We start from the raw sequence: 57,671 nt of genomic DNA, 5'->3' as shown, positions 1-57,671 counted from the left end.
TGCTGTCTTTATCTCACCGGAAACGATGATATCACTTGCAGACGAATTAACTCCTGACGATTTTTACAAACCTGCCAACAAGATTGTATTTAAGACCATGTTGTCATTGCTTGAAAAAGGTGAGCCAATCGATGCTACAACTATGGTGTCTGCTCTTACCAATCAAGGTGACATCTCAAATATCGGTGGTATAAACTACGTTGTCGAATTGGTAAATTCAACACCAACTTCAAAAAATGTGGAGCACTACGCTAAACTCGTAAAAGAAAAAGCAACGCTTCGGAAAGTAATTGATGAACTGTCGGAATCACTTTCTAGTGCATATCAGGGAGGTATTTCTATCAATGAAATCATCGAAAAAACTGAAAAATCAATTCTTGATATCAGTAATCAAAATGTTGGAAATGGATTTCGTAATGTGGCTGATATTCTTGATACACATATGCAGATAGTCGAGACTCGCTCGCAGACAGATGGATTCGTGACTGGTCTGTCTACTGGCTTTGTCGGATTGGATAAGATTACAACAGGCCTTCACGAAGGGAATCTTATCATTCTTGCTGCTCGTCCTGCTATGGGTAAGACGGCGCTAGCATTGAACATTGCAAAGCATGTGGCTACGATGGAAAGAAAACCTGCTGTCATTTTCTCGCTTGAAATGGGAGCAGAGGAATTGATTGAGCGCATGGTGGCATCTGAGGGTATGATTCCAGGTTATCATTTGAAGACTGGTAATCTTAGTACAGATGAGTGGAAAAGACTTGTACATGCGCAAAGCAATCTCTATGATGCGCCTATTTTCGTGGATGATACTGCCGGTATTCGGATTTCAGAAATACGGTCAAAAGCTAGAAAATTATCTCAAGAAATGGGCGGTCTAGGCATTATCATCATTGACTACTTGCAGTTGATTACTGGTTCAAAGAGGGAGAATCGTCAGCAGATTGTTTCTGAAATTTCAAGGGAATTGAAGATACTAGCAAAGGATTTGAGGGTTCCTGTCATAGCCTTATCGCAGTTGAGTCGGTCGGTTGAGCAGAGACAAGACAAGCGCCCAATGCTATCAGATTTGCGAGAATCTGGTTCGATTGAGCAAGATGCAGACATTGTAGCTTTCTTGTATCGTGATGCCTACTACCAGAAGGAACAGGCAGATAGTCAGGAAGCAAACAACGTGACTGAGCTGATCCTGGAAAAGAATCGGCATGGCAGTCTCGGAACAGTGAAGTTGTATTTTCACAAAGAGTACACAAAATTTTCAAATGTGGAGGGGTAGATGGCAAATTGGTTTGTGAGAATCAATCACAGAAAAGAAAACAAAGATAGTTACTACTCTCAGCAAGTAGAAAGAAGGCTCTACTTTGATTTAGAAACTAAGAAGGATGTTTTGACAAAAATTAAAGAAGATTATCCAGAATATTTTTCAGAAAAGATACCTCAAAGAACTTCGAAAGGGGAATTCTTTTTTGTCAATGTTTATGAATTGAGTGAAAACTGGGAAAGTTTTTGGACCGAAAAAATTCCGTGTAAATTTTGTGGAGAAAATCCTGTCAATAGAATTGACATAAAGAACAATAATTATAGCGGTTATTATTTTTGTTGTTTAGAACATGAAGAACAATTCTATGCAAACAGGATTGCTGAAGATGTCAGAACATATAGAAGTAGCAGTGTAGTTGGTTTCATCTATAAAATCACTCATAAACAGACGGGCAAGGTTTATATTGGAAAAACTGTTAATCATCCTATTTTTCGTTGGTTCCAACATTTTAAAGCGCAGTCAGGTAGTTACTTCCATGAAGCAATGAAAGATAGCGAGATAACAGACTGGACGTATGAGGTTATAGATGTATTGGAAGAAGGTTTAGAAAAGGATTTACTAGACCTAGAAAGTAAATACATAGCTGATTTTAAAGCAACAAATCCTGAATATGGATATAACACTAAAAATTAGAAGAAAGGAGTAGTGCAATGATTAAAAAAAGTGAAGTCACTGGTTTCTTATCGTTTTTCAAATTTCCAAAGCCATTCATCTATGATGAAAAATATAAGACTTTGAGCAATAACGCTAAAATGCTCTATATGCTTCTGTTTGATAGGTTAGAACTATCTTTAAAAAATGGATGGCATGATAAAGAGGGGAACGTTTTCCAGTATTACACAAACGAACAGTTGATGATTGACTTAAATTGCAATAGCAACAAGACGATTATCAAAATCAAAAAGGAATTGAAAGATGCTGGTCTAATGACGGAAGTCAGACAAGGTATGAACTTACCAAACCGTATTTATCTTGATGCTCTTAATGGAAGTGTAGAAAGTACATTTCAGGAAGTGCAAAAAGTACACATTGGAAGTGTAGAAAATACACTTTCGGAAGTGCAAAAAGTACACACAATCAAGACTGAGAATACTAAGACTGAGAATAACAATAATAAATTGTTGATTTGTAAAGAAGTTATTTCTTATCTCAATTTGAAAGCTAAGAAGAATTTTAAGGTTGACACTGCTAGTCATCAAAAATTTATCAAGGCAAGGCTAAAAGAGGGTTATGTCCTTGAAGATTTTAAAAAGGTTGTGGACATCATGGTCGCTAAGTGGAAAGGTACAGAGTATGAACAGTATCTTCAACCACAAACACTTTTTGGTAATAAGATGGACAATTATCTGAACCAACCTATGCCACGAAAAGTTCACTCTTTTCAATCAGCAGTTGATGAAAGGCTAGGATTTTAGATGAAACAATTTAAGCAATTTAGAACTAGAACAGTTCTTGATGATGTCTGTGAAATCCATGGATGCCATCTTTGGTCTGTTAAGATTCCTATCAAGGGCAAGGTTGAGGAAATCAATCAATGTCCTGAATGTGAGAAAGAGAACATTCGACTTTTTGAAAAGCAGTTGAATATGGAATCTGAAGTAAAGAGTAAGCTTTCGGACACTTATGAGGTTTTTGCTCGTGACAGTATCGTTTCAAGTAAGCTTGCCAGCAAGTCACTACATGACTACGAGATTCAGGTTGATATTGATGAAAAGGCTATGAATTTCGTGAAGCGATTGGAACGTTGCTATGCGAAAGGTGAGATTGGCAATGCCATCATCACAGGACCTTCTGGAGTCGGGAAGAGTCATCTTACTTATGGCTTGGCTCGGTTTCTCAATGAGCAGTTCAAAGCATACGACGAGCCTAAAAGCGTTCTCTTTGTGTCAGTTGTGACTTTATTTGACAAGATTCGAGAAAGCTTTGAGTTTGACAATGGCTATTCAGAAGCTAAGATGGTCAAGCTATTGTCTGAGGTTGATTTTCTTTTCTTGGATGACCTTGGTAAAGAGAGTCGTAAGGCTGACACGAAGCGGAACGAGTGGGCGCATCAGATATTGTTCAAGATCCTGGATAATCGGACGAATACGATTATCAACACTAATCTATCTAGTGAAGAAATTAAGGAGCTTTACTCGGACGATTTTGGGAATGGTGCTTTATCAAGTCGTATCTTTGAGGGAGCAACTGGAAAGTGCTTTGTGTATCCATCCAATATGAAGGATAGGAGATACTGATGTTGACCTTATATTTTGTCTATAACGGGCATCGAAAATTCTTTCTCGGCTATCACTCACCCAAGATTTCAGAAGCACATCGGAAAGCGGACAATACGATTCGACTACGGTGCTAAGGATTGCTACTATTTAGCGACTTTTCACGAGGGGCAAACACAAATCCGCTTGATTTTTCAGATGATGATTTGCCGTTTTAAATATGTGTATAAAGGAGAAAAACAATGAAACAACAAAATGAATTTTACGCAATCGCAAAAAAAGGGACAAATAGTTTTTTAACTAAGTATCAAAACAATGAACGAGCTCTAACGTTTAGCGCGAGCTACTCTAAAGATATTCGTTTTGCTTTGATTTTTGAGAAATCGAATGATGAAACAAACGAGTCAATCCAAAACATCGCTAAAGCGTTTGGCGGTCGTCTTGATTGGTCGCCAACAAGTAAGGCGCTATTGGATGGTTTGACGGATGCGAAGTTTTGGACAGATGATAATTATCACGTTATCAAGTCAACAGACTTCAGACACGGTGGAAAGTCAGGAAATAAAAAATATAGAATTGAACTGGAGATTACAGAATGGAAAGAAGCGGACAAGTAAAAATTGAGTTATACAATGACCATTTTGAAAACGCTAAACGTTACAACATACCACGGGCGCAGTTGATTATTGCTGATATACCCTACAACCTTGGAAATAATGCTTACGCAAGTGATCCTCGCTGGTATAAAGACGGGGACAATAAAAACGGAGAAAGTAAACTTGCTGGGAAGTCTTTCTTTGACACGGACAATGATTTTAAAATCAATAACTTTTTCGATTTTTGCAGTCGCTTATTGAAGAAAGAACCAAAAGAAAAAGGACAAGCGCCAGCAATGATTGTTTTCCACGCTTGGCAACAACGAGAAATGGTTATTGAATGCGGAAAAAAACACGGTTTTAATAATGCTTATCCGCTATACTTTACAAAAAAATCAAGTCCGCAAGTCTTAAAAGCAAATATGAAGATTGTTGGAGCGGTTGAAGAAGCGACTGTTTTATATCGTGATAAGTTGCCGAAATTTAATAACAACGGCGCAATGGTATTGAACCATGCACCGTGGGAGAAGGATAACTCATATCCAAGTATTCATCCAACGCAGAAACCTATTCCAGTCTTGAAGCGATTGATTGAAATTTTTACAGACGAGGGCGATGTGGTTATTGATCCCTGCGCCGGAAGTGGTTCGACACTTCGAGCAGCCGCAGAAATGAACCGGAATGCCTATGGATTTGAAATCAAGAAAGATTTTTATAACAAAGCGCAAGAGCAAATGCTCTCAACCTTTCAAACCAGTTTATTTTGAACCGGCATATCAAACTACAATCTATGATTTTTTGGAGTAAAGATGAAAGTTAAAGAACAAATGATTGAAGAACTATCTGAACCTTGCGTGAAGTCGCTTGCACACACAAAAAGCGCTGAGCGTGATTTTTGGAAGAAGAAACTGAAAAGGTATCAAGAACAGTTAAAGGAGTTGGAAGATGAAATATAAAGTAACAGAATACAACTCAGATTTTCAAGAAGAACAAACGGGTACTTGTGATTTATGCTATGGTACTGCTTGGGTTGAAAATGGTTCAATCACAGTTGAAGATGAAAACGGAACAGAAACAGAGATTGACCTAACTGTTTGGGATTGGGGTGATTTTGACACAATCTATATTGATAATGTGGTTAATTTCTCAGCATGGCTACAAGAAAGAGAAGTTGAACCAATCGATGAAGAAACTGAACCGTGGTCGTGGTTGCATGAATTGGTAGAGAAATATAATGAGGGACAAGAAGATGAATAAGCAGGAATTGATAAGAAAGTATAAAGAATTGTGGAAAGAACACAGCCCTTTTCATGAGCCTGTACCCTATACTTCAATGGTTGAACTTTTTTTGAAAGAGTTGAAACAACTAGACGAACCCGAAAAAGTGAAAGTCCCGCAGTTTGTGGCGGATTATATTGAATACGCAAAAAAAGAAGATTATCACATCTTAGGCGCAATGAGTGAAGTCAGAAAACATGAAAACAAGGATATTGAAGATTGGCTTTATACAGATGACAATATTGAAATATTCGCTCGTGCTTGGCTTGACGGATATGAAGTAGAGAGAGGGAAGCGGTATATTGTCAAAGTTAAAAATACATTGACAAGACAAGGAACTTTAAATCGTGATAAGAGGTCAAAAAAATTTATTTTTTCAAATCCAGAAGAAAACGCACTTTATGATACAAAATTCACCCGAAAAGAACTCGAAGAAGCCGGATTTGGCTGGGTGTTTGGTTGCGAGGGTGTGGTAGTTGAGGAGGTGGAGTGATGAGGAAAATTATAGTTAATTTGCCAGACGATCTTTTCGCACACCTCCAAGCATTAAAACTATACTATGGGTATTCCACTAAATATGAAGTTATTGAGAAAGCACTAGACGAATTGATTGGTAAATGCGCTGGTAATATTGTTTTTCAACATTATCTAAGCGAAGTAAGAAATAAGCTGAAAAACGAAAGTTAGATAGTAAGGAGGTCACAGAATGAAACGTTTTATCGCAATCTGGATTTTATTGTCTGCTGGATTAAATATTTGGCAGAGTATCCACATTAAAAAACTAGAAGAAAAGTGCCCGATAGTTATCTATCGGGCCGATAATCAAGGCGCAGAAATCAAAGGCAGAGTCGTCCATAAAGAGAAGATTGGCGAACTCTACACGATCACGATACAGAACTACGGCATTTTCGTGGTATCGCAAGACAACTACGAATTTTTGAAAGTTGGGGATGAGGTAAGATTGTAATGACAAAGTACAAGAAACTAACTTACATCATCATCATTCAGGATGCAAGAGCAGGCTGCATTCATAAAAGCTAATACCAGGAAATGGAGAGCAAGATGAATAGAAGGATTAAAAAGAAGAAAGCTAAACAACTTACTCAGAAGAAACAAATAGAATTAGAAAATAAGCTTAGAAAGTTAAGTCAGGAAGAAATTGAAATTTTATCTAGAATGATAAAGCAGATAGTTTCTGACATCAGTAAGGCTTTTTCTAAAATGTTCGATAGCTTATTTAATTATTTAGAAAATTCGGAGGTAAAATTTGAAGAAATTGAGCAACAAGGAACTTCAACTACTGGACCAAGAACTATTCAAGTTCCGAGGTATCCAGCGAACCATAGATTTACGCAGGCTGGAGCTAACTACCAGAAACCCAGACATCCAAAGTGGGACTTCAATCGGAATCAGCAAACCAACAGAAACCATCGCGGTCAAGCTAGCGGATGATCCGACATTAAAGTTCCTGGAAAGCTTCAAGGAGATTGTGGACAAGCTACTTTCTAACCTAATCGACGAAGACAAGGAAATCTTCAATCTACGCTGGCAGTACCCACAACTACGCTGGGAAGAAATTGCAGACCAGAAATTTTTAAGCAATGCAACAATCTATCGCCGTCGTAGAATTATCTTGGAGCAGTATGCAATATTAAAAGGGGAATTGTAAAATGAGAAAAAAGGCTACTATTTTTCTCATGAAAATCTTGGTATTATGATAGTGTCGGAACGAGAAGACGGATAGATACCCACAAGAGCCTTTCGTTTTCAGAGGAACACCTTTCAAGAATAACCAGAACTCGCCCGACAGATTTACAGGTCAGTTGCAGAAATGCACTGGCTTTTTCATTTATCTGCAAGAAAGGAGGGAAAAGGCTATGAACTATGTTGAACCAATTCGCAACAAGGAAGACATCGACATCATGTGTGATTATCTAAAAGATTGGGACTATCGCAACTATTTGATATTCTTGACAGGGATTAACACAGGCTTACGCATTTCCGACATTCTGAATCTAAAGGTGTCTAATGTCCGTGGCTGGTATCTTTTGCTGATAGAAAGAAAAACCAAGAAACGTCGCAAGGTCAAGATGAATGCTTTTCTCAAACGGGAAATGGATAAACACATCAAAGGCAAACGTGTCGGCGATTACTTATTCCAAAGTCGCAAAGGAAAGAACAAGCCGTTGACAAGACAGGCAGCATACAGCATTATCAAGATAGCTGCTGAAGATTGTGGAGTTGAAAATGTTGGAACGCATACCATGCGAAAAACTTTTGGCTATCACTATTATCAGAAGTACAAGGATATTGCCATGCTCATGGAATTGTTCAATCATGCTAGCGCAGCAATTACCAAAAGATACATCGGTATCAACCAAGACCAACAGGACCGAGCCTTAGCAAATTTCCGTTTAGGAACATAAGAATGTGACATATTGCAGTAGTGTCAGATTGAAAAATAAGAAAGCTGGAAAACCTTTTGTTTACAAGACTTTTGAGAAAAAAGCGAAAGTGACAAAATATAGGTTAAAGATGATTGAGAGGGAAAATGGTATAGTTTTATTTTAGGAACTACCAAGCAGAGAACTTGTCAAGTAGTTTTTGAAAAATGAGAAAAAAGGGTACTATTTTTCTCACGATTTTCGTGTTATATTTGTATCATGAATTTTTGTAAACAAGTAGGACAGCTGGACGAGTTGTCCTTTTCTGTTGATGAGGATAGTGTAACATGAGAACATTTTGCATCATGAATAAACAGACAGGAAAATTTGTTTATGGAACTGACTATAGATATTCTCCTCCACACCAAAGGACAAGTGATAGACAAGCCTTGACTTATTCAAGCAAACTTAAGGTAACACTTGAGCTCGAGAAAAGAGGATGTGGTCGTAATTATGTGGTTGTCCAAGTGAAACTGGAGGTAGTCAGTGGCATTTAAACCTGTTCGTAAAACGCTGAAGTCTAGTCGCTGGGATAAGTTCCGAAGTCGTACAATGAAACGTGACAAGTATCTCTGTCAAGAATCGTTGAGATACGGCAAGACTGTTCCAGCTGAAATGGTACATCACATTTATCCAGTATCAGAATATCCAGAACTGGAGTTTGTATCTTGGAATGTTATTAGTCTGACTAACAAAGTACACGGAACCTTTCACGATAGAACCAACGACAAAGTTGTAGGGCAGGGCTTGTGGTGGCAAAGAAAACGAAAAAAATTTTTTGATGAATTTTATAAAAATCTTTCAGTCATTCACAAAGCCCCCCCTCAAAATTAAAATCACTTTGTGCCGTTGGGGACCGGGAAGGGGAAAGTTTTCCCCCTCTACGATTCTGTGAGGATTTTTGTCACATTTTTACACGAAATTTTTGGAAGGAGGGGAGTTTTTGGCAAGGCCTAAAGGACAAAGCACAATCAAAAACAGAATTGTGAAGTCCATGAAAGAAATGGGGACCTACTCAAAGCATTATGATGACATCATCGAAATCTATTCTGGCTTGCTCTATGACTACCAGAACGCACGGGAAGAGTTCTTGGCTAATGGGTCACAGTTCACAGAAGAGCATGAAACAGGTAGAGGCACCATTGTTGAGAGAAAGACACCGTTGGTTCAGTCCATGGAAAATCTTCGCAAGGATATTGTTACCTATTCGGATAGACTTGGCTTAAATCCAAAGGCTGTCGGAATCGAACCACCTAAACAAAAGGATGCTGGAGGTCTGGAAGGCATGATTGCTAATCTGCTATGATGATCAAAAACAATTCACCCAACTTCAAAATAGCGGTGGACTATGCAACTGATGTAGTCTCTGGCAAGATAATTGCTGGCAAGAGGAGAATAAAGGCTTGCCAGAGGTTTCTCGATGACCTTGCAAGCGACAAGTTTGATTTTAGAAATGAGCAGTTTGATTTTGCAGTAAAATTCATTCAGGGTTTGATCGTACACAGGAAAGGCGAATCCTTGGAGGGTATGCCCTTAACAAATACCCCTTTCATTTTGCAACCTTGGCAGATTTTCTGTATCGTCAATCTCTTTGGTTTTTATCGTAAAAATACAACAATAAGGCGTTTCACTGAAGCGCTTTTTATGTTGCCACGGAAAAACGGTAAAACACCATTTGCCTCTGCCCTGGCTTTGACAGCTGCTATCTTAGATAACCAAAGTGGCTCAAATGTGTATATCCTAGCCAACTCTCTCAAACAAACACGAGAGAGTTTTGACTTTTTAACGCATACAGTCAAGTTCTGGAAAGATAAGTCCATCAAAATCAAGGATAACAACAATGAGCATGTAATCCGTAAGGAGTTTTCCAAAGGCTCTTTCACCATCAATGCTCTTGCTGCTGAAGAAGACAATCTGGACTCATTCAACGGGAACATCATCATCCTAGATGAGATCCACGGGATGAAGTCATCCAAGAAGTACACGCTGATGAAAAATGCCCAGAGGGCTTATCGGAATAAGTTGCTTATGGCCATCACGACTGCAGGGGACAAGCCAAACGGTTTCTTGGCCCAGCGGTTGAAGTACTGCGACAAGGTTCTTGATGGAACTGTGGAAGATGACAGTTATTTCTTGTTTATCTGTGATGCGGATACCGATAAAGATGGGAAAATAGTCGATTTCACTAACCCAATCTACATCCAGCAAGCCAATCCGTCGCTTGGTGTGACGGTCGAGCTCAAGGAACTTGTCCACGATGCAGAGGTCGCATTGGCTGATCCACAGACACGGAATGAATTCTTTAACAAGACCCTCAATGTCTTCACTAACTCAATGACGGCATATTTCAATGTTCAGGACTTTATCAACTCTGATTTGAATTATGACTGGACCTTGGAAGACTTGGTTAAGTTGCCTATCAAATGGTATGGTGGTGCAGACTTGTCCAAGCTTCATGATTTGACTGCTGCAGCTCTATACGGAACTTATGAAGATGTGGACATTGTTATCACTCATGCATTCTTCCCAATTACTGCTGCACATCAGAAGGCTAATGATGATGGTATTCCATTGTTTGGTTGGGAACAAGATGGATGGTTGACCATGTCAAACACTCCAACAGTTTCCTATGACGACATCGTGAATTGGTTTGTCAGTATGAGGGATATGGGTTTCAAAATCCAACGTGTGGGATTTGATAAGAAGTTCGGTCGTGAGTTCTTCTCAGGTATGAAAAAGGCCAAGTTCAAGATTGTGGATGCTCCACAGTATTTCTGGAAAAAGTCGGAAGGCTTCAGACGAATTGAAACCAAGTCACTCAACGGGAAATTTTACTATTGCCATTCTGACGCATATGAGTATTGTGTCGGAAATGTCCGTGGGATTGAAAAGGTCGATGACATGATCCAGTATGAAAAGGTCGAGAAGTCTATGCGTATTGACTTATTCGATGCGTCGGTGTTTGCTGCTTGTCAAATGCTAGAAGATAGCGAGAAATCAGGCAACGCTTCTGCTTGGTTGAACGGAGGAAGAAATTGAAAAAACGAAAGAAAAACAACACAAATCAAATTCGGTCTGAGCCATCATCTGCTATGCAAGTCTTTGTGTCAGAGGATTTTTTCAAAAAATCCATGTCACAGGGTTATATTCGGCTTGCTGATTGTCCAGAAGTTCGGACGGCGGTTGATAGGATTGCTGACATGGTTTCGTCCATGACCATCCACTTGATGGAGAACACAGAAAAAGGCGACATTCGGCTCAAGAATGAGCTATCTCGCAAGATTGATGTCAATCCTTACAAGTGGATGAGCCGTAAGAAGTGGGTAGCCAACATTGTCAGGTCAATGCTTTTGGAAGGCGATGGGAATAGCGTTGTCTATCCAATCATTGACAAAGATGGCTTGATTGCTGACTTGAAACCATTGCCACCATCAAAAATACGATTTGACGGGACCAGCTTTGACTATCAAGTTGTCTATGATTACCAAGAAGTGTATGGATCTGACGAAGTGCTACACTTTGCCATGAATGTCCACCCTGAAAAGCCTTGGCTTGGGCAAGGGTATAGGGTTGTCATGGCTGACCTGCTGAAAAATCTCAAGCAGGCTTCTGATACAAAAAATGAATTTATGTCTGGGAAGTATATGCCATCTCTGATTGTCAAGACGGATGCCAATACGGCAGAGCTTGCTTCGGAAGAAGGTCGTGACAAGGTATTTGACATGTACCTAAAAAACTCTACGGCTGGCAAGCCATGGATTATTCCTGCTGAGATGATAGATGTCCAGCAAATCAAACCACTTAGTCTGAATGACATTGCCATCAAGGACAGTGTGGAAGTAGATAAGACAACCATTGCCAATATCTTACAAGTACCAGCCTTTTTTGTCGGTGTCGGTAAATTCGATAAAGCTGAGTTTGATAACTTTGTCACCACTCGCATACGCTCCATCGCTGAGATTATTCAACAGGAACTGACAGCCAAGTTGCTACTTTCTCCACATCACTATTTTATTTTGAACTGGAGAAGTCTACTGACTTACGACCTCAAGGCTTTGTCGGAAATTGGCTCAAATCTCTATATTCGTGGATTGATGGAAGGGAATGAAGTCCGTAATTGGATAAACTTGCCACCAAAAGAAGGGTTGGACCAGCTTGTCATTTTGGAAAACTTTATTCCAGTGGACAAGATTGGCGATCAGAAAAAACTAGAGAAAGGAGAAATAAGTGGAGAGAACAACCTATCTGACTCGTAGCTTTAAATCTGAACTTGCTGTTCGTGAACAACAAGAAGGCCAACAAGAGAAAGTAATTGAAGGTTATTTTGCAGTCTATGGCTCTGAAACAGAATTGTGGCCAGGTGCTTTTGAAGAAATCAAAAGTGGCGCATTTGATGATACTCTCGAGAATGATATTCGAGCGCTTATCAATCACAATACAGAGCTTGTACTTGGTCGTAATAAGGCTGGTACATTGACTTTGGAAGCTGATGACAAGGGACTATGGGCCCGTGTTGTTATCAACGAACAAGATACTGATGCACTTAATCTGTATGCTCGTGTTCAACGTGGAGATGTGGATCAATGTTCATTTGGTTTTAACATCATCGAAGAATCAACAGAATTCCGTGAAGATGGAACAATCAAGTGGACAATTGAGAAGATTGACCTACATGAAGTATCTATCGTAACTTTCCCAGCATATGAAGCTACTAGTGTTCAAGCTCGGAAACGAGATTTTGAAAATCTACAAAATCGGACCTTGGAAGTCCGAAAAAAACAATTAAAGGAGAAATTAACCCATGCTAAAACAACTCATGCTCCGTCGCAAAATTAAGGTCTTGAAAGAAAGCTTGTCTGAGCTGAACGACGGTAATAACTTTGATGAACGCAGTGCTCAGCTTGAAGTAGCCATCGAAGAAGCACGGTCTGACGAAGAAATCAAGGCTGTCGAAGAAGAAATCGACACTTTGACAAAGGAACAAGCTGAATATCAAGACCAAGTCGATGCTATCCAATCCGAAATTGACGAACTTGAAGAAGAATTGGCTGCATTGGAAGGCAAGGAGCCTAAAGATGAACCCAAAGAAGAACCTGCTGCTGAACCTGAAAACCGAAACAAACAAAAAGGAGAACTCTCAACTATGACACGAAACAAATATTTTGGTGGATTGACTCGCGCTGCTATGGCTGAATTGGTAGAACGCAGCGAAGTCAAGTCATTCCTAGAAAACACACGCAGTCTTATCCAAGAAAAACGTGCTGTCAATGGTTCAGAATTGACCATTCCAGAAGTGTTCTTGGAGTTGCTTCGCAACAACATGGACCAATATTCAAAACTAATCACTAAAGTTTGGCTCAAACCTGTGAAGGGCGAAGCTCGTCAGAACATCGCTGGTACAATCCCAGAAGGTATCTGGACGGAGATGATTGGAAAACTCAATGAAGTTGATTTCAAATTCAATCAAGTCGAAGTTGACGGCTACAAGGTTGGTGGCTTTACAGCTGTCCCTAATTCCATCTTGAAGGACTCAGACCTCAACCTTGCTAACGAAATTCTTTTGGGTCTCGCTCAAGCCATTGGTCTTGCTCTTGATAAGGCTATCCTTTACGGTAAAGGGACTAAGATGCCTGTTGGTATTGTGACTCGCTTGGCAGAAACCCAGAAACCTAGCTACTGGGGTAAGAATGAGCCAGACTGGACTGACCTGCATTCTACTCACTTGTCAGTAGTACCTACTAAAATCACTGATCCTATCAAATATTATCAGGAATTGGCTACTAAGCTAAATGTCATTGATGCCGACTACTCAGACGGCAATGTCTTCTGGGCTATGTCTCGCAAAACACATCAAGACTTGAAAATTAAGTTGATGAGTTTCAACTCGGCTGCAGCAATCGCGTCAGGTCTTGACAATACATTGCCTGTCATTGGCGGTGATGTTGAAGAACTAAACTTCATCCCAGATGGACATATTATCGGTGGCTTTGGCTCTCTTTACATTTTAGCAGAACGTGAGGGAGCAACCATGGCCCAATCTGAACATGCTCAATTCATCGAGGACAATACTGTCTTCAAGGGCATTGCACGTTATGACGGGCGTCCAATCTTTGGTGAGGCTTTCGTGGCAGTCAATGCATCAGGTAAAGATGGAGCAGTTGCCCCAGCACCAACAGATGTGACATTCGCTGCAGACAAGGCTAACACACCAGGTTAGGTGGTAAACCATGAAGTCAGTTGATGTAAGAGTTAAAGCACTCGTAACTTTTTCCGATAGCCAATCTCCGATTGGCCTTCGGAGAAAAGATGAGGAGTTTGTGACGGCAAAAGACCGAGTAGACTATCTGAACGGTTTGAATGAAGAACCGCTTGTAGCTGTTTTGGAGGAAATCGAAATACTGCATTCCGAATCAGTAAGTGAAAGTGTTTCTGAATCTGTGTCCGAGTTAGCAAGCGAGCTGTCCTCAGAAACCACTACAACAGAAAGCGAGTAAGCCATGGAAAATTCAGATGTCTTGAAACTGGTTAAAATGAAAGAAGGTATCAAGTCCGACAAACGCGACGAATATCTAACAAAGCTTATCAAAAGCTCTATTGATGAGTTAGAACAAGTCAAGGGCATTGCCATTGACCTGAATCTACCTCACCATGCTATCTTCGTTGCCGATTGGACATACTACCAGTACATCAACAAAGACCAGCCAACCATGCCACGCTATCTACAGCAGAAATTGCACGACTATCAAATCACATATAGGAAGCAGGCAGAGTCATGAGATGGAATGAAGATTGCACCCTAATTTCGCTTTCTGAAGAGCCGACATTGGATGAGTTGCTACAACCAACCTACAAAGAGGTAGGTGTTGAGGTATCATGCAATAAGCGGTCTCTCACACGGTCAGAGTATTATTTTGCATCACAAGCCAACATGAATCCTTCCATGGTACTTGAGGTCCACGATTTTGAGTATGACAATCAGGTGTATGTGGATTTTGAAGGAGTGAGATACGAGGTCATCAAGACATTTGAAAATGGGGATATCATCGAATTGACTTGTGAGGTAGTAAAAAATGGCACTGGATCTAACTAGCGAAATCATGTCTGCACTGGAAGAGTGGTCGGAAGAAGTTGAGCAAGAAGTTGATGAAGCTGCTAGCGATGTTGTCGATAAAGCTGTAGCCAACTTAAGGGTCAGCAGCCCAAAGATGACAGGAAACTATAGAAAGAAATGGGCCAAGAAACGATTAAAGAACGGAACTTATGTGGCATATGTCAGAGGACCTGACTATCGCCTAACCCATTTACTTGAAAATGGGCATGTCAACCGTGATGGTGGACGAACGAGCCCGCAGGTCCATATCGCACCAGTGGAAGCAGAAGCTATTGCCGAATTTGAAGAACGCATCAGGAGAATTGGCCAATGAAACTATCAGAATTTGCAGCTGTCATGAATGAATTAGGAATACCGTGCCGTTACCGTCAATTCAGGAAAGGGGAAAACCCTAAACCACCCTACGCAGTCTATTATCAGGATGGAGAGGATAATCTCAATGCTGATAATGAAGCGTATCACACTATCAAATCAGTTACGGTAGAACTGATTACTGATAAGAAAAATGAAGCATTGGAAGATACATTAAAGAGCCTGTTTAATCAAAACAAGCTCTTTTTTGAGTTTTCTGATGAGATGTACATTGAGTCAGAAGGGCTCTATCAAGTCATATATGATGTCAGTCTAATTTAAGAAGGAGAAGAACATGACAAAAAAACCAGAAAACAAAATTGAATTTGGTTTGGAGAAAGTCCATATTGCCAAAATTACCTCAGAGGATGCCCTAGGCAATTTGACTTACGACACTCCACAAGCACTACCTGGGGCCGTCGAGTTGACAATTGAGCCACAAGGAGAAACGATTGATTTCCAAGCAGACAACGTGACCTACTATGGCGGCTCAACCAACAAGGGCTACACAGGTACATTGACAATTGCTCGCTTGACCGAGTATTTCCAAACTGAAATTTTAGGGGAGAAGCTAGCTTCAGACGGAACACAGTCTGAGTTTGCTGATGCGGAGCAAGCAGCCTTTGCGATGATGTTCCAAATTGAGGGGGATAAGAATGCTACTCGTTACGTAATGTACAAGTGTACAGTTACTCGACCAAAGCAGGGTTCAAAAACTAAGTCAGGAGACCCGAACACTACGGAACTTTCCTTTGCATCAGTCCCACGATCATCTGATAAAGCTGTTAAGACTCGGACAACAGCAAATACAACCAAAGAGGTTTACGACAGTTGGTTTAAAAATGTTTACAAACCTGCAGAAGGCGTGACATTTGGAGCAACAGAAGGAGTAGGTGGCTAATGGAGCGACTTTTTCAGATTGAAGACCAAGAATTTCGCTTGGTAACTAATGGCTATACGCCAATTGCTTACAAAAATCAATTTGGCCGTGATTATTTCCAGGACTTGATGAACATGTTCCAGGGGGACGCCCTATTGAAAATGATGGCTTTGTCACAAGAACAGAAAGAAATTGATGTCAGTAAGCTAGACATGTCCATGTTGAAAGATTTCGATATGACTTTCTTTAACCGACTGTTTTGGACTTTTGTGAAATCGGGAGACCCTACGGTCAAGCCTTACGACAATTTTTACATGGATTTGGAATATTTCCCTGTCCAAGACGTCGCTCCTGTCTTAATGGAAATGCTGGAGGCAAACATGGCCACAAAAAAGCCTTCGATGACAGCGAATCTGCAAGTGATGAACTTTTTACAGTAGAGTCCTATTTATCCTGCTGTAAAGAAGTCGGTCTGTCAGTAGAGGAGCTACAACACATCACACTTGGCATGGCCCTTGACTACCAAACAGACTATGTCAATCTTCGTGATCCAGACAAACAGACCGAAGTTAAGACAAGAAGAGCTACACAAGACGATATTGATAATTTCTAAAGTGCTTTGAGAGAATTTCTACGATGAATACCTTGTTAACTCAAGGAAAACGTTGCTAGAATCGCTCTCTCAGCACTTTTATTTTTAAAGAAAGGAGGACACATGGCAGGAAAAATTAAGGGTATCAATATTGAAATTGGTGGCGACACAACCGGCTTAGATAAGGCCTTAAAAAATGTCAATAAGTCTGCCTCTGATGCCAGCAAGGAAATCAAAGAAATTGATAAAGCCTTGAAATTTGACCCTGGCAACGTTGTCTTGCTTAGCCAGAAACAGGAACTCTTGGCAAAACAGGTTTCCAACGCTAAAGAGAAACTCGAAACTTTGAAGACTGCAGAGGAGCAGGTCCAGAATCAATTTGCAGAAGGAAAGATTGGTGAAGAGCAGTATCGAGCTTTTCAACGTGAAGTTGAAACTACTAAGAATGTCCTGAAAGGTTACGAAGGCAAACTAGCAAACGTTAACCAGGCACTTGCAGAAAACGGCAATGCTACCCAAAGCAATAAGAGTCAGCTTCAGAACTTACAGAAAGAGCAGACTCGCCTTGCAAGTGAATCTGAAAAAGTTGTAAGTTCATTCAAACTACAAGAAAGCCAACTAGGAGCAAATGCTAGCGAGTCCGAAAAACTAGCTCTGGCGCAGAAAAAGATTGGCGCACAATCCTCTTTCGTCGCTAAACAGATTGAAAATCTCGAGAAGCAGTTAGAACTAACCAAGCAAGAATATGGCGAAAATTCTGTTGAAGCTAACAAAATGGAAGCTCAACTGAACCAAGCTAAAACAGCGTATTCAAATCTTTCTCAAGAGATGAAGAATTTGGGTGGAGCTGGCAAACAAGCATCTGGAACTCTGACTGAAACGAACAATCTTCTAAAAGCTGAGCTACTTAATCAATTCTCAGAGAAGCTAGCTGATATTAGTCAGAAACTTGTGGATTTTGGAAAGAATGCACTAGAAGCCTTCAGGCAAGTTGACGAAGGCATGGACACTATCGTGACCAAAACTGGTGCGACAGGCGATAGTTTGAAAGAAATGCAAGATATTGCTTCAAACATCGCGACAACTATCCCAACTGATTTCAGCAAGGCTGGTGAAGCAGTCGGAGAGGTCAACACACAATTTGGACTGACTGGTGATGCCCTCAAAGATGTATCCGTAGAAATGATTAAGTTTGCTGAAATCAACGGTACAGACATTACCAATTCAACTATTTCAGCAAGTAAAGCCTTGGAAGCTTATGAGCTATCAACTAGTGATTTAGCGAAAGTCCTAGACTCTACAACCTACACAGCTCAATCAACTGGTGTATCTGTTGATGACTTGATGAAAAAAGCTATCGAAGGCGCACCACAGATTAAAATGTTAGGCCTTTCATTTGAAGAAGGTGTAGCATTGCTCGGACAATTTGAGACGAGTGGTGTCGATGCTTCAAGTGCTTTATCAGGATTAACGAAGGCAGCAGGCTCTTACGCTACACAAGGTAAGACCTTGAAAGAAGGTCTTGTCGAAACAATCGATAAGATAAAGAATACAACTAGCGAAACCGAAGCAATGGGACTCGCTATGGAAATATTCGGAGCCAAGAAAGCACCTCAAATGATTGACGCAATCAAGCGTGGTTCTTTTGACTTCCAATCATTCGCTGAATCTGCTGAATACTCAGTAGGAGCGGTTTCAAAGACATTTGAAGCTACTCTGGATCCAATTGATAAATTTAAGACAGCACAAAACTCAGTCACGCTAGCTATGTCCGAACTAGGCGCAGCAATTGCTGAAGTTCTAGCCCCTGTATTTGAAGTGCTGGGAAACATAGTCAAAGATATTGCAGAGTGGTTCAGTGGTCTACCTGGTCCAGTAAAAGAATTCATCGTGATTTTGGGAGGTGTAGTCACAGTCGCTGGGATTCTAGTCCCGATATTCTTAACCTTGCAAGCAGCAGCAGTTGCGCTTGGAACATCCATCGGAGCAATGATTGCAGCAGCTGCACCCATAATCGGTATTGCTGCTTTAATTGTTGCCGCTATTGCAGCAGTCGTAATTGGTATTAAGTATCTATGGGACACAAACGAGGGATTTCGTGACGCTGTCATGACAGTTTGGAATGCCATTCTGGAAGTCATTAACAAAGTTGTAAGTGAAGTTTCTGACTTCATCATGAGCATGTTTGGAGTGGTTGTGGACTGGTGGACGGAAAACCAAGAGTTGATCAAGTCGTCCGCAGAAATAGTCTGGAATGCCATCTTATCTGTCATTAACACAGTCATGACAGCTTTACAGCCGCTCATTCAAGCCGCTTGGTCGAATATCCAACTAGTCATCGAGACAGTCTGGACAGTCATCAAAAAAATTGTAGAGACAGCAATCAACACTGTACTTGGAATCATCAAGGCGGTTATGCAGGCGATTAACGGTGACTGGTCTGGCGCATGGGAGACGATGAGAGGTGTTGTAGACGGCTTAATCAATGCAATCAAGTCCATCATTGAGACAGTTCTCACAGCTATTCAGCAATACATTCAAACGACTTGGCAAGCGATTGTGACCTATATCCAATTTGTACTCAACATGATTTTCAATATAGTATCCACAATTTGGAATAGCATATTGTCATTCATCAGCAATATAGTAACCTCGATTTCCAATACTATTTCTAATGTATTTAACGGAATATCGAGCACAATTAGTGGTATAATGTCTGGCATTTTTAATACTGTAAACAGTGTTTGGAATGGTATTAGAGATACTATTACGAATACCATTAACGGTGCTAGAGATGCTGTTTCCAATGCTATCAATGCTATGAAGGGTTTCTTTAACTTTGAATGGTCACTACCTAGACCGAAACTACCACGCTTCAACATCAGCGGTGGTGAGGCACCGTGGGGATTCGGTGGTAAGGGGTCATTGCCATCTATTGATATTACATGGTTTGCCAAAGGTGGTATTTTAACCAAACCAACCATTTTTGGCATGAACAGTAATGGGCTGATGGGTGGTGGAGAGGCTGGTAAAGAAGCGGTACTGCCATTAAACGAAAGCACACTTGGAATGATAGCAGATCATATCATGTCTACTGTCAAAGACAAGATTATTGTGAATGTGGAACAACCAAATCCACAACCAATCATTTTAAATATTGACGGCAAAACATTCGCTCAATTGATTGTGGGATATGTTTCAGATGCCCAAGCACAGCGTATTCAAATTATCGAAGGAGGAGGCACAGTTGGCTAAACACTACGGAATTAGATACAATGGCAGGCACTCATTTGAAGATGAAGGCTTGCTTTTGTTAAATGAACGGTCAATTAGCATCCCTAACAAAAAGAAGGTACTGGTGCCAATTCCATTTTCAAATGAAAAATATGATTTTTCAACGGTTTACGGCGGGCAGCTCTACGAACAGAGGACATTGACCTATCAAATAAAAATCAAGAATACAATCTATGGCACGAAAGAAGCCATGAATATGGCTAAAACAAGTGCTATTAACTGGCTAATGGGTACTACTGGACTCGCACCTCTATATGACGATGCAATTCCTGGTTTTTATTTCCTAGCCGAAGTCCAAGGGGATAGTGCTTTTGAAGAGGATTGGGCGCATGGTGTGCTAAAAATTACATTCACAGCCTATCCCTTCATGATTTCCGAGAAAGCTGAAGGAAGCGATATCTGGGATGAATTTAACTTTGAACTAGACGCATTCCAAGATATTGCTTTCGATGTTAAAGGTTCGCTTGATATTCTATTGGTCAACACAGGCATCAGCTTGGCACGACCAGAGATTACGTCGACCAGCAACATGACATTGACTATGCGGAATCAACAGTTCAGTATTATTCCAGGTAGTCGTGTATATGACTTTTTCACACTCGAAAAAGAGAATGAAATTCGCATCAAAGGAAACGGCAGAATCTCGTTCAAATGGTTTAAGGAGCTGATTTGATGTATGCAGTTAGTTTGATTAACGGTGCCAACGTGACACCGATACACGATTCAATGGCTGGCGGGAATAAGCTCTTGTCGGCCATTATTAAGTTTGAAATCAATAAGATTGCCCAGTTTGATTTCCAGTTTTTGCCAAACAACGCTGGTTACAAGGCTCTTATCAAGCCTTTACAGACCATGGTACAAGTAGTCAATATGCGGACAGGTAGAGAAGTATTTTACGGTCGTATCGCCCCAATCACAAATGACATGGCAGAAAGTGGAGTGTTTACATTTGCATACAATGCCAAATCGGAGCTTGATTTTCTGAACGACAGCAAACAAAGGCAACAAATTTACCGCGGGAAGAAATCTGATTTTGTAAAACAAGTCTTGAAATTCCACAATGACAACCTGGAATCTTATAAGGAATTTTTGCCAGGTGATTTGACAGACCTAATCGCAACAGGCGACCACATGGAAGCCGATGTAGACCCTGCCAAGTCGACTTTTGCCACATTGACAAACCTTATCCTGAACGAGTATGGACTGGAACTACAAATTCGCAAGGAGAATGGGAAGAGATATCTTGATTTTAAGAAGCAGATTGGTGTTGACAGCGACACGGAAATCAAGCTCTCTGTCAATCTATTGTCATTAAAGCAGCATATCAACCCAGAGGGCATCGTATCTCGCCTGCTTGTATATGGCAAGCAAAATAGTGAGACAAATCAGCGTGTCAGCATTGCCTCAGTCAACAACGGAAAAGACTACATCGATAGACCTGATTTGATTGCCGAGTATGGTATCAAAATGGAGACTGCCACGTTTGATGAAATAGAGAACCCTGTTGCTCTAAAACAGGCAGGAGAAAGCCAGCTAGCCACTCAAAAAGCTGTAGCTTATCAATACTCTGTTTCAGCAGTCAACTTATCGCACATCAACCCGAATTTTGACGAGTTTGAGGAAGGTAACACATATAGGGTTATCAATCCTGTTATGTTTATCGACGAGCGACTGAGAGTTGTTGCTCGACAGATTGATTTGTTAAATGTTGAGAGATCTAGTTTGACGATTGGAGAAAAATTTAAGTCTGCGGAAGAGTGGCAGTTAGATAATATTCGTAAGCGAACTCGGCAATTAGTTACAACTAATCAGCTTAAAGAGCAACAGGCAAGATTGGAAGAAGTGCGAGTTATTGCTAATGCAGCTGCAGAGACAGTTGAAACTGTCAATAATACCGTGAACGAACAGTCTAGCCAACTCTTATCTACTCAAGATAAGAAAAAACTGGATTATTTGCTAATTTCAAAGAAAGTTGACTTAGATGATCTATTGAAACGAATTGAAAATCTAGAAAGGAAAGTTTAAATGGGAATTGACCAATATTTAAAAGTTATCAAGGAAGGAGTTTTTGGTCGCGATGTTCGACAAGCTATTCATGACGGTATAGAACGAGTCTATGAAGATGCAACATTTGATGGCAACACAAATATGGAAGTGGCTAAGGCCAGAGGTACCTTTGACCATCTATCCGATAGATTCTCTACGATTGATAATATTATCAATTCAAAAGCAGACGAAGCTGAAATAAAAGCTATGCTTAATAATATTCTAGACGGAACTCCTAAAGGAACATATCCAAATGTTTCAGCTTTACGTTCAGCAAAGCCATCTGGTGATAAAGGTATTTATGTTACAACTGATAACGGCCACTGGAATTACTGGGACGGAAGTTCATGGGCGGATGGTGGTTCATATCAATCGCCAACTGACGGCGTTCCTAATCAGTTCGGCGTAATTTTCGACGGATTATTAACTATTGATCGTAAGACTAAAACAGTATCCTTAAAAAAAGATACATGGATTTCGTTTGGAAATAAAAATTATGCTCCAAATGCTAATTTGAGCATTAGTTACGAACCAACTGGATTGTCAGAATATGTTGTTTACGACTTCCAAAATAAAGGGTTAACCGTGATGACTTTGGCGAACGTTAAGAACATCACGTCAACGCAAGTCATACTTGCTATTATGTATAAGGGTACTTTACATTATCCAGTTAATTCTATGTTCGTTAAGACAATTGGCTACTCAGAATATACGCAGGATAGCTTAATCGGTTCGGTTGTACAAGGCAAAATAATCTATGACAATTATTCAAAAACGTTTAGTTTTAATGGTTTTGGAGAACAGAATGAGATTATTGTTTCAAAAGGGACAAGTTACTACTCGATAAAAGAGCATGAAAATCTTCAAGTTAGTAGTGGATACTTGCATCATCTTATTTTGGATACTATAGAAAATAAGTTTAAGCTAGTAAAGAGTTCAGTGATGTCTAATGGAGCAACTTTTACAAGCAAGAATACAGACATTTTGATTGCATCAGTATATCTTGAAGAACTCACGCATTATTCTAGTAATAATTTTATTCAGACTACAAAATCATTACCAAATAATGGATGGCAATTGGAAGAACTGATTGTCGACCTTCAGACTAAAAAAACTGTTATTGTGACGCTGGGAGATAGCACGACTGATGGCTGGAGGACTTCAAATTACACCAGCAACAACGATAATATTAATAATCTAAAAGACGGAAATAATACATATTCTGGAATACTCAATAATATTATTAATCAACAACGTGGTTACAATTTCGATCATAAAATTTATAATCGAGGTTTTTCTGGAAAAAATATTAGCTGGCTCCGTCAAAATTTGGATGCCGTTCTATCTCCGATACATGAAACAATTGATTATGCATTTATTGCTATGGGTATAAATGACATGGTATATGATGCTAGTAAGATTAAATCATTTCGAGACGATCATATCAATGTTGTAAGTCGATTGTTGGCAAAAGGAATTAAACCTGTACTAATGAGTACTCAAGCTGAATTTGAGAATTACAAACGATTTGGTTCGAAGATTAATGCGATCGCTGACAACATCAAGAAGGATTTAGCCAAAGAATTAGGATTACCATTCATTGATTATAATGCTGGCACAAGTAATATTTTGAACCATTCAGAATACAAGCTCAAGGATTTAATTCCAGACATGTGCCACTTTGGAGATCTTGGTCATCAAAAAGGGGCAGAATTCTTAGCTAGTCAGTTGATTCCTCAAACGGTATTTGTTTCAGGTGTTAGTAAAATTGTGTATCAAAATAACAAAGTGGCATCTGATTTGAATTATTCAGATTATTTGACTGATGAACAAAAAGATGTGAAGTGGATTACTAGAACTGACGGCTTCGATTTAGAAGGACAACTAAATTCTACTCAAACAAAGACAATGTTTGAGGTTTCGGTTTATATTGAACGTCCGTCAATTGTCCGCTATTTTGGAGACAACGTGATTCTGACATCAAATGGTCAGACGTTATCAGACGGAGCTACGCTCGATATTGGTTTTTATCGAATTTCAGCCAAAAACATCCCTGGAGTTGCTAGTAAATTCCGTGGCTTGAAATTTAATCTGAAAGAAGTATAGACAAAGGAGGTTGTATGCAAATCGAATTTTTCAATTTTTTAAGAAGTGTCGTACAGACCGAAGATGGTTTGGTCTTGTACGCTCTTGCTTTGATTGTTTCGATGGAAATCATTGATTTCTTGACAGGGACAATTGCTGCGATCGCAAACCCTGACATCGAGTATAAGAGCAAAATCGGCATTAATGGACTCCTTCGCAAGATTTTAGGAGTCCTTTTACTGATGATCCTTATCCCGATGTCCGTGCTCTTGCCTGAAAAGACGGGCTTCGCATTCTTGTACTCGATCTATCTCGGATACATCGCATTTACTTTTCAATCACTAATTGAAAATTACCGCAAACTAAAAGGGAATATCACTCTTTTCCAGCCAATCCTGAAAGCATTCCAACGATTGCTTGAAAAAGACGAAGACAAAAATAAAGGAGAATAACACATGCAACAAATCAATGAAATCATCATCAATGCAGCAATTAGCGTTCTTGTCGTTTTGGCTAGTATTGCAGTCAAATCAATCAAGGAATACCTGATTAAAAAAGGCGGTGAGCAATCTGTCAAAATCGTCGAAATCCTTGCCAAAAATGCGGTCAATGCAGTCGAGCAAGTTGCTTCTGAAACTGGCTTTAAAGGTGAGGAGAAGCTGGAGCAGGCCCGCGATAAAGTCAGAGCTGAGCTTAGCAAGTACAACATCAGCATGACTGATAAGGAACTTGATACATTTATCGAGGCATCGGTTAAAGAAATGAACGATGCATGGAAAGGGGCAGATAATGTCTAAAAAACAAGATATGATTAGGGACCTTATGGCTCATGCTGATGCAGGCACTGGGGTAGATTATGACGGAATGTACGGCTATCAATGCGCTGATGTCACCTGTTACGGTATCTATGAATATTTTGGTATTCGTCTCTGGGGTAATGCTATCGATTTGCTACGCTCAGCAGAAGCAGCAGGATTGCAAGTTGTCTATGGTGCTCAATATCCGAAAGCTGGTTGGTTCTTTGTGAAGAACTTCGTAGCAGGCGATGGCGTGAACTACGGTCATACCGGCCTTGTCTATGCAGATTCTGACGGGGATACTATTCAGACAATCGAACAAAATATCGATGGCAACTGGGATTATCTTGACGTTGGTGGACCTTGTCGATACAATGAACGCTCAGTCAATTCGATTGTAGGTTATATCGTACCACCTCAAGAAGACCAAACAGGATGGAAACACGATGATACTGGATGGTGGTGGAGTCGCAAAGATGGCTCTTACCCTACTTCAAAATTTGAAGCAATCGACGGTAACTGGTTCTATTTCAATGATAACGGCTATATGTATGCAAACCAATGGCTGCATCACACAGATGGCAATTGGTACTGGTTTGACAAAGACGGCTACATGGCCAATAGCGGATGGAAGAAGATCAATGGCAAATGGTACTACTTTAATCGTGATGGCGCTATGCAGACTGGCTGGGTTAAATACTACGAGAAATGGTATTACCTCAATTCAGAGAATGGCGATATGGTGTCAAATGCATTCGTCCCTTACAACGGTGGCTACTACCTCATGCTTGAAGATGGTCGATTGGCTGACAAGGAAGCGTTCGCTATCGAGCCTGACGGCTTAATTACCACAAAATAAAAATAAAGCATAGAAAGGTTTTCAAAATTTAATTACACTTGACCGCTAGCAGTTCGCTGGCGGTTTTTTGTTTGTTCAAAATAAAAAAGCAGTGATGAAGCTCACTGTTTTTCTTGTAGTGTATGGGCGTAAGAAGTCATGCTGATAGCATGTTTTAAACGCATGTTCATAATATCTGATACACCATTTTTATACTTATCTACTGCCTGAATAGATACGCCACAGTTTTTGCTGATAGCATAGGCTGTGGCGTTGTCTAAAAGCCAGCGGATAGCTTTAATATCTACTGACATATATTACCTCATAAAATACCAAACTGCAAATAGAAGTAGAAGAAGTCCGATAATAAATTCAACTTTTTCACGCTTGGTGGTTTTTCTAATTTTTAGATTTACTTTCATTGTTTTTCCTGTTATAATTTAAGTACACCCCCGAAGGGGCGGATAGTGATTTCTCACTATCCAATTTCTAAGTGCCATTCAAAGCTGATTATAAATAAGTTTATTTTGATGACTATCTTATTTGTTTTGACTTTGAGTGGCTTCTTTTTGAACTTAAACATTTTGTTTTCCTTTCTACTAGTTTCCTTGTCTAAGGTTTCCTCCTTAACCTTATGTATCTATTATACAACTAAAGTTGTATAATGTCAATAGTTTTGATGAAGTTTTTTTAAATTTTTTCAAAAAAAAAAAAGACCTTGTCCAGAGGTCGGGGAGTCGGAGGGGACACCCTCCAATGTAAACTATTAGAACTAAATTGCAGCCTTCTCAACTATACGGGCAAAGGTGAGTATGAAAATGAATACGAAGATGAATACGATTTAAAAAAATGACGAAAAATAACGGAAATGATTTTAAATAAAAATAAGCAAAAACTAAACTATTGATAAGCAACAGAAAGCATTAGTAAACATTTGTCACTTATACCATAGTTCGTGACAGTTCCTGTTTTTTTTGATAGAATCATACAGTATGCCCTTGGGTATAAAGTAAGAACTGGGACTGTCTTTCCCAGCTTCGGAGGTAAAAAATGTCAGATTCGCCAATCAAATATCGATTGATAAAAAAAGAAAAACACACAGGAGCTCGTTTGGGTGAGATTATCACCCCCCATGGGACCTTCCCAACGCCTATGTTTATGCCAGTAGGGACTCAGGCAACGGTCAAGACTCAGTCGCCAGAAGAATTGAAAGAGATGGGGTCAGGAATTATCCTATCCAACACCTATCACTTGTGGCTTCGCCCTGGGGACGAACTCATTGCCCGTGCTGGAGGTCTTCACAAGTTCATGAATTGGGATCAACCGATTTTAACAGATAGCGGTGGCTTCCAAGTGTATTCTCTAGCGGATAGCCGTAATATTACAGAAGAAGGAGTAACCTTCAAGAATCACCTCAACGGTTCTAAGATGTTTCTTTCACCTGAAAAGGCTATTTCTATCCAGAACAATCTAGGCTCAGACATCATGATGTCCTTTGACGAATGTCCCCAATTTTATCAACCTTATGATTATGTAAAAAAATCGATTGAACGTACTAGCCGTTGGGCAGAGCGTGGTTTAAAGGCTCACTGTCGTCCACATGACCAAGGTTTGTTTGGGATTGTACAGGGGGCAGGATTTGAAGATCTTCGCCGTCAATCAGCTCATGATCTTGTAAGTATGGACTTCCCAGGCTACTCTATCGGAGGACTAGCAGTTGGAGAAACCCACGAAGAGATGAACGCAGTTTTGGACTTTACGACCCAACTGCTTCCTGAGAACAAACCTCGTTACTTGATGGGAGTAGGAGCGCCAGATAGCTTGATTGATGGTGTTATCCGTGGTGTCGATATGTTTGACTGTGTCTTGCCGACTCGTATCGCTCGTAACGGGACTTGTATGACCAGTCAAGGTCGCTTGGTAGTCAAGAATGCTCAGTTTGCGGAGGACTTTACACCACTTGATCCAGAGTGTGATTGCTACACATGTAAGAACTACACCCGTGCCTATCTTCGTCACTTGCTCAAGGCTGATGAAACCTTTGGTATCCGCTTGACAAGTTACCATAATCTCTACTTCTTGCTCAACCTCATGAAGCAGGTTCGTCAGGCTATTATGGATGACAATCTCTTGGAATTCCGTGAGCATTTTGTTGAAAAATATGGCTATAACAAGTCTGGACGTAATTTCTAAATTTAACTTAATGTTAGCTAAAAATCCTAAGTTTTATCTTAGGATTTTTCTGTTTTTTTTGATAAAATAAAGGTATTATGGATTGAAAATTAGATGGCTTTTTTGCTAATCTAATGAATGGAGAATAAACTCGTATGCGTATTAAATGGTTTTCCTTGATTAGGATTACAGGTTTGCTTTTGGTACTCTTGTACCATTTCTTTCAGACGCTTTTCCCAGGAGGTTTCTTTGGTGTTGACGTCTTCTTCACGTTTTCAGGTTTTTTAATTACTTCACTATTATTAGAAGAATTTGGACAAAAAGGGAAGATTGATATCTTAGGATTTTTTAGAAGACGTTTCTATCGGATTTTTCCACCAGTTGTTTTAATGATTCTTGTCATCATGCCATTCACCTTCTTGGTTCGTCAGGATTATGTGGCAGGAATCGGTGGTCAAATTGCTGGTGTTCTAGGATTTATGACTAACTTCTATGAAATGCTGACAGGAGGAAGTTATGAATCTCAGTTTATCCCTCACCTCTTTGTTCACAACTGGAGCTTAGCTGTTGAAGTTCATTATTATATCTTGTGGGGTTTAGCAGTCTGGTTCTTGTCCAAACATGCAAAGACAAGTGGACAACTACGAGGAATGATTTTCCTACTTTCCTCAGCAACCTTTATGATTAGCTTCCTTTCTATGTTTATTGGTAGCTTTATCGTTAGCTCCTACTCAACACTCTACTTCTCAACTTTGACTCATGTTTATCCATTCTTCTTAGGAAGTGTGCTTGCGACCTTGGTAGGTGTTCGTCATGTAACGCCTCTTCTCAAACGTTTAAATAGAAGCTTGGATTTGAGACAAACCTTACTAGTCTTTGGGGCGGGTCTAGGAGTCTTGCTCTTATTGACCTTCTTTGTAAAATTCAATTATCTCTTTGCCTATTTGTTTGGTTTCTTGTTGGCAAGCTTGGCTGCGCTTCTGATGATTGTTGCAGCACGACTGTTGCACGAGAAAACTCCGACAATCGAAGAACCAAAGGTTATCAGTTTTTTAGCAGATACCAGCTATGCTGTTTATCTTTTCCACTGGCCGTTTTATATTATTTTCTCTCAATTGATGGGGAATATACCGGCAGTGATTCTAACAATTATCTTCTCTTATCTCTTTGCTACCCTTTCTTTCTATATGATCGAACCTTTCATTGCAGGGAAGTCTAGTAAACTCTTGCGAATGGCAGAAGAAATTCCGCACATCAAACCAATCTTTGCTGGTAGTGTTGGAGTTCTTAGTTTGATTACCTTGGTTGTGATTCTGATAGCTCCACAAGTAGGTGCCTTTGAAACGGATTTGATGGTTACTGGGCTCAATCAAGCCCTAACTAATATTACTCGAACAAAAACGATGGCCGATCAAGCAGAAGCCAGTCGCTACAACATAGCTGATGGCGTGTCCATCATTGGAGATTCTGTCACCTTGCGTGCTTCAGAAGGACTGAAAGAAATCTTACCAGATGCTCAGATTGATGGTCAGGTCAGTCGAAATACTAAACAAGCAAATGCATTGATGCTGAATTACAGTCAGAATAAAGCCTTGCCTAAAATTGTAGTCATCGCGACTGGCGTTAATAATCCTGAAGATTATAAGGCTGATTTGGATCTACTGATAACAAATCTTCCGAAAGGGCATCAACTTGTTCTAGTTACTCCATACGAGGGGGATACAACACAGGAAACTCAACCTTATGTAGAACAATATGCAAACTATGCGCGTGAACTGGCACAAAAATATCCATATATAGCACTAGCAGATTGGAACCAAGTCGCCAAAGATCATCCAGATATTTGGAAAGGGACAGACCAGGTTCACTTCGGTAGTGATACGACCAAGCAGGATGAAGGAGCAAAACTTTACGCAGAAACCATTAATGCTGCCGTTAAAGCTCTTGCAGACAAACCTGTCAAATCAAAATAATCAATCAAAAGTAGAGATTGTATCTCTACTTTTTGCTTTAAAGAGAATTGGGAAAAACTTGCCAAATTGTCAGAATTATGAGAAAATAGGTGCAGTCTAAAAATGGAGGGAATGCAATGAGAGAAGATATCAAAATCAATAACCGTGCTCTATCATTGGAAGATCAAATCATTGAAGTGCTCGAAAAAGTTTATGATACAGATGTAGAGTTAGATGTATACAACCTTGGATTGATTTACGAGATTGACTTGGACGAAAATGGCCTTTGTACAGTTGTTATGACCTTCACTGATACTGCCTGTGACTGTGCAGAAAGTCTGCCAATCGAGATTGTGGCAGGTTTAAAACAAATTACTGGGATTGAGGATGTCAAGGTTGAGGTTACCTGGTCTCCAGCATGGAAGATTACACGCATTAGTCGTTATGGGCGTATAGCTCTAGGGCTACCTCCACGATAATGATTTATTTTGAAAATATAAAAAAGCAAGCCAGTTGAGGCTTGCTTTTGATTTGCTTATTTTTTACCAGATTGTTCCATATTCCAGAAATCTGTAACGGCACCACGTGATGCAGAAGATACGGTATGGGCATACTTACCAAGGACACCACGGCTATAGAGTGGTGGCAAGGTTGTTTCTGCCTTGCGTTTTGCAAGTTCTTCATCGGAAACGTCCATGGAAATTTCTTTAGTATCTTGGTCAACCGTAACAATATCGCCTGTACGAAGATAAGCAATTGGTCCACCATCCTGAGCTTCAGGAGCAATATGTCCGACAACGAGACCATAAGTACCACCAGAGAAACGGCCATCTGTCAAGAGGGCAACCTTGTCTCCTTGGCCTTTACCAACGATCATTGATGAAAGTGATAGCATTTCAGGCATACCAGGACCACCCTTAGGACCAACGAAACGAACAACGACAACATCGCCATCAACGATTTCATCTGACAAGACAGCTTGGATAGCATCTTCTTCAGAGTCGAAGACCTTAGCTGGGCCAACGTGACGACGAACCTTAACACCTGACACCTTGGCAACTGCACCGTCAGGAGCAAGATTACCGTTCAAGATGATAAGCGGACCGTCCGCACGTTTAGGATTTTCAAGTGGCATGATGACTTTTTGACCTGGAGTAAGATCTGCAAAGTCAGCCAAGTTTTCAGCGACAGTCTTACCAGTACATGTGATACGGTCTCCATGAAGGAATCCATTCGCCAACAAGTACTTCATAACTGCAGGCACACCACCGACTTCGTAAAGATCTTGGAAGACATACTGACCAGAAGGTTTCAAATCGGCCAAGTGAGGTACACGTTCTTGGATGGTATTAAAGTCCTCAAGTGACAAGTCAACATTAGCTGCGTGGGCAATAGCAAGCAAGTGAAGAGTAGCATTTGTAGAACCACCCAGAGCCATAGTCACTGTAATGGCATCTTCAAAGGCTTCACGAGTCAAGATATCTGAAGGTTTGATACCAAGTTCAAGCATTTTGACAACTGCACGACCAGCTGCTTCGATGTCTTCTTTCTTATCAGCAGATTCAGCTGGGTGAGAAGAAGAACCTGGCAAACTCAACCCCAAAACTTCGATAGCAGTAGCCATGGTATTAGCTGTATACATACCACCACAACCACCAGGGCCAGGGCAGGCATTACATTCCAGACGTTTCACATCCTCAGCTGTCATATCACCGTGATTCCACTTACCGATTCCTTCAAATACAGAAACCAAGTCAATGTCTTTGCCATCCAGTTTTCCAGGGGCGATAGTACCACCGTAAGCGAAAATAGCTGGGATATCCATGTTGGCAATGGCAATCATGGAACCAGGCATGTTCTTGTCACAACCCCCGATAGCGACGAAGGCATCCACGTTGTGACCACCCATAGCAGCTTCGATAGAATCCGCGATGATATCACGAGACGTTAGGGAAAAGCGCATACCCGGTGTTCCCATGGCAATACCGTCGGCTACGGTAATAGTCCCAAACTGCACAGGCCAAGCACCAGCAGATTTAACCCCTTCTTTAGCCAATTTCCCAAAGTCATGCAAGTGAATATTACACGGTGTGTTTTCTGCCCAAGTCGAAATGACCCCAACAATCGGTGTTTCAAAGTCCTTATCTGTCATACCAGTCGCACGAAGCATGGCACGGTTAGGTGATTTTACCATGCTGTCATAGATGCTGCTGCGGTGACGTTTATCTAATTCTGTCATTCAAGTCCCTCCCATTTCAGTTTGTTCCATTATAGCACAATTTTTACATGAATAACAGAAGAAAATTTTTAAATTTTCAGACAATTCAGCAGTGTACGATAAAAAAATACAACTTTTTTTGTCAAGTAACTTTACTTTACAAAAAAGTTTTGATATACTATTAAAGTTGATGAAAATCAAACCTAACTGAAATTATATCTTAAAAGGAGAAAAACGAAATGGCAGTACCTGCACGTCGCACATCAAAAGCGAAGAAAAACAAACGTCGTACACACTACAAAGTAACAGCTCCATCTGTAAACTTTGACGAAACTACTGGAGATTACTCACGTTCTCACCGCGTATCACTTAAAGGATACTACAAAGGACGTAAGATCGCTAAAGCTGCATCAGCTGAATAATAGAAGGGAGATACCATGCGCGTAAATATTACACTTGAACACAAAGAATCTGGTGAACGCTTGTACCTTACTTCTAAAAACAAACGTAACACTCCAGACCGTCTTCAATTGAAGAAATACTCACCAAAACTTCGCAAGCACGTTGTGTTTACAGAGGTTAAGTAAGCATTCAATACGAATCAATACATAAGAAAAACGCTTATTTTAAGCGTTTTTTCTTTTTTCCAATTTCAATACATGTCACTATATTTCAGTTCAATCTCTACCTTTTTCGCCTCTAACTTGATTGATGTTATCGACTTGTTATTTATTTTATCAATGTACATTTGACGAAAAAAAGAATACAGGACAAACAAATTCCTGTATTCTTAAAATAACTTAGAACAGATATGATAATGATACGACTAACATGATTATAGCGCAAATTATTTTTACGATTTTTACATATTGTTGTTTGAACAATTTATCAGAGAAAAGACTCAAAATAAGAGCAATCCAAAACACGGTAGTTCTTAAAATAAAAATAGTCATGTCTCGTACCCCTTTCGTTATTTTGTAAATCCAATAATTGATTTAAATAGTCATTAGTTTACCTGCAAAGATGTTTATCTTCTCTATAAATCCCTTTTGTCATTAATCGGTATTTCTATCTATCTTAATTATACTACTAACATCATTATTAAACCAATAAATGTATTTATTTTTATTGCTCCTGTTTTTGAGAGCGCTTGAAATATGTTATAATAAAACTAGATTAAATTTTTGGAGGAAAACCGTGGGAAATTTCATTGAGCTAGTCTTTCATCGTTTCTTTTTGGGGATGATTGCGACGGCTTATTTTTGGTTATTGACACTAGCAGGAGGAGTGGTCTTTGGTATAGCACCCGCTAGTGCAACTCTCATGAGTTTATTTGCTGAAAACGGATATTCTTACCGTGCTTATCGTTTCAAGGAAGCATGGGCTTTATTTAAGAGCAATTTTGTCAAAAGTAATCTCAGTTTCTACACCTTTATAGGGATTGACTTCATCTTGATTTATGGCTTGTATCTGATGATTCAGTTGCCAAACCAGACCATTATCCACTTGGCAGCAACATTTCTAAATATCTTTTTAGTAGCCTTGGTATTTTTGGCCTACACGGTATCTTTAAAGTTACAGGTTTACTTTGAATTGTCCTATAAAAACACCTTAAAGCTCGCCTTTATCGGAATTTTTATGAGTTTATCAGCAGTGGCCAAGGTTCTGCTTGGTAGCGTCTTGTTAGCCATTATTGGCTTCTATATGCCAGCCCTCATCGCTTTTGTAGGTATTGGAATGTGGCATTTCTTTATTAGTGATTTATTGGAGCCTGTTTATGAGAGTATTCATGAAAAATTGGCAACAAAATAATACCAAACAGTTTCGTCTCCACTCACTTCTTAGGCTTTATAGCCTAGTCATGATTGTTATCATCACTTGTTTTGCTCTCTTGCTCTCCTATGTTTACTGGGATATGCGTGAAAAAGAAGCAAGTCGAGTCAGTCAACGTGTCTTGGCTCGGACGGTCGACGAGGTTGAATACTATTATCGTGAATCCACTCGCCTGGCTCAAGGTTTGGTAGAAAATCAAGCTCGGATTGAAGGAATTTACAAATATTTTAGCCTCAGCACGCCGGATTATTTTTACTGGCAGTTAGAGCGCAAGGCGTCTCCGTATATTTCGGTTTCTATTTATGAAAATATCGATGATATCTACGTGCGAAATGATTTCGTGAGTGGTGTTGCGATTGTTCTACAGGATTCAACGGACGTCTTTGTATCCAAGAGAGATAATCGTAGTGGACAGAAGATTCCGGCTGAGAGCTTTAAACCGGATGCCAATAGTTTTGCCGTTCCGGTATCTGATCCAGTATCAGACCGGGCCCTAGGGGTTATTTATATCTCAGTGCCACCGGAAGTCCTCTATAAGGCGATTGATAACACTAGAGGAATCGTTCCAGTCGCTGTTTCTGTCATCACGCCCTATGAAACAGATATGTTCGATTTGGGAGAAAAAAGGACTAGAGGTTCTTGGCTTGTAGGAACAACAGCGCATGGTTATCAGGTTCAAGTGGCCGTGCCTCAGAACTATGTTTTAAATAGTAGTTTAGCGAGTTCAGCTCTCATTATTGGTTTGAGTGCTCTCTTTATCATCATCTTATATGTCACCCTAAGAAGAACCTTTTCTGATTATCAACTTCAGGTTGTGGACTTGGTGGATTCGATCCAAGCCATTACTAAGGGAGAGCAAACCAAGAGGATCAATACCGACAAAAAGGATCAAGAATTGCTTTTGATTGCTGAAACGACAAACGATATGTTGGACCGGTTGGAAAGTAATATTCACGATATTTATCAACTGGAACTCAATCAAAAAGATGCCAACATGCGTGCGTTACAAGCTCAAATTAATCCGCATTTCATGTATAATACTCTGGAGTTTTTGCGGATGTATGCTGTGATGGAGAATCAAAATGAACTAGCAGATATCATCTATGAGTTCAGTAGTCTCCTACGCAATAATATTTCCGACGAGCGAGAAACGACACTCAAACAAGAAGTGGAGTTTTGTCGGAAGTACAGTTATCTCTGTATGGTTCGCTATCCAAAATCCATTGCATACGGATTTAAGATTGACCCTGAATTGGAAGAAATGTGTATTCCAAAGTTCACCCTCCAACCTTTAGTGGAAAATTATTTTGCTCATGGAGTTGACCACAGAAGAACAGATAATGTGATCAGTATCAAAGCCTTGAAAAAAGAAGGCTATGTCGAAATCCTGGTAACAGATAATGGTCGTGGGATGTCTGCTGAAAAACTAGCAGAAATTCAAGCTAAACTGGCTCAAAGAACCTTTGAACACACAGCAGATTATAGTGGGAAACGGCAGTCTATTGGGATTGTGAATATCCACGAACGCTTTGTGCTCTACTTTGGAGGCCGCTATAACATTAGTGTAGAATCTGCTGAGCATGAAGGTGTTCACTATCGAATCACCATTCAGGATGAAGAGAAAGGATAAACATGTATAAAGTACTATTAGTAGACGATGAGTACATGATTACAGAAGGGCTCAAGCGTTTGATTCCTTTTGAAAAATGGGATATGGAAGTCGTCGCAACAGCTAATCATGCTGACGAGGCTTTGGACTATGCTCGAGAGCATCCCGTAGACATCGTCATTTCTGATGTCAACATGCCTGACAAGACAGGTCTTGAAATGATTGGGGAGATGAAGGAACTATTACCAGATGCTTACTATATCCTTCTTTCAGGCTATCAAGAATTTGACTATGTCAAGAAAGCCATGAACCTCAATGTCGTAGACTATCTTGTCAAACCAGTTGATAAGGTCGAGCTAGAGCACTTACTTGAGAAAATCCTCGGTCAGCTTCGTGAGAAAGTGCATGAACCAGAAATGTTAAGCCAAAAATTAGATGAAGAAGCATTTAAGACGCATCTCTCTCAAAAAGAAAACTGGTGGATTGGACTTTCCCAGGAAAAACAAGGGGATTTTGTCATTCCTTACTACGTCCTAGGTCAAGACTGGCAAATTGTGATTGCAGACCAGAAATTCGACGGTTTACTCGTTCTACCTTTTGAGGCGCCTTATCAAGCCAACTTTGAAAAATGGAAGTTTGACGCTGAAAAAGCACTTTTCTATGGAACTGTAAATCTAGATCAGTCTAAAAGTCTCTTCTCATATTATGAACCTATCTATCGAGTTATTATCCAGGGAAATCTTCAGCAGATTATCGATGAGTTAAACCTACTCGAGAAGATTGTGCTAGAAAACACACCAAGGGTATCCATCACCAAGCAACTCTTTACTCAGTTTGTTATGGATGTCTTCCACCTCTTCGAGCATCTGAAAGCAGATGATATGACAGATATCGTCAAGAATATTCATGCCATCACAAACTTTGAGGACTTAGTCGCTTATACAAAAGAAACCTTGACTTCCTTCTTTGGTCAATACCGCATGAATGAAAATGTCGTCAGTGTTCTCGAAGTTATTGGTAGAGATTACAAAAAAGAGTTATCTCTCAAGGATATCAGTAAGGACCTCTTTATCAACCCTGTGTATTTAGGGCAGTTAATCAAGAAGGAAACCAATTCAACCTTTGCGGAACTTCTCAATAAGCAACGCATCAAGGCTGCCCAGCAACTCTTGCTCTCTACAAACGATAGTATTGAGGATATCTGCTATACGGTTGGGTATAGTAATGTAGGGTACTTCTACAAGGTTTTTCGAAAACTATGTGGAAAGTCTCCGAAGGCCTACCGCAAGCAGATCGAGGTCACCCTCTAACTTTTGTTATCCATCTTAAAATATGCTATAATAAATTCAAAAATATGAGGAGGTTGCTTTTATGAAAAAGAAACCAATCTATCTATGGGTTTTATTAGTCTTATCAGCGATTAATTCAGCCTTGGCAGTAGTTGGAATATTCACTCCAGTACCTAGTAAGGACGCACTTCGTGCTAGCCAAGGAAATGTTGGGACACTTAGTGCTCAACAAATAGAAGATGCTGTTAACTATGCCCACCAAGTGTCAGAGTTATCTCACTCTATTTTTAACACGATACTCATTATTCTATCTGCTATCCTAGTTGTAGTAGCCTTTGTTTTCTTAATTCGTAAGAACCTGCAGTTGGCAAACTACACTTATGTTGGATATGCCTTACTAGCTATTGTTGGACTAGTCCATGACAATATGAATCTACAAGATGCTATGCAATTGATTAAAGATGACACCCTACGTTTAGGAATGGAAGTCATGTCAAAAGTAACCACTATCATATTCATCGTCATCAATGTTATCTTTTTGGGAATCGTCTTCTATAAAATATGGCGTCAGCAAAAAGAATTAACAGAATCTCAAGAGGAAGAACTCGCCTAAGAGTTGACAAAGGATAACTATCAAGATACAATCTTGGTAGTTATTTTTTATGATTCAAAAAAGGAGGAGAAAATGAAAAAAATTTCCTTGGTCTACATCAGTCTGAGCGGGAATACGGAGAGTTTCGTAACACGATTGAAAGCTTATTTGTTGGAGCAGTATGCGAACATTGAAGTAGAAAAAATTCATATTAAAGACTTGGTCAAGGATGGAGAAGACTTCTTCGAGATGACCAACCCGTATGTGGCTTTTCTACCGACTTACCTCGAAGGTGGCAATGGGGTTGACAATGGCGATGTGGAAATTTTGACCACTCCAGTAGGTGACTTTATCGCATATGGTGATAATGCTAGCAAGTGTTTTGGTGTCGTAGGATCGGGTAACCGTAATTTTAACAACCAATACTGTTTGACCGCCAAGCAATACAGCCAGCGCTTTGGTTTTCCAGTCCTAGCTGACTTTGAAATGCGCGGAATGCTAGGAGACATCAAGAAGGTTGCTGGGATTATTGCAGACTTGTATGAATTAGAAGATTTATAAGAGGCTAGATTTTCTGAGGAAGAGTTTTATTCTATGGATAAAGGATTTACTTCAAAGGGGACAATCGAAATGAGTAAACTACAGAAATCATTTTTAAAGTATATAAAACGCAAACCAAGCTTCAAGGATATTATGCTATGCAGTGCTTTGCTACTATTAGCGATTGCTCTGCTACTGTTCTCTGAGAAAATTTTTGATGAAAATGCAGCACCATTTGGAACCATGGTATCCTTAGGGATTGTTATCCTGGTAGAAATCTTAGCTGTCAGAAATAAATAAAAAGACTCGAGAAATGCATCTCGAGTCTTTTTGTTAGTTGCGAATTTCGTCAACGATTTCTTTTGAAATGGGAATCCCTAAACGGTAGCCTTTATTCACGTAATCAATGACATCATTGATATTTTCTATCGTTTGGATTTTTTCTTTGATAGTTGCACGAAAATCTTGATCTTTCAATAGTTGGTCCTGAAGCAGTCTTTGAAGTTTCTCTTTTTCATATTTGTTGACAAGAAAGAGAAAAAGAAGACTAATAACAACTAAGATATAAGCGTATTGGCTCATAAAAATTCTCCCTAGGTGATAAAGAAGTAAGTGGTAAGATAAAAGTAAATTTTTTATTTTTCGAGTGATAGTACTGTAAGCGCCTAGCCAAAGCCCGAATAGGATTTGGCGTTAGTTACTTAGCTTGCTTAGTAATAAATTAAATTAATAGATCACGACATGCATCCAAATAAGTCGATATTATTTATTTGGATGCATTAGTAAGGCGTTTAGGCAAATCGCCCGATAGCGATTGCCGTCAAGAGACTAGGAACTTTAGTTTCAGTCTCTTGTAACGAATCACATCTTATCTGGCGCCTCTACACCCAACAGACGAAGCGCTTCTTTGAGGACAACTGCTGTTGCATAGCTAAGGGCTAGACGGCTGTCACGTTCTGGACTTTCATCTAAGATACGAGTGTGGGCATAGTATTTGTTAAAGGCTTGCGCTAAGCTGATTGCAAATTTAGCGATGATAGAAGGCTCGTAGTTATCAGCTGCACGTTTAATAATACGTGGGAAGTCTTGGATTAGCTTGATGATTTCCCAGCTTTCAGCATCGTTCAAGCTATAGTTGGCACCTGCTTCAGGTTTGAAATCGGCTTTACGCAAGATTGATTGGATACGAGCGTAGGCGTATTGAACATAAGGGCCGGTCTCCCCTTCGAAGGATACCATAGCTTCAAGGTCGAAGTCATATCCATTTGTACGGTCAGTTTTAAGGTCATAGAATTTAATGGCCCCAACTCCAACAGCATGAGCGACCTGGTCTTTGTTTTCAAGTTCTGGATTTTTGGCTTCGATCTGCGCTTTAGCACGGCTGATGGCTTCTGCTACAGTTGGTTCTAGCAAGATAACATTCCCTTTACGAGTAGAAAGTTTTTTCCCTTCTTTTGTAACCAAGCCAAACGGAACATGGACAATATCTTGGCTCCAATCGTAACCCATCTCTTGCAAGACAGCCTTGAGTTGTTTAAAGTGAGCAGATTGTTCTTGACCAACGACATAGATAGATTTGGCAAATTGGTATTCGTTTTTACGGTAAAGGGCTGCAGCCAAGTCACGTGTGATGTATAGAGTTGCGCCGTCAGATTTCTTGATAAGAGCTGGGTGTTCAATTCCATATTTTTCAAGATTAACAACTTGGGCACCTTCTGATTCGACTAATAGTCCTTTTTCAGAAAGGATGTCTACAACTGCATCCATTTTATCATTGTAGAAAGCTTCTCCGTTATAGCTGTCGAATTCAACTTGTAGCTCATTGTAGAGACGGTTAAATTCTACCAAGCTTTCATCGCGGAACCATTGCCAAAGAGCGAGAGCTTCCTCATCACCGTTTTCAAGTTTGCGGAACCATTCGCGTGCTTCTTCATCCAAGCTTGGATCGTTCTCAGCTTCAGCATTAATGCGGACATAGAGTTTGAGAAGTTCATCAATTGGATGTGCTTTGACAGCTTCTTCATTGCCCCATTTCTTGTAGGCAACAATCAACATCCCAAACTGTTTCCCCCAGTCTCCCAAGTGGTTGACCTTGACAGTTTTATAGCCGATTTTTTGGAAGATATGTGACAAGCTATCTCCGATAACTGTTGAACGAAGGTGACCGATTGAAAATGGTTTAGCGATATTAGGGCTAGACATGTCAATGACAACATTTTCTTGATTGCCAATCTCTTGGTCAGCGTAGTGCTCTTTTTCAGTGATAACGTTTTGTAGAACTTGATCAGAAATGGTAGCCTTATCAAGGAAGAAGTTGACGTAAGGACCTGTTGCTACAACCTTTTCAAAAGCTTGACTATTGATCTTTTCAGCGATGTCAGCAGCAATCATTTGAGGAGCTTTACGTTCGACCTTTGCCAATGAGAAGGCAGGGAAGGCGATATCTCCCATATCTGAGTTTTTAGGTGTTTCTAGTAAATTTAAAATAGCCTCTTGGTCCAGGCTATCAATGACGCTAGCCAACTCGCTAGCAATCAATTCTTTTGTATTCATTTAGTGCTCCTTTAGGGCTTTTCTACTATTTTATCACAATTTACTACATTTTTTTTGAAAGAAGAGATATTTTTTGAAATATCCAGTTTTTTTGATATAATGTTCTTACTAAAAAAATGTAAAATGTAATAAATATGCAATCGAAAGGATCTTATGAGAAAAAGAGAACGTCATCAGCTCATCAAACGAATGATTACAGAAGAAAAATTAGGAACTCAAAAGGAAATTCAAGATCGATTGGAAGCCTGTGATGTCTTTGTGACACAAACGACCTTATCCCGTGATTTGCGAGAGCTTGGCTTAACCAAAGTTAAGAAAAACGATGTTGTTTACTATGTACTAGCAAATGAGACAGAGAAGATTGATCTGGTCGAATTCCTTTCACATCACTTAGAGGGTGTTGCAAGAGCCGAATTCACCTTGGTTCTCCACACTAAACTTGGAGAAGCATCCGTATTAGCAAATGTAGTAGATTCAAATAAAGACGGTTGGATATTAGGTACAGTTGCCGGAGCGAATACCTTGTTGGTAATCTGTAAAGATCAACATGCAGCTAAAGTCATGGAAGAACGCTTACTAGAGCTAATGGAAGATAGATAAGGTCTTGAGAGCTTCTCTCAAGACTATTTTTACAAGGAGAGAGTAAATGACTACTGAAAAATTATCACCTGGGATGCAACAGTATGTGGATATCAAAAAACAATATCCAGATGCTTTTTTGCTTTTTCGCATGGGTGATTTTTATGAGTTGTTTTATGAGGATGCCGTCAATGCCGCTCAGATTCTAGAGATTTCGTTGACCAGTCGCAATAAAAATGCTGAAAATCCGATTCCCATGGCTGGGGTTCCTTATCATTCTGCCCAACAGTATATTGACGTTCTAGTTGAGCGTGGCTACAAGGTTGCCATCGCTGAACAGATGGAAGATCCTAAGCAAGCTGTTGGTGTCGTTAAGCGCGAGGTTGTTCAGGTCATTACACCAGGGACAGTGGTTGATAGTAGTAAGCCAGATAGTCACAATAACTTTTTAGTGGCTATTGATCGTGAAGATTCCCAGTATGGACTAGCCTATATGGACCTAGTGACAGGTGATTTCTATGTAACGGGATTATCAGATTTCTCTCTAGTCTGTGGTGAAATCCGTAATCTCAAGGCCAGAGAAGTGGTGATTGGTTACGACTTGTCTGAAGCGGAAGAACAGATTCTCAGTCGTCAAATGAATCTAGTGCTTTCCTATGAACAAGAAACATATGAAGATGTTCATCTGTTGGATTCAAGATTGGCAACTGTTGAAGGAGCAGCTAGTGGGAAACTTCTTCAGTATGTCCATCGGACGCAGATGCGAGAGTTGAATCACTTAAAACCTGTTATTCGTTATGAAATCAAAGATTTCTTGCAGATGGATTTTGCGACCAAGGCTAGTCTTGATTTGGCTGAAAATGCTCGCTCAGGTAAGAAACAAGGGAGTCTGTTCTGGTTGCTAGATGAGACTAAAACTGCAATGGGTATGCGTCTTCTACGTTCTTGGATTCAACGTCCCTTAATTGATTTAGATCGTATCATAGAACGTCAGGAGGTTGTGCAAGTCTTTCTGGATTATTTCTTTGAGCGCAGTGATTTAACGGAAAGCCTCAAGGGAGTCTACGATATCGAACGTCTGGCTAGTCGAGTATCTTTTGGCAAAAGCAACCCCAAAGACCTCTTGCAATTAGCAGCTACCTTAGGAAGTGTTCCACGAATTCGCGCCATTTTAGAAGGAATGGAGCAACCAGCTCTAGCTTATCTAATTGAACAACTAGATGCTATTCCTGAGTTGGAAAGCCTGATAAGTGCTGCCATTGCCCCAGAGGCTCCCCACGTGATTACCGAAGGTGGTATTATCCGAACGGGCTTTGATGAGACCTTGGATAAATACCGTCGTGTGCTGAGAGAAGGGACTAGCTGGATTGCTGAGATCGAGGCCAAGGAAAGAGAAAACTCTGGCATCAATACTCTCAAGATTGACTACAATAAAAAAGACGGCTACTATTTCCATGTGACCAACTCGCAGCTCGGTAACGTACCAGCCCACTTTTTCCGTAAGGCTACGCTGAAAAATTCTGAGCGATTTGGGACAGAGGAATTGGCGCGTATCGAGGGAGAAATGTTAGAGGCGCGTGAGAAATCAGCAAACCTAGAGTACGAAATCTTTATGCGTATTCGTGAGGAGGTTGGCAAGTATATCCAACGTCTACAGGCTCTGGCTCAAGGAATCGCTGCTGTCGATGTCTTGCAAGGCTTGGCAGTAGTTGCAGAAAAACAACACCTGATTCGACCAGAGTTTGGGCAAGAGTCGCGGATTGATATCCAGAATGGTCGTCACGCAGTTGTTGAAAAGGTCATGGGAGCTCAAACCTATATTCCCAATAGTATCCAGATGGATGAAGATACTAGCATTCAACTAATTACAGGTCCGAACATGAGTGGGAAGTCAACCTACATGCGTCAACTAGCCATTACAGCGGTTATGGCTCAGATGGGTTCTTATGTCCCTGCAGAAAGTGCTCAACTGCCAATTTTTGATGCGATTTTTACACGTATCGGAGCGGCAGATGACTTGGTTTCAGGTCAGTCCACCTTTATGGTAGAGATGATGGAAGCTAATAATGCCATTAGTCATGCGACAAAGGATTCATTGATTCTTTTTGATGAGCTTGGTCGAGGAACCGCAACTTATGATGGTATGGCTCTAGCCCAGTCTATCATCGAGTATATCCATGAGCATATTGGCGCCAAGACTCTCTTTGCCACGCACTACCATGAATTAACCAGTCTGGAAGCTAGTCTTGAACATCTAGTAAATGTACACGTGGCTACGCTTGAGCAAAATGGTCAGGTCACTTTCCTTCACAAGATAGAACCAGGACCAGCTGACAAATCATACGGTATCCATGTAGCTAAGATTGCAGGATTGCCAGCAGACTTGCTAAAAAGAGCGGATGCGATTCTAACTCAACTAGAGAGCCAAGGTCAGGAAAATCCAATTTCTATCAATCAAAGGAATGTTGTCAATGAGCAAATGTCTCTCTTTGATGAAAAAGAAGAGAATCCTATCCTAGCAGAGTTGGCCCAAGTAGATGTGTACAATATGACACCGATGCAAGCCATGAATCTCTTATTAGAATGGAAGCAAAAATTATAAGCAAAAACCCACTCGCAAAAAGGAGTGGGTTTTTAGGCCTTATTTTTTCTGAGCTAATAGTTGGTTGATGTGGGCAACCTTCTTTGATTCTCTTTTGTAGAGAATCGTCCAAATGATGAGGTAGACGATGGCAAACTCTGGGATGAGCTGAAGGATGAAAGTCCAGTGAAGAGGGAACCAGCCTGCTAGGATTGCTAGAGGGACAAAGCCTAGCAACATAAGAAAGAAGTGGGTGACAGTTGCACGAAGGAGACTCCAATCTTGAGCAAAGAGACGGCTACCAAAACTAAAGAGGATTCCAATCGCTGCCCAAATAAGCAGACAGTAAAGTAAGACGAGTGATCCATGCACCTGATGTTGGGTCATGAATTGCCCAATTAAAGAGTTGGGGCTGAGAGGTGCGTAGTTACTTGGTGAGTGGATAAACGAAAAGATAATAGATAGGATGAGACCGATGAGGATACCAGTTGTGGCATCGTGAAATACTTGTTTTTTCATAGTTCTAATTTCTCCTTAATAGCTTTGAGGTAACGGCGAGATGAGTAGGTAAAACTGTCGTTTTTAAGATAAATTTCAATCAAGCCGTTAGAGGTTAGTTTTAGATGACTGATCGCATCAATGTTGACAATTTCGGATTGGGAAATTTGGATAAAGGAAGCAGGTAGAATTTCACTTGCTTGGTAGAGACGAATGTCAAGTGCATAGGTTTGGCTATTCGTTTCGGCCAGAACCTTACGATTTTCAATGTATACACGCTGAATCTTGCTAATCTGAATCAAGTAGACCTGGTCTTGGAATTTCCCTTTTATGGTATCTTTTTGATCTAGGGATTGGACAAAGTTCTGAACCTTTTGAACTTTAGGGGACAAGGACGGTGCCTCTATGATGATTTGCTCTTCAGTGTATTGCTGATCAATATCGAGTCTGACTTTCATAATTTCTCCTTTCATCAAGTTGTAATAGAGATCTCTTACTTACAAATCTATTAAACACCATTTTGTCGACAAATACAAGATGCTTTGTCTATGTGGTCGGTTGAAGAGTCTATCTGGTAGGCGAACGTTTTCAACTAAATTTAAGAGCAAAGAAGTCAAAAAATAAGAAGAAATATATTGACAAAAATAGAAAAAACGTGGTACAATGTTAGACGGTACTTTTTACTTTTGGTCTCTCAAGAGTGTACAGGGACGTGCTGACAAATGTTGCAAAAGTACACACAGATGATAGCTGTCACCAAGTGTATCATCACCAAAAATAAAAAAAACACAGGAGAATGTAGATGCCTACAATTAACCAATTGGTTCGCAAACCGCGTAAATCAAAAGTAGAAAAATCTAAATCACCAGCTTTGAACGTTGGTTACAACAGTCATAAAAAAGTTCAAACAAACGTTTCTTCACCACAAAAACGTGGTGTAGCAACTCGTGTTGGAACTATGACACCTAAAAAACCTAACTCTGCCCTTCGTAAATTTGCTCGTGTACGTTTGAGCAACCTTATCGAAGTTACTGCCTACATCCCAGGTATCGGACACAACTTGCAAGAGCACAGCGTGGTGCTTCTTCGTGGTGGACGTGTAAAAGACCTTCCAGGGGTACGTTACCATATCGTCCGTGGTGCACTTGATACTGCAGGTGTTAACGATCGTAAACAAGGTCGTTCTAAATACGGTACTAAACGTCCGAAAAAAGCATAAGGAAAGGGGATAAAGAGAAATGAGTCGTAAAAATAGAGCTCCAAAACGTGACGTATTGCCAGATCCGCTTTACAATTCACAATTAGTTACTCGTCTTATCAACCGCGTTATGCTTGACGGTAAACGTGGTACAGCTGCTTCAATCGTTTACGGTGCTTTTGAACAAATCAAAGAAGCTACTGGTAACGATGCACTTGAAGTATTTGAAACAGCTATGGAAAACATCATGCCTGTACTTGAAGTACGTGCACGTCGTGTTGGTGGATCTAACTATCAAGTCCCAGTTGAAGTTCGTCCAGAACGTCGTACAACACTTGGACTTCGTTGGTTGGTAACAATCGCTCGCCTTCGTGGTGAACACACAATGCAAGACCGCCTTGCAAAAGAAATCTTGGATGCTGCTAACAACACTGGTGCAGCAGTTAAGAAACGTGAAGACACTCACCGTATGGCTGAAGCTAACCGTGCCTTCGCACACTTCCGTTGGTAATAAAATGATACCAAGAGCGACAAAGGCCCAAGGCAAAAATAGGAAACTGATGCAGTGTTCCGTGAACACAAAGCAGTTTATCTTTTTTGCACCGGGCCTCGCTCGGGTTCAAATCAGTTAACTTGAGCTTTTAGCCCGGGTTCAATTGATCTCAAATCGGCTAACTAACTTTAGCCCGAGTACAATTCAACTTCCCATCTCACAAGTTGAAACCAACTAAACAAGATAAACATTGAGAACGGGTGGGTCCTGCCTATCCGTTTTTATTGAAATCGTGTTATAATAGAATAGAAATAAAAAATATAGGAGAAACAAACCTCATGGCACGCGAATTTTCACTTGAAAAAACTCGTAATATCGGTATCATGGCTCACGTCGATGCTGGTAAAACAACTACAACTGAGCGTATTCTTTACTACACTGGTAAAATCCACAAAATCGGTGAAACTCACGAAGGTGCGTCTCAAATGGACTGGATGGAGCAAGAGCAAGAACGTGGTATCACTATCACATCTGCTGCAACAACAGCTCAATGGAACAACCACCGCGTAAACATCATCGACACACCAGGACACGTGGACTTCACAATCGAAGTACAACGTTCTCTTCGTGTATTGGACGGTGCGGTTACAGTTCTTGACTCACAATCAGGTGTTGAGCCTCAAACTGAAACAGTTTGGCGTCAAGCAACTGAGTACGGGGTTCCACGTATCGTATTTGCCAATAAAATGGACAAAATCGGTGCTGACTTCCTTTACTCAGTAAGCACACTTCACGATCGTCTTCAAGCAAATGCACACCCAATTCAATTGCCAATCGGTGCTGAAGATGACTTCCGCGGAATCATTGACTTGATCAAGATGAAAGCTGAAATCTATACTAACGACCTTGGTACAGATATCCTTGAAGAAGATATTCCAGCTGAATACCTTGAACAAGCTCAAGAATACCGTGAAAAATTGGTTGAAGCAGTTGCTGAAACTGACGAAGAATTGATGATGAAATATCTCGAAGGTGAAGAAATCACTAACGAGGAATTGAAAGCTGGTATCCGTAAAGCGACTATCAACGTTGAATTCTACCCAGTACTTTGTGGTTCTGCCTTCAAGAACAAGGGTGTCCAATTGATGCTTGATGCGGTTATCGACTACCTTCCAAGCCCACTTGATATCCCTGCGATCAAAGGTATCAACCCAGATACTGAAGAAGAAGAAACTCGTCCAGCATCTGATGAAGAGCCATTTGCAGCACTTGCCTTCAAGATCATGACTGACCCATTCGTAGGTCGTTTGACATTCTTCCGTGTTTACTCAGGTGTTCTTCAATCAGGTTCTTACGTATTGAATACTTCTAAAGGTAAACGTGAACGTATCGGACGTATCCTTCAAATGCACGCTAACAGCCGTCAAGAAATCGACACTGTTTACTCAGGTGATATCGCTGCTGCCGTTGGTTTGAAAGACACTACAACTGGTGACTCATTGACAGATGAAAAAGCTAAAATCATCCTTGAGTCAATCAACGTTCCAGAACCAGTTATCCAATTGATGGTTGAGCCTAAATCTAAAGCAGACCAAGATAAGATGGGTATCGCCCTTCAAAAATTGGCTGAAGAAGATCCAACATTCCGCGTTGAAACTAACGTTGAAACTGGTGAAACAGTTATCTCTGGTATGGGTGAGCTTCACCTTGACGTCCTTGTTGACCGTATGCGTCGTGAGTTCAAAGTTGAAGCGAACGTAGGTGCTCCTCAAGTATCTTACCGCGAAACATTCCGCGCTTCTACTCAAGCACGTGGATTCTTCAAACGTCAGTCTGGTGGTAAAGGTCAATTCGGTGATGTATGGATTGAATTTACTCCAAACGAAGAAGGTAAAGGATTCGAATTCGAAAACGCAATCGTCGGTGGTGTGGTTCCTCGTGAATTTATCCCAGCGGTTGAAAAAGGTTTGGTAGAATCTATGGCTAACGGTGTTCTTGCTGGTTACCCAATGGTTGACGTTAAAGCTAAGCTTTACGATGGTTCATACCACGATGTCGACTCATCTGAAACTGCCTTCAAGATCGCTGCATCTCTTGCACTTAAAGAAGCTGCTAAGACTGCACAACCAGCTATCCTTGAGCCAATGATGCTTGTAACAATCACTGTTCCAGAAGAAAACCTTGGTGATGTTATGGGTCACGTAACTGCTCGTCGTGGACGTGTAGATGGTATGGAAGCACACGGTAACAGCCAAATCGTTCGTGCTTATGTTCCACTTGCTGAAATGTTCGGTTATGCAACAGTTCTTCGTTCTGCATCACAAGGACGTGGTACATTCATGATGGTATTCGACCACTACGAAGATGTACCTAAGTCAGTACAAGAAGAAATCATTAAGAAAAACAAAGGTGAAGAATAATTCACCGTCACTTTAAAAGAAGTCACTTTGTGGCTTCTTTTTCTGTTTGGTAGAAATAGCTAAAATTGCCTCAAATATGGTAAAATAGAAGGAGTATATTGTGAGGAAAATGGATGTCAACCACTTTTGAAATTTTAATGAATCAGTTGGGAATTCCCGCTGAGATAAGAAATCATGAGGCCTTCTCCCAGGCTGAAATTGAACAAGTTATTGTACACAAGCAAAGTAACATTTGGGAGTTTCGTTTTGTCTTTGAGAATATCCTCCCCTTTGAACTCTTTTTAGCATTGAAGAAGGGATTGAAAGAAGAATTTTCAAAAACGGGAAATCAAGCGACTTTCGAAATTAAAACGAAAGATCAAGATTTTTCAAGAGAGCTTTTACAGGCCTACTATCGGGAGGCTTTTTCAGCTGGCCCTTGTTCTAGTCAAGGCTTTCGGACCATGTATCAGGATTTTCAGGTTCGGTTTGAAAATGATCAATTGATTATTGAGGCCTCTGAAGCAGCAGATACAGAGCATTTCAGAAAAAACCATTTGCCAAATCTTAGCAAACAACTTGAGCTCTTTGGTTTTCCTAAGTTTACATGCCATTTAGAGAAAAATGAAGATTTGACAAAGGAAGAGCAGGAAGCTTTCCATTCTGAAAATCAAATGATTGTTCAGGCTGCCAATGATGAGACCCTTCGAGCTATGGAACAGTTAGAACAGATGGCACCACCACCTCCAGTTGAGGACAAACCTGTCTTTGATTTCCAAGCTAAGAAGGTAGCTGCTAAGCCTAAACTCGACAAGGCAGAGATAACTCCAATGATTGAGGTCAATACCGAAGAAAATCGTCTGGTTTTTGAAGGGGTTGTCTTTGATGTGGAACATAAAGTGACTAGAACGGGTCGTGTCTTGATTAATTTTAAGATGACGGACTATACGTCTAGTTTCTCCATGCAAAAATGGATCCGAAACGAAGAAGAAGCTCAGAAGTTTGATATCATTAAGAAAAATTCATGGCTCCGTGTTCGTGGAAATGTCGAGGTCAATAATTTCACACGAGATTTGACCATGAATGTGCAAGATGTGCAGGAAGTTGTTCACCATGAACGCAAGGACTTGATGCCAGAAGGTGAGCGTCGCGTTGAGTTTCATGCCCATACCAACATGTCGACCATGGATGCTCTTCCTGAGGTCGAGGAAATCGTTGGAACAGCAGCAAAATGGGGACACAAAGCAGTGGCAATCACAGACCACGGCAATGTGCAGTCATTTCCTCATGGTTATAAGGCAGCCAAGAAAGCTGGTATTCAGCTCATTTATGGGATGGAAGCCAATATCGTAGAGGATCGTGTTCCTATCGTCTACAACGAAGTGGAGATGGATCTTTCTGAAGCGACTTATGTAGTCTTTGACGTGGAAACGACAGGTCTTTCAGCCATCTATAATGACTTGATTCAGGTTGCGGCTTCCAAGATGTATAAGGGGAATATCATCGCTGAGTTTGATGAATTTATCAATCCAGGGCATCCCTTATCAGCCTTTACAACCGAGTTGACAGGAATTACCGATGACCATGTAAAAAATGCTAAACCCTTGGTTCAAGTTCTGAAAGAATTCCAAGAATTCTGTAAAGATACAGTTCTTGTAGCCCATAATGCGACCTTTGACGTTGGCTTTATGAATGCAAACTACGAGCGTCATGGCCTGCCAAAAATTACTCAACCTGTCATCGATACGCTAGAGTTTGCTAGAAATCTCTATCCTGAGTACAAACGCCATGGTCTGGGACCATTGACCAAACGTTTTGGTGTAGCTCTAGAACACCACCACATGGCCAACTATGATGCGGAAGCAACTGGCCGTTTGCTCTTTATCTTTATCAAAGAAGTTGCAGAAAAGCACGGTGTGACTGACTTAGCGCGATTGAACCTTGATTTAATCAGTCCAGACTCTTATAAAAAAGCTCGGGTCAAGCATGCGACCATCTATGTAAAAAATCAGGTGGGCTTGAAAAATATCTTTAAGCTGGTGTCTCTCTCAAATACCCAGTATTTTGAAGGAGTTCCACGGATTCCACGTACGGTGCTAGATGCCCATCGAGAAGGTTTGATCTTAGGTTCAGCCTGCACAGAAGGGGAAGTCTTTGATGCAGTCGTATCACAGGGCGTAGATGCGGCGGTCGAAGTTGCTAAATACTATGACTTTATCGAGGTCATGCCTCCGGCTATCTATGCCCCTCTGATTGCCAAAGAGCAGGTCAAGGATATGGAGGAGCTTCAGACCATCATCAAAAGCTTGATTGAGGTCGGAGACCGTCTCGGAAAGCCCGTTCTTGCAACAGGAAATGTCCATTATCTCGAACCCGAAGATGAGATTTATCGAGAAATCATCGTACGAAGTCTAGGTCAGGGAGCTATGATTAACCGGACGATTGGTCACGGAGAAGCTGCCCAACCAGCTCCGCTACCCAAGGCACATTTTAGAACGACCAATGAAATGTTGGATGAGTTTGCCTTTCTAGGGGAAGACTTGGCTCGCAAGATTGTTATTGAAAATACCAATACCTTGGCAGAAATCTTTGAACCTGTGGAGGTTGTAAAGGGTGATTTATACACGCCTTTCATTGACAAAGCCGAAGAAACAGTTGCCGAGTTAACCTACAAAAAAGCCTTTGAAATCTATGGGAATCCACTACCTGATATCGTTGATCTACGGATTGAAAAGGAATTGACCTCTATCTTGGGGAATGGTTTCGCCGTGATTTATCTGGCTTCACAGATGCTAGTGCACCGTTCCAACGAACGAGGTTACTTGGTTGGTTCCCGTGGGTCTGTTGGTTCTAGTTTCGTTGCGACCATGATTGGGATTACCGAGGTTAATCCGCTATCGCCTCACTATGTCTGTGGTCAGTGTCAGTACAGTGAGTTTATCACGGATGGTTCTTACGGTTCAGGATTTGATATGCCAGATAAAGACTGTCCAAACTGTGGGCACAAGCTCAGCAAAAATGGACAGGACATTCCTTTTGAGACCTTCCTTGGTTTTGACGGGGATAAGGTTCCCGATATCGATTTGAACTTCTCAGGTGAGGACCAGCCAAGTGCTCACTTGGATGTTCGTGATATCTTTGGGGAAGAATATGCCTTCCGTGCAGGAACGGTTGGTACGGTGGCTGCTAAAACAGCCTATGGATTTGTTAAGGGTTACGAGCGTGACTATGGCAAGTTCTACCGTGAAGCCGAAGTAGAGCGCCTAGCCCAAGGAGCTGCAGGTGTTAAGCGTACGACCGGTCAGCACCCAGGAGGAATCGTTGTTATCCCTAATTATATGGATGTCTATGACTTTACTCCAGTACAGTATCCTGCAGATGATGTAACTGCTGAATGGCAGACTACTCACTTTAACTTCCACGATATCGATGAGAACGTCCTCAAGCTCGATGTTCTTGGCCATGATGATCCGACCATGATTCGCAAGCTTCAGGACTTATCAGGCATTGATCCAAATGATATCCCTATGGATGATCCTGATGTCATGGCCCTCTTCTCGGGTACAGATATCCTGGGAGTGACACCTGATCAAATCGGGACTTCAACTGGTATGCTTGGAATTCCAGAGTTTGGGACCAACTTTGTTCGCGGAATGGTGGATGAAACCCATCCGACGACCTTTGCGGAGTTGCTACAGCTTTCTGGATTGTCTCACGGTACCGACGTATGGTTGGGAAATGCCCAGGACTTGATTAAGGCTGGAATTGCGGACCTATCAACCGTTATCGGATGTCGGGATGACATCATGGTTTACCTCATGCACGCTGGCCTAGATCCTAAGATGGCCTTTACCATCATGGAGCGAGTTCGTAAGGGAATGTGGCTCAAAATCTCAGAAGAAGAGCGCAATGGTTATATCGAAGCCATGAAGGCTAACAATGTACCTGAGTGGTACATCGAATCTTGTGGAAAAATCAAGTACATGTTCCCTAAAGCCCATGCGGCAGCCTACGTTATGATGGCCCTTCGTGTGGCCTACTTCAAGGTTCACCATCCGATTTATTATTACTGTGCTTACTTCTCAATCCGCGCCAAGGCTTTTGATATCAAGACCATGGGTGCAGGCTTGGATGCTATTAAACGTAAGATGCAAGAAATTGCTGAAAAGCGCAAGAACAATGAAGCTTCCAACGTAGAAATTGACCTTTACACCACACTTGAAATCGTCAATGAGATGTGGGAACGTGGCTTCAAGTTCGGCAAATTGGACCTCTATCGCAGTGATGCGACTGAATTCATCATAGACGGAGACACCCTCATCCCACCGTTTGTCGCTATGGATGGTCTAGGAGAGAACGTTGCCAAGCAACTGGTTCGTGCTCGTCAAGAGGGAGAATTCCTCTCTAAAACAGAACTCCGCAAGCGTGGTGGGCTCTCATCAACCTTGGTTGAAAAGATGGATGAAATGGGCATTCTTGGCAATATGCCAGAGGATAACCAGCTGAGTTTGTTTGATGATTTGTTTTAAGAATTTGAAATGTCTTATGTAGGTTTGAGGTTAGTTAATGATGGTAAAGAAAAAAAGAGCAACACCTTGGAAAACAGGGAAAGTTATTTCCATACGCTTGCGAAATGGCGTTTACGTATTAGCACAAATGGTGCGTGATCCCTATCTGGTATTTTTCAACCATTTTAACGAAGAAAATAACTGGAAGGGAGTGACCTTGAAAGAGGAGGATATCCTCTTTTGTAAAGCAGTTACTCGTCAGTTTCTACGCTATAGTCCTGTAACGATTGTTAAAAATCTTGAACCCCTGTTAGATTATGAACTACCCAAAGAATGGATTTATAGCCATATTGGAGGACATCCTATTACTGTTTCGGTAAAGGGACGGGAGCGCCAAGTAGCTGGTTTTGGTCGACGCTGTTCTTTAGTTCTAGCGGATAAGGACAGTGGTCAACCGGAGGATAATCCACTTATGGGCCTCTTCCAAGCTTATATCATACCAGATATCAAAGAACAGGATTGGGATCGGGTAGGCCAGGCTGAACTCATGTCTATTGAAGTATTTCCAACACTCAATGAGCGTCTCTACCTTTGCTATCTTTATGGGAAAAATATAAATCCAGAACAAGATATCTCTTTGGGAAAGCCCCTGCTTGATGACTATGAAACTTATGTAGATATCCTCACTAACAGCCCAGAGGCTCGACGTCTCTATCTAGGAGAGTACGAAGAATAAGAAAGGACTTTTGATGAAACTCAGAATTTTTGCGGAAGACAAACCTGCTCAAAAGGTTTTTGAATATCAGTTAGAGCTTGCTGATCAGACAATTCTTCTATCGACAGCACTCTTGTCTGGTGCTATTGCTTTAGCAGGATTATTTTCTGCTTTGAAAGAAAAATAAAAATAGAAAAGGGAAACACAAATGGTTTTACCAAATTTTAAAGAAAATCTAGAAAAATACGCTAAGCTTTTGGTTGCAAACGGAGTTAACGTGCAACCGGGTCACACTTTGGCTCTCTCTATCGATGTGGAGCAACGCGAGTTGGCTCACTTAATCGTCAAAGAAGCCTATGCACTTGGAGCCCACGAAGTTATCGTTCAATGGGCAGATGACTTTGTAAACCGTGAGAAATTTCTTCACGCGCCGATGGAGCGTTTGGACAATGTACCAGAATACAAGATTGCTGAGATGAACTACCTTCTTGAAAACAAAGCTAGTCGTCTCGGTGTCCGTTCTTCTGACCCAGGTGCCTTGAACGGAGTGGACGCTGAAAAGCTTTCAGCTTCTGCTAAAGCTATGGGAATTGCTATGAAGCCAATGCGTATCGCAACTCAATCTAACAAGGTTAGCTGGACTGTAGCAGCTGCTGCTGGACTAGAGTGGGCTAAGAAAGTCTTTCCAAATGCTGCGAGTGACGAAGAAGCAGTGGACCTCCTTTGGGACCAAATCTTCAAAACTTGCCGTGTCTACGAAGAAGATCCAGTTAAGGCTTGGGAAGAACATGCAGCTATCTTGAAGAGCAAGGCAGAGATGCTCAACAAAGAGCAATTCTCAGCCCTTCACTACACAGCACCTGGAACTGATTTGACACTTGGCTTGCCTAAGAACCACGTTTGGGAATCAGCTGGAGCTATCAATGCTCAAGGTGAAGGATTCTTGCCAAATATGCCAACAGAAGAAGTCTTTACAGCTCCTGACTTCCGTCGTGCAGATGGTTATGTAACATCTACGAAACCTCTTAGCTACAATGGAAATATCATCGAAGGCATCAAGGTGACCTTTGAAAATGGTCAAATCGTTGATATCACAGCTGAAAAGGGTGATCAAGTAATGAAGGACCTCGTCTTTAAGAATGCTGGTGCGCGTGCCTTGGGTGAATGTGCCTTGGTACCAGATCCAAGCCCAATTTCTCAGTCAGGCATTACCTTCTTTAACACCCTTTTCGATGAGAATGCTTCTAACCACTTAGCTATCGGTGCCGCTTACGCAACTAGCGTTGTTGGTGGGGCAGAAATGAGCGAAGAAGAACTGGAAGCTGCAGGGCTTAACCGTTCAGATGTTCACGTTGACTTTATGATTGGTTCTAACCAAATGGATATCGATGGTATCCGTGAGGATGGAACACGCGTGCCACTCTTCCGCAATGGAGATTGGGCAATTTAAGGAGAAGCTATGATTGGAAGTATGTTTGTCGGTCTTTTAATCGGACTATTAGCAGGAGCTATCACCAATCGTGGAGAACGGATGGGATGCTTCGGGAAAATGTTTCTCGGATGGATTGGTGCCTTTTTAGGACAATTACTCTTTGGTGCATGGGGTCCAAGCCTAAACGGTACAGCCATTATCCCATCAGTTTTAGGAGCCATGATTTTATTAGCCATCTTCTGGGAAAGAGGAAGCTAGTTTTAACTTGCTAGAACAGATAAAGAGGTTGGAAATCTTCCAACCTCTTTTTTATGAACTGCAAAAAGACTGATATGCGACTAGCTTGGCTTTCAGTGACTGGTTCTTTTTATATTGCGTCAAGTATGGTACAATAAAAACATGAGAATTCAACAATTACACTATATTATCAAAATCGTAGAGACTGGTTCCATGAATGAGGCGGCCAAGCAACTATTCATTACACAACCGAGTCTATCAAATGCCGTTCGTGACCTAGAAAATGAGATGGGAATTGAGATTTTTATCCGAAACCCCAAGGGAATTACCCTCACGCGTGATGGGATGGAGTTTTTATCCTATGCCCGTCAGGTTGTCGAGCAAACGCAACTTCTAGAAGAACGCTATAAGAACCCAATCGCTCATCGCGAGCTTTTTAGTGTGTCTTCGCAACACTATGCTTTTGTGGTCAATGCCTTTGTTTCCTTGCTTAAGAAAAGCGATATGGAAAAGTATGAGCTTTTTTTGCGTGAAACCAGAACCTGGGAAATCATCGACGACGTCAAGAACTTCCGCAGTGAAGTCGGAGTCCTCTTTTTAAATAGCTATAACCGAGATGTTCTTTCGAAGATGTTGGATGACAACCATCTAGTTGCTCATCATCTCTTTACAGCCCAGCCCCATATCTTTGTCAGCAAGTCCAACCCTCTTGCTAAAAGAGACAAGGTGCAGTTGGCAGATCTAGAAGACTTCCCATATTTGAGCTATGACCAAGGGACCCATAATTCCTTCTACTTTTCAGAAGAGATTTTGTCACAGGAACACCACAAGAAATCCATCGTGGTTAGTGACCGTGCGACCTTGTTCAATCTCTTGATTGGTTTGGACGGTTATACCATCGCGACTGGTATCCTCAATAGTAACCTTAATGGGGACAATATCGTTTCTATTCCACTTGATATTGATGATCCGATTGAATTAGTTTATATTCAGCATGAGAAAACTAGCTTGTCCAAGATGGGTGAACGCTTCATTGAATACCTACTTGAAGAAGTTCGCTTTGACAGCTAATGAATTCTATTAGAAAAGAAAAGGGAAAATGACACCAATGAATACCAATGATTTTGATTTTCACTTACCAGAGGAATTGATTGCTCAGACTCCTTTGGAAAAGCGCGATGCCTCTAAACTCTTGATAGTCAATCGCCAGACTGGAGAATTTCAAGATCGCCACTTTCACTCCATTATCGAAATGCTAGAGCCAGGTGATGCCCTAGTTATGAATGATACCCGTGTCTTGCCAGCTCGACTTCATGGTCAAAAAGAAGAAACAGGGGGACACGTTGAACTCTTGCTCTTGAAAAATACAGCAGGAGACGAATGGGAAGTCTTGGCAAAACCTGCCAAACGTCTCAAGGTCGGCACCCGTGTTATCTTTGGTGATGGTCGACTTAGCGCAGTTGTGACCGAGGAATTAACCCATGGCGGTCGTATTGTTCGTTTTGAGTATGAGGGAATTTTCCTAGAAGTGCTTGAAAGTCTGGGAGAAATGCCTTTGCCTCCTTATATCCACGAAAAGTTGGATGACCGTGAACGGTACCAGACCGTCTATGCCAAGGAGAGTGGCTCAGCTGCTGCCCCAACTGCGGGTCTGCATTTTACCAAAGAATTACTAGAAGAGATCCAACAAAAAGGAGTTCACCTAGTCTACTTGACCTTGCACGTTGGTCTTGGTACCTTTAGACCTGTTTCAGTCGACAATCTAGATGAACACGAAATGCACTCAGAGTTTTACCAATTATCTGAGGAAGCCGCTTCGACCTTGCGTCAGGTCAAGGAAAATGGTGGTCGCGTGATTGCTGTGGGAACAACTTCTATCCGTACGCTAGAGACTATCGGAAGCAAGTTCGACGGACAGATCCAAGCCGACTCTGGCTGGACTAATATCTTTATCAAACCAGGCTATGACTGGAAAGTGGTGGATGCTTTTTCTACTAATTTCCACTTACCTAAGTCAACCTTGGTCATGCTTGTCTCAGCCTTTGCAGGCCGTGAATTGGTCCTCGAAGCTTACCAGCATGCTATCGAGCAAAAATACCGTTTCTTTAGCTTTGGCGATGCCATGTTTATCTACTAAAAAACGAGCAAATCAAAACTAGAAATAAAAGGGCTAATTCCTATTTGGATTAGCTTTTTTTGATATATGATAGCTGTTGAATTAAAAGCAAATAAATGATACACTGAAGACTACGATACAGCCGTCAAATATATGCAAAATCTGACGAGCTACTTTTATCTGTGTCTATTTCAAAGGAGATTTTTATGAAAAACAAAACATTGCGCTATACGAGCCTATCAGTCCTGACCTTATTGGCTGCCTTGACCTTGGCTGCCTGTGGTGGAAAGACTAACAAGAACACTTCA

At 40.8% G+C, this 57,671-nt stretch carries 64 protein-coding genes (2 of these 64 cut by a window edge); 58 read left to right on the top strand and 6 right to left on the bottom strand.

Going from position 1 to position 57,671, the window contains the following annotated elements:
• The 34 genes from dnaB to QM857_RS04055 all read left to right on the top strand — a co-directional run.
• Positions 1-1,276, top strand: partial view of a replicative DNA helicase gene (dnaB, locus tag QM857_RS04220; RefSeq protein WP_414275160.1) — the 3' portion only. Its footprint begins 59 nt before the window's first position; the window shows 1,276 of its 1,335 coding nt (coding positions 60-1,335); its start codon lies beyond the left edge, outside the window; its stop codon occupies positions 1,274-1,276.
• A complete protein-coding gene (locus QM857_RS04215) occupies positions 1,277-1,954 on the top strand; it encodes a GIY-YIG nuclease family protein (protein WP_414275159.1) in 678 nt (225 codons plus the stop codon). It begins immediately after the preceding gene.
• Between the two features lie 17 nt (positions 1,955-1,971).
• A complete protein-coding gene (locus tag QM857_RS04210; protein ID WP_414275158.1) occupies positions 1,972-2,736 on the top strand; it encodes a conserved phage C-terminal domain-containing protein in 765 nt (254 codons plus the stop codon).
• Positions 2,737-3,558: an ATP-binding protein gene (locus tag QM857_RS04205; RefSeq protein WP_414275157.1), complete on the top strand. Its 822-nt coding sequence runs from the start codon at positions 2,737-2,739 to the stop codon at positions 3,556-3,558. It abuts the gene before it with no gap.
• Positions 3,559-3,779: 221 nt separating this feature from the next.
• Positions 3,780-4,154, top strand: coding sequence for a hypothetical protein (locus tag QM857_RS04200; RefSeq protein WP_414275156.1), 375 nt, complete (start codon positions 3,780-3,782; stop codon positions 4,152-4,154).
• Positions 4,133-4,900 (top strand): DNA-methyltransferase, encoded by a 768-nt coding sequence (locus QM857_RS04195; RefSeq protein ID WP_414275155.1) that lies wholly within the window; start codon positions 4,133-4,135, stop codon positions 4,898-4,900. The genes QM857_RS04200 and QM857_RS04195 overlap by 22 nt, the downstream gene beginning before the upstream one ends.
• A gap of 42 nt (positions 4,901-4,942) precedes the next feature.
• Positions 4,943-5,089, top strand: coding sequence for a hypothetical protein (locus QM857_RS04190; protein ID WP_414275154.1), 147 nt, complete (start codon positions 4,943-4,945; stop codon positions 5,087-5,089).
• Positions 5,079-5,390 (top strand): hypothetical protein, encoded by a 312-nt coding sequence (locus QM857_RS04185; protein WP_414275153.1) that lies wholly within the window; start codon positions 5,079-5,081, stop codon positions 5,388-5,390. Before QM857_RS04190 ends, QM857_RS04185 begins: the two co-directional genes overlap by 11 nt.
• The gene (locus QM857_RS04180) at positions 5,383-5,904 is read left to right on the top strand and encodes a DUF1642 domain-containing protein (protein WP_414275152.1); all 522 of its coding nucleotides are present in this window, start codon (positions 5,383-5,385) and stop codon (positions 5,902-5,904) included. The genes QM857_RS04185 and QM857_RS04180 overlap by 8 nt, the downstream gene beginning before the upstream one ends.
• Positions 5,904-6,098 carry a hypothetical protein gene (locus QM857_RS04175; RefSeq protein WP_414275151.1) on the top strand — a complete coding sequence of 65 codons (195 nt, stop codon included), beginning with the start codon at positions 5,904-5,906 and terminating at the stop codon, positions 6,096-6,098. Before QM857_RS04180 ends, QM857_RS04175 begins: the two co-directional genes overlap by 1 nt.
• A 19-nt stretch (positions 6,099-6,117) precedes the next feature.
• Complete coding sequence (locus tag QM857_RS04170) at positions 6,118-6,378, top strand: DUF1372 family protein (protein WP_414275150.1); 261 nt, start codon at positions 6,118-6,120, stop codon at positions 6,376-6,378.
• Positions 6,379-6,678: 300 nt separating this feature from the next.
• Entirely contained in the window at positions 6,679-7,080 is a 402-nt protein-coding gene (locus QM857_RS04165; protein ID WP_138030407.1) for a transcriptional regulator, read from the top strand.
• Positions 7,081-7,288: 208 nt separating this feature from the next.
• Complete coding sequence (locus QM857_RS04160) at positions 7,289-7,837, top strand: site-specific integrase (protein WP_054365603.1); 549 nt, start codon at positions 7,289-7,291, stop codon at positions 7,835-7,837.
• 305 nt (positions 7,838-8,142) lie between these two features.
• Entirely contained in the window at positions 8,143-8,352 is a 210-nt protein-coding gene (locus tag QM857_RS04155; protein WP_414275149.1) for a hypothetical protein, read from the top strand.
• Positions 8,353-8,407: 55 nt separating this feature from the next.
• On the top strand, positions 8,408-8,689 hold the full coding sequence (locus tag QM857_RS04150) for an HNH endonuclease (RefSeq protein ID WP_263480687.1): 282 nt from the start codon (positions 8,408-8,410) through the stop codon (positions 8,687-8,689).
• A 109-nt stretch (positions 8,690-8,798) separates the two neighbouring features.
• Positions 8,799-9,161, top strand: coding sequence for a P27 family phage terminase small subunit (locus QM857_RS04145; RefSeq protein WP_414275148.1), 363 nt, complete (start codon positions 8,799-8,801; stop codon positions 9,159-9,161).
• On the top strand, positions 9,158-10,894 hold the full coding sequence (locus QM857_RS04140; protein ID WP_414275147.1) for a terminase large subunit: 1,737 nt from the start codon (positions 9,158-9,160) through the stop codon (positions 10,892-10,894). Before QM857_RS04145 ends, QM857_RS04140 begins: the two co-directional genes overlap by 4 nt.
• A complete protein-coding gene (locus QM857_RS04135) occupies positions 10,891-12,111 on the top strand; it encodes a phage portal protein (protein WP_414275146.1) in 1,221 nt (406 codons plus the stop codon). The genes QM857_RS04140 and QM857_RS04135 overlap by 4 nt, the downstream gene beginning before the upstream one ends.
• On the top strand, positions 12,083-12,691 hold the full coding sequence (locus QM857_RS04130) for an HK97 family phage prohead protease (RefSeq protein WP_054368725.1): 609 nt from the start codon (positions 12,083-12,085) through the stop codon (positions 12,689-12,691). Before QM857_RS04135 ends, QM857_RS04130 begins: the two co-directional genes overlap by 29 nt.
• The gene (locus QM857_RS04125; protein WP_054365594.1) at positions 12,657-14,072 is read left to right on the top strand and encodes a phage major capsid protein; all 1,416 of its coding nucleotides are present in this window, start codon (positions 12,657-12,659) and stop codon (positions 14,070-14,072) included. Before QM857_RS04130 ends, QM857_RS04125 begins: the two co-directional genes overlap by 35 nt.
• 10 nt (positions 14,073-14,082) lie before the next feature.
• Positions 14,083-14,349, top strand: coding sequence for a hypothetical protein (locus tag QM857_RS04120; RefSeq protein ID WP_414275145.1), 267 nt, complete (start codon positions 14,083-14,085; stop codon positions 14,347-14,349).
• A gap of 3 nt (positions 14,350-14,352) precedes the next feature.
• Positions 14,353-14,631, top strand: coding sequence for a hypothetical protein (locus tag QM857_RS04115; RefSeq protein ID WP_414275144.1), 279 nt, complete (start codon positions 14,353-14,355; stop codon positions 14,629-14,631).
• On the top strand, positions 14,628-14,945 hold the full coding sequence (locus QM857_RS04110; protein WP_054365589.1) for a phage head closure protein: 318 nt from the start codon (positions 14,628-14,630) through the stop codon (positions 14,943-14,945). The genes QM857_RS04115 and QM857_RS04110 overlap by 4 nt, the downstream gene beginning before the upstream one ends.
• A complete protein-coding gene (locus tag QM857_RS04105) occupies positions 14,926-15,279 on the top strand; it encodes an HK97 gp10 family phage protein (RefSeq protein WP_414275143.1) in 354 nt (117 codons plus the stop codon). The genes QM857_RS04110 and QM857_RS04105 overlap by 20 nt, the downstream gene beginning before the upstream one ends.
• Complete coding sequence (locus tag QM857_RS04100; RefSeq protein ID WP_054365586.1) at positions 15,276-15,599, top strand: hypothetical protein; 324 nt, start codon at positions 15,276-15,278, stop codon at positions 15,597-15,599. Before QM857_RS04105 ends, QM857_RS04100 begins: the two co-directional genes overlap by 4 nt.
• 13 nt (positions 15,600-15,612) lie before the next feature.
• A complete protein-coding gene (locus tag QM857_RS04095; protein WP_414275142.1) occupies positions 15,613-16,218 on the top strand; it encodes a major tail protein in 606 nt (201 codons plus the stop codon).
• Entirely contained in the window at positions 16,218-16,637 is a 420-nt protein-coding gene (locus QM857_RS04090) for a hypothetical protein (protein ID WP_414275141.1), read from the top strand. The genes QM857_RS04095 and QM857_RS04090 overlap by 1 nt, the downstream gene beginning before the upstream one ends.
• Before the next feature lie 275 nt (positions 16,638-16,912).
• A complete protein-coding gene (locus QM857_RS04085) occupies positions 16,913-20,044 on the top strand; it encodes a phage tail tape measure protein (protein ID WP_414275140.1) in 3,132 nt (1,043 codons plus the stop codon).
• A 103-nt stretch (positions 20,045-20,147) separates the two neighbouring features.
• Entirely contained in the window at positions 20,148-20,756 is a 609-nt protein-coding gene (locus tag QM857_RS04080; protein WP_414275139.1) for a phage tail protein, read from the top strand.
• Positions 20,756-22,108 carry a phage tail protein gene (locus QM857_RS04075; protein ID WP_414275138.1) on the top strand — a complete coding sequence of 451 codons (1,353 nt, stop codon included), beginning with the start codon at positions 20,756-20,758 and terminating at the stop codon, positions 22,106-22,108. The genes QM857_RS04080 and QM857_RS04075 overlap by 1 nt, the downstream gene beginning before the upstream one ends.
• Positions 22,109-24,235, top strand: a complete 2,127-nt coding sequence (locus QM857_RS04070) for an SGNH/GDSL hydrolase family protein (protein WP_414275137.1) — start codon at positions 22,109-22,111, stop codon at positions 24,233-24,235. It begins immediately after the preceding gene.
• 14 nt (positions 24,236-24,249) lie between these two features.
• Complete coding sequence (locus QM857_RS04065; RefSeq protein WP_414275136.1) at positions 24,250-24,666, top strand: phage holin family protein; 417 nt, start codon at positions 24,250-24,252, stop codon at positions 24,664-24,666.
• 3 nt (positions 24,667-24,669) lie between these two features.
• Positions 24,670-25,011, top strand: coding sequence for a phage holin (locus QM857_RS04060; RefSeq protein ID WP_414275135.1), 342 nt, complete (start codon positions 24,670-24,672; stop codon positions 25,009-25,011).
• On the top strand, positions 25,004-25,870 hold the full coding sequence (locus QM857_RS04055) for a CHAP domain-containing protein (RefSeq protein WP_414275134.1): 867 nt from the start codon (positions 25,004-25,006) through the stop codon (positions 25,868-25,870). Before QM857_RS04060 ends, QM857_RS04055 begins: the two co-directional genes overlap by 8 nt.
• A 101-nt stretch (positions 25,871-25,971) precedes the next feature.
• Here QM857_RS04055 and QM857_RS04050 read toward each other — a convergent pair whose 3' ends face one another.
• Positions 25,972-26,163 (bottom strand): hypothetical protein, encoded by a 192-nt coding sequence (locus tag QM857_RS04050; protein ID WP_000109864.1) that lies wholly within the window; start codon positions 26,161-26,163, stop codon positions 25,972-25,974.
• Positions 26,164-26,899: 736 nt separating this feature from the next.
• On the opposite strand from QM857_RS04050, the gene tgt reads away from it, so the two are divergent.
• From tgt to QM857_RS04035, 3 genes are all read left to right on the top strand, one after another.
• A complete protein-coding gene (gene tgt / locus QM857_RS04045; RefSeq protein ID WP_301559860.1) occupies positions 26,900-28,042 on the top strand; it encodes a tRNA guanosine(34) transglycosylase Tgt in 1,143 nt (380 codons plus the stop codon).
• A 134-nt stretch (positions 28,043-28,176) separates the two neighbouring features.
• Entirely contained in the window at positions 28,177-29,994 is a 1,818-nt protein-coding gene (locus QM857_RS04040; RefSeq protein WP_414275133.1) for an acyltransferase family protein, read from the top strand.
• 116 nt (positions 29,995-30,110) lie between these two features.
• Positions 30,111-30,452, top strand: coding sequence for a metal-sulfur cluster assembly factor (locus tag QM857_RS04035; RefSeq protein ID WP_414275132.1), 342 nt, complete (start codon positions 30,111-30,113; stop codon positions 30,450-30,452).
• 56 nt (positions 30,453-30,508) lie between these two features.
• Here the strand turns inward: QM857_RS04035 and ilvD are convergent, their stop codons facing one another.
• On the bottom strand, positions 30,509-32,212 hold the full coding sequence (ilvD, locus tag QM857_RS04030; RefSeq protein ID WP_414262547.1) for a dihydroxy-acid dehydratase: 1,704 nt from the start codon (positions 32,210-32,212) through the stop codon (positions 30,509-30,511).
• A gap of 218 nt (positions 32,213-32,430) precedes the next feature.
• On the opposite strand from ilvD, the gene rpmF reads away from it, so the two are divergent.
• The 8 genes from rpmF (at position 32,431) to QM857_RS03990 (ending at position 38,354) form a co-directional block, all read left to right on the top strand.
• A complete protein-coding gene (gene rpmF / locus QM857_RS04025) occupies positions 32,431-32,613 on the top strand; it encodes a 50S ribosomal protein L32 (RefSeq protein WP_000290417.1) in 183 nt (60 codons plus the stop codon).
• A gap of 15 nt (positions 32,614-32,628) precedes the next feature.
• Positions 32,629-32,778, top strand: a complete 150-nt coding sequence (gene rpmG / locus QM857_RS04020) for a 50S ribosomal protein L33 (protein WP_001265622.1) — start codon at positions 32,629-32,631, stop codon at positions 32,776-32,778.
• Between the two features lie 610 nt (positions 32,779-33,388).
• Positions 33,389-34,003, top strand: a complete 615-nt coding sequence (locus QM857_RS04015) for a YesL family protein (protein WP_042759558.1) — start codon at positions 33,389-33,391, stop codon at positions 34,001-34,003.
• Positions 33,981-35,654 carry a sensor histidine kinase gene (locus QM857_RS04010; protein ID WP_414275131.1) on the top strand — a complete coding sequence of 558 codons (1,674 nt, stop codon included), beginning with the start codon at positions 33,981-33,983 and terminating at the stop codon, positions 35,652-35,654. Before QM857_RS04015 ends, QM857_RS04010 begins: the two co-directional genes overlap by 23 nt.
• Positions 35,655-35,656: 2 nt before the next feature.
• Positions 35,657-36,943 carry a response regulator gene (locus QM857_RS04005; protein ID WP_414275130.1) on the top strand — a complete coding sequence of 429 codons (1,287 nt, stop codon included), beginning with the start codon at positions 35,657-35,659 and terminating at the stop codon, positions 36,941-36,943.
• A gap of 61 nt (positions 36,944-37,004) precedes the next feature.
• Positions 37,005-37,535, top strand: coding sequence for an ABC transporter permease (locus tag QM857_RS04000; RefSeq protein ID WP_414275129.1), 531 nt, complete (start codon positions 37,005-37,007; stop codon positions 37,533-37,535).
• A gap of 72 nt (positions 37,536-37,607) precedes the next feature.
• Positions 37,608-38,075 carry a class Ib ribonucleoside-diphosphate reductase assembly flavoprotein NrdI gene (nrdI, locus tag QM857_RS03995; protein WP_049495268.1) on the top strand — a complete coding sequence of 156 codons (468 nt, stop codon included), beginning with the start codon at positions 37,608-37,610 and terminating at the stop codon, positions 38,073-38,075.
• Between the two features lie 33 nt (positions 38,076-38,108).
• Entirely contained in the window at positions 38,109-38,354 is a 246-nt protein-coding gene (locus tag QM857_RS03990) for a hypothetical protein (protein ID WP_006146256.1), read from the top strand.
• A 33-nt stretch (positions 38,355-38,387) separates the two neighbouring features.
• Here QM857_RS03990 and QM857_RS03985 read toward each other — a convergent pair whose 3' ends face one another.
• Together QM857_RS03985 and argS are read right to left on the bottom strand one after the other, a co-directional pair.
• On the bottom strand, positions 38,388-38,636 hold the full coding sequence (locus tag QM857_RS03985; protein WP_006146258.1) for a hypothetical protein: 249 nt from the start codon (positions 38,634-38,636) through the stop codon (positions 38,388-38,390).
• 279 nt (positions 38,637-38,915) lie between these two features.
• Positions 38,916-40,607, bottom strand: coding sequence for an arginine--tRNA ligase (gene argS, locus QM857_RS03980; protein ID WP_414275128.1), 1,692 nt, complete (start codon positions 40,605-40,607; stop codon positions 38,916-38,918).
• A 153-nt stretch (positions 40,608-40,760) separates the two neighbouring features.
• Here argS and argR point away from each other — a divergent pair, with 153 nt between their 5' ends.
• A complete protein-coding gene (gene argR, locus QM857_RS03975; protein WP_004250715.1) occupies positions 40,761-41,207 on the top strand; it encodes an arginine repressor in 447 nt (148 codons plus the stop codon).
• Positions 41,208-41,253: 46 nt separating this feature from the next.
• Complete coding sequence (mutS, locus tag QM857_RS03970) at positions 41,254-43,788, top strand: DNA mismatch repair protein MutS (protein ID WP_414275127.1); 2,535 nt, start codon at positions 41,254-41,256, stop codon at positions 43,786-43,788.
• A gap of 39 nt (positions 43,789-43,827) precedes the next feature.
• On the opposite strand, the gene QM857_RS03965 is transcribed toward mutS, so the two are convergent.
• Together QM857_RS03965 and QM857_RS03960 are read right to left on the bottom strand one after the other, a co-directional pair.
• Complete coding sequence (locus QM857_RS03965) at positions 43,828-44,286, bottom strand: DUF3021 domain-containing protein (protein WP_225749969.1); 459 nt, start codon at positions 44,284-44,286, stop codon at positions 43,828-43,830.
• The gene (locus tag QM857_RS03960; protein WP_414275126.1) at positions 44,283-44,723 is read right to left on the bottom strand and encodes a LytTR family DNA-binding domain-containing protein; all 441 of its coding nucleotides are present in this window, start codon (positions 44,721-44,723) and stop codon (positions 44,283-44,285) included. Before QM857_RS03960 ends, QM857_RS03965 begins: the two co-directional genes overlap by 4 nt.
• Before the next feature lie 344 nt (positions 44,724-45,067).
• Here QM857_RS03960 and rpsL point away from each other — a divergent pair, with 344 nt between their 5' ends.
• The 11 genes from rpsL to QM857_RS03905 all read left to right on the top strand — a co-directional run.
• A complete protein-coding gene (rpsL, locus tag QM857_RS03955) occupies positions 45,068-45,484 on the top strand; it encodes a 30S ribosomal protein S12 (RefSeq protein WP_001142333.1) in 417 nt (138 codons plus the stop codon).
• 19 nt (positions 45,485-45,503) lie between these two features.
• Complete coding sequence (gene rpsG, locus QM857_RS03950; RefSeq protein WP_000087873.1) at positions 45,504-45,974, top strand: 30S ribosomal protein S7; 471 nt, start codon at positions 45,504-45,506, stop codon at positions 45,972-45,974.
• 320 nt (positions 45,975-46,294) lie between these two features.
• On the top strand, positions 46,295-48,376 hold the full coding sequence (gene fusA / locus QM857_RS03945) for an elongation factor G (RefSeq protein WP_225749971.1): 2,082 nt from the start codon (positions 46,295-46,297) through the stop codon (positions 48,374-48,376).
• A gap of 113 nt (positions 48,377-48,489) precedes the next feature.
• Entirely contained in the window at positions 48,490-52,884 is a 4,395-nt protein-coding gene (locus QM857_RS03940) for a PolC-type DNA polymerase III (protein ID WP_414275125.1), read from the top strand.
• 37 nt (positions 52,885-52,921) lie between these two features.
• Positions 52,922-53,599, top strand: a complete 678-nt coding sequence (locus tag QM857_RS03935; protein ID WP_414275124.1) for a hypothetical protein — start codon at positions 52,922-52,924, stop codon at positions 53,597-53,599.
• Positions 53,600-53,612: 13 nt separating this feature from the next.
• Positions 53,613-53,765 (top strand): hypothetical protein, encoded by a 153-nt coding sequence (locus QM857_RS03930; protein ID WP_223140520.1) that lies wholly within the window; start codon positions 53,613-53,615, stop codon positions 53,763-53,765.
• A gap of 21 nt (positions 53,766-53,786) precedes the next feature.
• Positions 53,787-55,028 (top strand): aminopeptidase, encoded by a 1,242-nt coding sequence (locus tag QM857_RS03925; RefSeq protein ID WP_016466266.1) that lies wholly within the window; start codon positions 53,787-53,789, stop codon positions 55,026-55,028.
• A 9-nt stretch (positions 55,029-55,037) separates the two neighbouring features.
• On the top strand, positions 55,038-55,268 hold the full coding sequence (locus QM857_RS03920) for a GlsB/YeaQ/YmgE family stress response membrane protein (protein WP_061863446.1): 231 nt from the start codon (positions 55,038-55,040) through the stop codon (positions 55,266-55,268).
• Between the two features lie 141 nt (positions 55,269-55,409).
• Positions 55,410-56,318 carry a LysR family transcriptional regulator gene (locus QM857_RS03915; protein ID WP_254726727.1) on the top strand — a complete coding sequence of 303 codons (909 nt, stop codon included), beginning with the start codon at positions 55,410-55,412 and terminating at the stop codon, positions 56,316-56,318.
• Positions 56,319-56,355: 37 nt separating this feature from the next.
• Positions 56,356-57,384: a tRNA preQ1(34) S-adenosylmethionine ribosyltransferase-isomerase QueA gene (queA, locus tag QM857_RS03910; protein ID WP_414275278.1), complete on the top strand. Its 1,029-nt coding sequence runs from the start codon at positions 56,356-56,358 to the stop codon at positions 57,382-57,384.
• A 185-nt stretch (positions 57,385-57,569) separates the two neighbouring features.
• Positions 57,570-57,671 carry the 5' portion of an ABC transporter substrate-binding protein gene (locus tag QM857_RS03905; RefSeq protein WP_414275123.1) on the top strand. 462 nt of this gene lie beyond the right edge of the window, so only the first 102 of its 564 coding nucleotides appear in the window; the start codon lies at positions 57,570-57,572; its stop codon lies beyond the right edge, outside the window.

Origin of the sequence: Streptococcus infantis (assembly GCF_047463315.1) — a bacterium.
In the GTDB taxonomy this organism is placed as follows: Bacteria; Bacillota; Bacilli; order Lactobacillales; family Streptococcaceae; genus Streptococcus; species Streptococcus infantis_AB.
The sequence above is the reverse complement of the archived record's forward strand: the minus strand, read 5'-3'. Positions and strand labels throughout refer to the sequence as shown.

Coding starts and splice junctions, on each gene's coding strand:
- QM857_RS04205 (WP_414275157.1), top strand. CDS start 2,737: ATGAAACAATTTAAGCAATTTAGAACTAGAACAGTTCTTGATGATGTC.
- QM857_RS04000 (WP_414275129.1), top strand. CDS start 37,005: ATGAAAAAGAAACCAATCTATCTATGGGTTTTATTAGTCTTATCAGCG.
- QM857_RS03935 (WP_414275124.1), top strand. CDS start 52,922: ATGATGGTAAAGAAAAAAAGAGCAACACCTTGGAAAACAGGGAAAGTT.
- tgt (WP_301559860.1), top strand. CDS start 26,900: ATGTCAGATTCGCCAATCAAATATCGATTGATAAAAAAAGAAAAACAC.
- QM857_RS04055 (WP_414275134.1), top strand. CDS start 25,004: ATGTCTAAAAAACAAGATATGATTAGGGACCTTATGGCTCATGCTGAT.
- QM857_RS04050 (WP_000109864.1), bottom strand. CDS start 26,163: ATGTCAGTAGATATTAAAGCTATCCGCTGGCTTTTAGACAACGCCACA.
- argS (WP_414275128.1), bottom strand. CDS start 40,607: ATGAATACAAAAGAATTGATTGCTAGCGAGTTGGCTAGCGTCATTGAT.
- QM857_RS04085 (WP_414275140.1), top strand. CDS start 16,913: ATGGCAGGAAAAATTAAGGGTATCAATATTGAAATTGGTGGCGACACA.
- QM857_RS04170 (WP_414275150.1), top strand. CDS start 6,118: ATGAAACGTTTTATCGCAATCTGGATTTTATTGTCTGCTGGATTAAAT.
- argR (WP_004250715.1), top strand. CDS start 40,761: ATGAGAAAAAGAGAACGTCATCAGCTCATCAAACGAATGATTACAGAA.
- QM857_RS03965 (WP_225749969.1), bottom strand. CDS start 44,286: ATGAAAAAACAAGTATTTCACGATGCCACAACTGGTATCCTCATCGGT.
- nrdI (WP_049495268.1), top strand. CDS start 37,608: ATGAAAAAAATTTCCTTGGTCTACATCAGTCTGAGCGGGAATACGGAG.
- rpsG (WP_000087873.1), top strand. CDS start 45,504: ATGAGTCGTAAAAATAGAGCTCCAAAACGTGACGTATTGCCAGATCCG.
- fusA (WP_225749971.1), top strand. CDS start 46,295: ATGGCACGCGAATTTTCACTTGAAAAAACTCGTAATATCGGTATCATG.
- mutS (WP_414275127.1), top strand. CDS start 41,254: ATGACTACTGAAAAATTATCACCTGGGATGCAACAGTATGTGGATATC.
- QM857_RS04160 (WP_054365603.1), top strand. CDS start 7,289: ATGAACTATGTTGAACCAATTCGCAACAAGGAAGACATCGACATCATG.
- rpmG (WP_001265622.1), top strand. CDS start 32,629: ATGCGCGTAAATATTACACTTGAACACAAAGAATCTGGTGAACGCTTG.
- QM857_RS04075 (WP_414275138.1), top strand. CDS start 20,756: ATGTATGCAGTTAGTTTGATTAACGGTGCCAACGTGACACCGATACAC.
- QM857_RS04005 (WP_414275130.1), top strand. CDS start 35,657: ATGTATAAAGTACTATTAGTAGACGATGAGTACATGATTACAGAAGGG.
- QM857_RS04035 (WP_414275132.1), top strand. CDS start 30,111: ATGAGAGAAGATATCAAAATCAATAACCGTGCTCTATCATTGGAAGAT.
- QM857_RS03960 (WP_414275126.1), bottom strand. CDS start 44,723: ATGAAAGTCAGACTCGATATTGATCAGCAATACACTGAAGAGCAAATC.
- QM857_RS04070 (WP_414275137.1), top strand. CDS start 22,109: ATGGGAATTGACCAATATTTAAAAGTTATCAAGGAAGGAGTTTTTGGT.
- QM857_RS04150 (WP_263480687.1), top strand. CDS start 8,408: ATGAAACGTGACAAGTATCTCTGTCAAGAATCGTTGAGATACGGCAAG.
- QM857_RS03925 (WP_016466266.1), top strand. CDS start 53,787: ATGGTTTTACCAAATTTTAAAGAAAATCTAGAAAAATACGCTAAGCTT.
- QM857_RS04185 (WP_414275153.1), top strand. CDS start 5,079: ATGAAATATAAAGTAACAGAATACAACTCAGATTTTCAAGAAGAACAA.
- QM857_RS03920 (WP_061863446.1), top strand. CDS start 55,038: ATGATTGGAAGTATGTTTGTCGGTCTTTTAATCGGACTATTAGCAGGA.
- QM857_RS04040 (WP_414275133.1), top strand. CDS start 28,177: ATGCGTATTAAATGGTTTTCCTTGATTAGGATTACAGGTTTGCTTTTG.
- QM857_RS04175 (WP_414275151.1), top strand. CDS start 5,904: ATGAGGAAAATTATAGTTAATTTGCCAGACGATCTTTTCGCACACCTC.
- ilvD (WP_414262547.1), bottom strand. CDS start 32,212: ATGACAGAATTAGATAAACGTCACCGCAGCAGCATCTATGACAGCATG.
- QM857_RS03985 (WP_006146258.1), bottom strand. CDS start 38,636: ATGAGCCAATACGCTTATATCTTAGTTGTTATTAGTCTTCTTTTTCTC.
- QM857_RS04140 (WP_414275147.1), top strand. CDS start 9,158: ATGATGATCAAAAACAATTCACCCAACTTCAAAATAGCGGTGGACTAT.
- rpsL (WP_001142333.1), top strand. CDS start 45,068: ATGCCTACAATTAACCAATTGGTTCGCAAACCGCGTAAATCAAAAGTA.
- QM857_RS03940 (WP_414275125.1), top strand. CDS start 48,490: ATGTCAACCACTTTTGAAATTTTAATGAATCAGTTGGGAATTCCCGCT.
- QM857_RS04110 (WP_054365589.1), top strand. CDS start 14,628: ATGAGATGGAATGAAGATTGCACCCTAATTTCGCTTTCTGAAGAGCCG.
- QM857_RS04215 (WP_414275159.1), top strand. CDS start 1,277: ATGGCAAATTGGTTTGTGAGAATCAATCACAGAAAAGAAAACAAAGAT.
- QM857_RS04125 (WP_054365594.1), top strand. CDS start 12,657: ATGCTAAAACAACTCATGCTCCGTCGCAAAATTAAGGTCTTGAAAGAA.
- QM857_RS04195 (WP_414275155.1), top strand. CDS start 4,133: ATGGAAAGAAGCGGACAAGTAAAAATTGAGTTATACAATGACCATTTT.
- QM857_RS03990 (WP_006146256.1), top strand. CDS start 38,109: ATGGATAAAGGATTTACTTCAAAGGGGACAATCGAAATGAGTAAACTA.
- QM857_RS04100 (WP_054365586.1), top strand. CDS start 15,276: ATGAAACTATCAGAATTTGCAGCTGTCATGAATGAATTAGGAATACCG.
- queA (WP_414275278.1), top strand. CDS start 56,356: ATGAATACCAATGATTTTGATTTTCACTTACCAGAGGAATTGATTGCT.
- QM857_RS04190 (WP_414275154.1), top strand. CDS start 4,943: ATGAAAGTTAAAGAACAAATGATTGAAGAACTATCTGAACCTTGCGTG.
- QM857_RS04120 (WP_414275145.1), top strand. CDS start 14,083: ATGAAGTCAGTTGATGTAAGAGTTAAAGCACTCGTAACTTTTTCCGAT.
- QM857_RS03915 (WP_254726727.1), top strand. CDS start 55,410: ATGAGAATTCAACAATTACACTATATTATCAAAATCGTAGAGACTGGT.
- rpmF (WP_000290417.1), top strand. CDS start 32,431: ATGGCAGTACCTGCACGTCGCACATCAAAAGCGAAGAAAAACAAACGT.
- QM857_RS04200 (WP_414275156.1), top strand. CDS start 3,780: ATGAAACAACAAAATGAATTTTACGCAATCGCAAAAAAAGGGACAAAT.
- QM857_RS04180 (WP_414275152.1), top strand. CDS start 5,383: ATGAATAAGCAGGAATTGATAAGAAAGTATAAAGAATTGTGGAAAGAA.
- QM857_RS04155 (WP_414275149.1), top strand. CDS start 8,143: ATGAGAACATTTTGCATCATGAATAAACAGACAGGAAAATTTGTTTAT.
- QM857_RS04115 (WP_414275144.1), top strand. CDS start 14,353: ATGGAAAATTCAGATGTCTTGAAACTGGTTAAAATGAAAGAAGGTATC.
- QM857_RS04060 (WP_414275135.1), top strand. CDS start 24,670: ATGCAACAAATCAATGAAATCATCATCAATGCAGCAATTAGCGTTCTT.
- QM857_RS04010 (WP_414275131.1), top strand. CDS start 33,981: ATGAAAAATTGGCAACAAAATAATACCAAACAGTTTCGTCTCCACTCA.
- QM857_RS04065 (WP_414275136.1), top strand. CDS start 24,250: ATGCAAATCGAATTTTTCAATTTTTTAAGAAGTGTCGTACAGACCGAA.
- QM857_RS04095 (WP_414275142.1), top strand. CDS start 15,613: ATGACAAAAAAACCAGAAAACAAAATTGAATTTGGTTTGGAGAAAGTC.
- QM857_RS04105 (WP_414275143.1), top strand. CDS start 14,926: ATGGCACTGGATCTAACTAGCGAAATCATGTCTGCACTGGAAGAGTGG.
- QM857_RS04090 (WP_414275141.1), top strand. CDS start 16,218: ATGGAGCGACTTTTTCAGATTGAAGACCAAGAATTTCGCTTGGTAACT.
- QM857_RS04210 (WP_414275158.1), top strand. CDS start 1,972: ATGATTAAAAAAAGTGAAGTCACTGGTTTCTTATCGTTTTTCAAATTT.
- QM857_RS03930 (WP_223140520.1), top strand. CDS start 53,613: ATGAAACTCAGAATTTTTGCGGAAGACAAACCTGCTCAAAAGGTTTTT.